The following is a 57,671-nucleotide window of genomic DNA, read 5'->3' on the forward strand; positions in this document are numbered from 1 at the left end:
ACAACCTCTTCAGACTTTTTTTCCTTTTCTTTTCGGCCTGCGTGAGCGGCCTTTCCGGAATCCCCTTCCTCTCGAAGCGGGGTGCAAAGGTAAGCAGCTTTTCTCAATCTGCAAGCCCTCGGCAAAAGTTTTTTTTCAGTCTCCTTTCCGGTGCCTCACCTGCTGGCTCGGCGGCCGGGGCCGCCCTGCCGGCTGGCCCGTTCCCCCGACCCGCGTTACCGTGTTGGGAGTGCAAAGGTCTCAAAAATCCCCGAATCCGCAAGGGGTAGCCGCCAACTTTGGCCCCGGACACCGGGCGGTTCCGCTTAACTACCTGAGTTGCACCGGGAATATTTGCAAAAAAACTTTCCGGTTTTTGGTGTCTCCTAACAATACAGGTCATTATGACCTGTATTGCCAAGAGTCTGTTTGTTTTCAGAGCTGTGGTGCTCATGAAAGTTTTATAGCTACAAACACTATTGTAGAATGGATTAGCTATCTGTTGATTCTTACAAATGCTTGCTCCCCTTTGCTTGCTGCGCTAATGTGTAACAGCATTTTCGCTCTGGGTAGTTCCGCATGCTTCCAGTTTTTCCTTTATTTGTTGTTTGATTCCTTTTCTCTATTCCTTACTTATGAGTCCATAACTTACACCCAGCTATTTAAGCACAAAAGCCTTTCTGTTTGGAAAGGCTTTTGTCAATTCATTAAATCTATATTTAGCTTATGCTGTTTTTGGTCTCTTATATAATGGGACTGTACTGCATGGCTCTCCGTACATCAAACTACTTACTACTGGCAATAATTTTCGCATAATCTCAACATAGGCATAAGTTAGAACGGGTATGCTGCCGCAGCCTTTTACTACAACCTTTGCTTCTCTGTATTCTTCCGGGTCAATTTTGGAAATAGCTTCCTGCATCAGCGCCTGTTCTAAAGCTTCCAGATCGCCGAACACATAGTAATTAGCATGTGCCTGCAGCTTTGTTGCCAATAGCATGTAAGCCCAAGTCGGCACAATGGCATCTGCTGAACAAATGATAGCGACGTTCTTTCCAGTATACACTGACCAGTCGTTCTCCTTTATAAAAGCTCTGAAGTCTTTTTCGCGCAGGATCAGTCCTTGAAAGAGGTTGTCCTTTATATCATACACTACACGCTCCCCCGGGTGAAGCAGTTCTTCCAGGTTTAATGTTACCAGTGCGCTTTGTGCTACTTTGTTTATTAACTCAGACATGGGTTATGACTTATTATATAATGTTCTTGCTTGCACTTGTTATATAAACATCCTTTAAGTAGAAGGGTTCATAATAGGCAATGTCTTCAAAAGCTTGCTGCTCATATTTCGTAAGAGCCAATTGCCCTATTGGTTTGGCAGAGGGTTGAATGTCATCAATGAACAGGGCGTTCACATTTCCTTCCTTCAGCTTTCTGAACTTCGAAGTCCCATTCCCAAAGAACACGATCGGCTGCTTTTCTAGTTGCTCATTAAAAGTATGCTCATCCAGAATAACAGGTGTTATGGGCCATTGTTCCTCGAGTTTATAATTGAGCAAGCAGGTATAGACCTCCATGCGGCGGGCGTCTATCATCGGGCAGAATAGATAATTTTGGGGATTAGGCAAACTGCTTATAGCTTGTAGTGCCAGACCGTAGAGGGTTGACACTTCCAACAGTGGTATATCCAGTGAATAGCAAAGTCCTTTGGCGGTGGAGCTGCCTATGCGCAGACCAGTGTAAGACCCTGGCCCTCCTGACACTGCAACAGCACTCAACTGCTTTAATTCCAACCCGCAGTTTTCGATTAACTGCGAAATCATCACGGTGATATGTGAGGAATGCGATTTTTCGATCTGCAACTCGGACGCACCCAGCAGATCGGCTCCATTGTATAAGGCAACAGAACACACTGTGGAAGAGGTTTCGAGGGCAAGCAGTATGGGCATGATGTAAATTCTTAATGATAGATAATGCAAAAATACGGCACGAAAGGCAAGAAACAAATCTGCCTATACCTTACTGCCTTATATAAGAAGAGGGTGACACCAAACTGGCACCACCCTCTTCTTATCTCATTACAGGCTTACTTCGTTTTCAGGTATGAAGCATACTGTTGCGAATCTTTGAGCACACGCTTTGCCATTAGAATATCCGGATCATCGTCGAAAGAAGACTCGATATAACCCTTTTGCAAATAATAGCGCGATGCGATTTCTGCTTCTAGCATCTCTTGTATTTCTGTACGGAAACGCATCAGGTCATTCGACTTGTTATGTGATACCTTTTTCTTGATGGCATCCAGCTCCGCCTTAATATCATCGAGATGTTTGCCTTCTTTGGCTTTTTCAGTAAGCTCTTCCAGCTCTCGCTCCACTTTGGTCGTGTAGTTGACATCCTTGTTCTCGAGGAAAGCTACGAATTTCCGGTAATCAGCGTCTGTTAACTTAAACTCCTTGGCTGAAGGTATAGAAGGATGCTCTGCCTTGTACTTATTGGCATACTCAAAGAAATAGCCTTTTGTGGCAATGGCCCGAACGATCTCCGAGTATTTTTTTCGCTCTACTTCGACATCCGGACTCACGCCACCACCATCGTACACCATACGGCCACTTGCTGTTTTGTAAGCTACCCGCAGTGAATCCGGAATAGTGCCGGCACTGCCATCCTCATTGCGGTGCTTGTAATCAATGGCCTGAATACTGCGTCCGCTAGGTATATAATATTTAGCAGTAGTTACTTTCAGTTGCGAGTTGTACGACAACGGGCGGGTAGCCTGCACCAGGCCTTTCCCAAAGGTACGCTCCCCTATCAGTACAGCCCTGTCGTAGTCCTGCATCACGCCGGCCACAATTTCGGAAGCGGAAGCACTACGGGAACTGGTCAATATTACCAACGGAATACTTTTATCGAGTGGTTCATCCAGTGCTTTGTAGGTTTTGTTCCACTCCTTCACCTTGCCCTTGGTGCTCACAATGTCTCTTCCTTTATCTACAAACAGATTCGAGATATTCACAGCTTCGTGTAGCAGCCCCCCCGGGTTGTCGCGCAGATCAAAGATGATTTTCTTGGCACCCTGCTCTTTCAGTTTCTGAACGGCATTTCTTACCTCCTTGGAGGCATCTACCGTGAAACCGGAAAGCTGGAAGTATCCTACCTCATCGTCGAGCATACCATAATAAGGCACATTATCTACCATGATGTTAGCGCGGGTCAGCTCTACTGTTCTTGGTTTGGCCTGACCATAACTGCGCACTTCCAATTTTACGGAGGAGTTAGCCTGCCCTTTGAGCAGTTTGCTTACTTCAGAAGTTGTTTTGCTTGAGACATTAACCCCGTCGATTTTGATGATCTCATCTCCGATTACCAGACCAGCCTTATGAGCAGGTGAGTCTTCATAGGGCATCTGCACCACAATCTTACCATCGCGGCTACCAATCAGCGCACCTATACCGCCATACTGACCGGTAGTCATGGTACGAAAGTCTTCAATATCGTCTTCGGGGATGTAGTTGGTATAAGGGTCGAGCGACTTGAGCATCGCGTCTATACCGGTGCGCACCAGCTTGGCAGGCGGCACATCGTCTACGTAGTAGGTATTTACTTCTTTGAAAAGCGTGGCAAAAACGTCAAGGTTCTTGGCAATTTCGAAATAGCGTTCCGACTCAGTCTTAAAGGAGAAGAGAGTCAGCGCGAGGCAGCCAATGAGGAAGCCGACTATAGACTTTTTATACATAATATTCCGGGTTTAGGGGCGGGGTAAGACTATCTAGTCAAACAACGTTCCAAACCGGAAATTAGTTTTTTTTGAATTGTATCAAAGGATTTTTTTTCCTTGCCGATGTAAATAATGGCAAGGAGGCGGGGTGCCTGCCCTTGATTTTGGGTAAGAATGTGCTTGTTAAGGCGGTAAGCCTCACGTATCTGACGCTTCAGGCGATTGCGGTCTACGGCACGCTTAAAATTGCGCTTCGAAACCGAAATAACCAACTGCGTACTTTCGGAAAGAGGTGCTTCGGGTGTGTGGTATACAAACCTGAGCGGATACAAATTAAAAGAAGAACCCTTGCTAAACAGCAGCGTGATAAGGCGCTTACTGCACAAGCGTTCTTCTTTCGAAAATGTATAGCAATTCGGTTGCGGGGCTTTATCGTTCATTCACAGGATCCATTCAATAATAGAGCGGCTCCGGATTGAGCAAAGCGCAACCGAAAATTAAGCCTTGTGTCTTCTTTCGTCAGAAACAGAAAGTTTCTTTCTGCCTTTAGCTCTTCTGCTAGCTAGCACTCTTCTACCGTTAGCGGTTTCCATTCTAGATCTGAAACCGTGCTTGTTTCTTCTTTTTCTCTGCGAAGGCTGGAATGTTCTTTTCATCGTCTGCCAATGGTTATTTTATTATGGCCTGCAAAATTAGGGAAGCTTTTGTTAAATAGCAATCCATCTTCTATAATATTTGAAAAAACATGACAAAACAGCGCCAAATAGCTTACAGTGTGACGATTACACATTCAGAAAGCTATACCTAAAGGCCGCTAATATAGACCATCTTTAGCTTTTGTCTTATCTTTATACCTGCACATGAAGTACTCTTAGCATGATAAAGCACCAGATTACCTATAGCAACCCGCTCTCGCATTTTGTTGATATCACGATCATCATACCCGAAAATAGTCAACAGGAGCTATACCTGCAGTTGCCCGCCTGGCGACCGGGCCGATACGAGTTGCAGCACTTCGCTCAAAAGTTGCGCGGTGTTACGGCCACTGCCAACGGACTGGCTATACCTGTTCGCAAAGTCACCAAAGACCGCTGGCTGGTGCAGACGGGGGGTGAGGGTACGGTGGAAATGCGCTACAGCTTTTATGCCCGACAGATGGATGGCGGTGGCTCCTGGCTCGATGAAGAACAGCTCTACCTAAACGGCATCAACTGCCTGATGGCCGTGGAAGGCCGTGAGCAAGAACCGCAACAATTACAACTGGCTATACCTGCCAACTGGCAAATAGCCTGTGGATTGCCTGAGACGGATCGCCATACCTTGCAAGCCGAAAATTACGACCAGTTAGTGGATAGCCCCCTGATTGCCAGCGCGACCCTTCGGAAAGAAACCTATACCGTAGCCAATATCCCTTTCCATATCTGGATACAGGGCAATTGCCAGCCGGACTGGGAGCGGATCAAAAGAGACTTTCAGGCGTTCACAAGGGAACAGCTGGAGGTGTTTGGTGAGTTTCCTGTAGCGGATTACCATTACCTGAATGAGATCCTCCCCTATCGTTTTTACCATGGCGTGGAGCATTTCAATTCAACCGTTATCACATTGGGGCCAGGCGAGTTGCTGATGACACCTGCGCTGTACAAAGAATTTCTGGGCGTGAGTTCGCATGAGCTTTTTCACACGTGGAACGTCAAACAGATTCGCCCCAAGGAAATGCTGCCTTACGACTTCACCAGAGAAAATTACTTCCGGACAGGTTATGTAGCTGAAGGCATCACCACGTACTATGGCGACTACATGCTGGCCCGATCAGGTGTGTTTACGGCAGCGCAGTATTTTGAAGAACTCAACACCACACTGCAGCGCTACTTCGCTGATCACAGCTACAACAACCTGTCTGTAGCTGACTCTTCATTCGATCTATGGCTGGATGGCTACAAACCCGGCATTCCGGATCGCAAGGTATCCATCTATATCAAAGGCGCTTTAACCGCCCTGCTGCTCGACCTGCAACTGCGCCGTACTACCAACAACGAAGCCAGTCTGGATACGGTCATGCGGCAGCTTTGGGAAAATTTTGGGAAGCAGCCTACAGGGTATACCGAGCAAGATTACGAACAATTGGTGCTGCGTATCGGAGGAGAAGCGTTCAAGGCTTACTTTGATAATCATATCAATGGCACAGCTCCCATAGAAGCAGTCCTGGACGAAGCGTTGCGCTATGTGGGCTGCACTTTACAGGCGGAAGAAAACGACCTGCTCTCCGAAAGGCTATTCGGTTTCAAAATTATTGCTGATGCCCAAACCGCAAAAGTAACCGCCATCGCTCCAAACTCTCCTGCCAGCGTGGCACTAAGCACAGAGGATGAATTGATTGCCGTAAACGGGCGTAAAATAGAGCAGAACCTGCAGCCTTTGCTACTGGACATAGACCTCAGTCAAGGTATAGAACTGGCACTGTTTCGAAATAAGCAATTGCGCCATGTACAGCTGCAACCTAGTCCGCAGACTTATTATACCAGGTATAGCATTGCCAAAAGAACAAACGCCTCAGACAATGAGAAGCAAAACTTCAAGCTTTGGCTGAAACAGGAGTTCTAGATATTAGATATCAGATTTTAGATATTAGATTTTAGATATTAGGCATTAGATTAACAGTTTCCAGAAAATGAAATGGAGATTGCCTCATCGCTCACCCTGTTCATTCAACCAAAATCTATTGTCTAATATCTCAATTGAAAAGCAACTTCAGGTAAAAGGAAGGCTGCTTGAGCCGCTCACGCAGGTCAAGGTCGGTGAACATGCAGGAGATGGTTTCGGCGAGGGCTTGGTTTTTAGACGCTTTGCTGGCTACTTGGTCGAACAGCCAGGGGTAGTCTAAAAGTCGCTGCATGCGGCGGCTGAGCTTGAGCTCTTTCCAAAGTCGGTTATACACCGCTTTGTCGTAATGCTGCATAAAGTCGGCGGAAAAGTTCTGTTGCTGCAGGCACAACTCAGCCTGCGTGGCGGCCCAACGCCCGCTGATCATGGCATTGCTTATACCTTCGCCAGTAAAAGGGTCGATAAGGGAAGCAGCATCCCCTACCAGCATGTAGTTATCACCGGAGATCACTCGCTTTTTGGAGCCCAAAGGGAGGCCGTACCCTTTGATGTCGCCAATGAGCTCGGCCCCGGCAAAACGTTGCCTGAACTCCGGGTGAGTTTCGATCATGCGGAGCATTTCCTTCTTGAGGTTCACCTTCTTTTGACTGACCGTTTCACTCAGCATACCTACACCCACATTCGCATGGCCTCCCGGCAGTGGAAAAATCCAGAAATAGCCCGGCAGAAAATCTTTGAGGAAGTGCAGCTCGATGAAGTTGTCCTTGTCCAGCCCTGCTACATTTTTGTAATAGGCCCGAAGTCCGGCGCAGTAGTGCTCTGGCTCCTGCTTTATACCTGCCGTCTGCCGTGCAAAGGATGAATGTGCCCCATTGGCGACAATCAGCAAGCGGCTACGCAACTGGTGTTCACCGCTTTTATCAGAAAGCGAAAAACCATGGTCTGTTCTTTCAACCTTGGCAACGTCTATACCTTCCAGCAGGGTAATTTCAGGATGCTGCTTTACTTGCTCTATCAGGAAATTGTCAAAATCTACCCGCTTGGAGATGTAGCCGGAAGGGGCATCCTGTGTCGGGTCGTAGTTGTACTTGAAAGGCACACTCAGTTTGTGGCCTGCCGGCGAGATGAAATGAATCCCCCACGACGGAAGCTGCGCTTCCTGCCCGCTCAATGAAGAAAGCAGATCTGGAGAGATCCGTTTGAGTTCGCTTACGACCTTGCCGCTCAGCGCGTCGCCGCATACCTTGTCTCTTGGAAAAATGGCTTTGTCTATCAGCACACAAGGTATGCCTTTATTGGCCAGGTGCAAGGCTGCTGCAGCGCCTCCGGGTCCGGCGCCGAGTATACAAATGTCGTGTTGCTGCATATATTGCTTCTGGTGAAGGAGGCTAAAAATAAACAGCTTATTTGACCCAGCCGCTATACCTACCCAAAAATAACGCATAAAAAAAGGAAAGCCCTTGGGCCTTCCTCTCCTTTTTCATAGTCTTATTTTGTATTCCTGGCGGACTTACTTTTTATCGTAAGGGGTGTTGTTTCCACCTTTCGCCAAGTTGCGGTTCGGGTTCTGTACTTTTGTGTCGTCTGCGTTTAACGCATTTCTGTTCGGGTTGTTGTCGATATTCCCCATCAGCTTATTCGGATCTTCTCCTTTGGGGTTATTTTTTTTCAACTCGTCCAGTGTTTTTTTATTTTCGTTTTCTAAGCTCATCGTTTTAAATTTTAGGTGATCGTCTACCTTAGTTGTACCTGCTGCACCCTTACTTTGTTACAATTAAGTGCAATTCAAATGGCTTGCTATACCTGCCTGAAAACAAAAAAGGGAAGCAGAAGCCTCCCTTTTGTACAATATATAAATAAATTATATTTAGGACAATACCGTGTCAAAAGCCACAAGGCTCACAAACTGCTGCACGCGGTTGTCAATTTCCTGCTGTTCTAGGCTCTTTAATCTCTCAGTGCCAAATTTTTCCACGCAGAACGAGGCCATGGCGGAACCGTGTATAATGGCACGCTTCATGTTTTCGAAGCTGATGTCGCCTGTGGCAGCAATGTAACCGATAAAGCCACCGGCAAAGGTGTCGCCAGCTCCGGTTGGGTCAAACACTTCTTCCAGCGGCAGGGCCGGCGCGAAGAACACCTTATCGTCGTTGAACAACAGGGCACCGTGCTCTCCTTTTTTGATGATCAGGAATTTCGGTCCCATCGCCATGATTTTGCGGGCTGCCTTCACAAGTGAGTACTCACCGCTCAGTTGGCGTGCCTCTTCGTCGTTGATCGACAACACGTCCACCATGCCGATTGTTTTCTGAAGCTCCTCCATGGCAATGTCCATCCAGAAGTTCATGGTATCCATCACGATCAGTTTCGGGCGGTTGGTCAGGCGTTCCAGCACAGTGCGCTGTACCTGTGGTGCCAGGTTGCCCAGCATCAGGTACTCGCAGTTCTGGTAAGACTCCGGGATAATCGGATCGAAATCGCCCAGCACATTCAGTTCCGTTACCAGCGTTTCGCGGCTGTTCATGTCGTTGAAGTAGCGGCCAGACCAGAAGAAAGATTTCTCATTCTCCTTTACCTGCACCCCCTCGGTGCTGATGTTGCGCTGGTGCATCAGGCTGATGTGGTCCTGGTCGAAATCACCGCCCACTACCGATACCACGTTCACGGGCTTCACAAAATAGGAAGCCGACAGCGAAATGTAAGTGGCGGCTCCGCCCACGATTTTATCTGTCTTTCCGAAGGGAGTTTCCAGCGCATCAAACGCCATCGAACCTACTACTACTAAGCTCATATTTTTTAATTGTTATTTGTTAAATTGTTTAATTGTTGAATGGTTTTGTTAGTTCGTGTACGAAATCAACAATTCAACCATAAAGCAATTAAACCATTAAAATAAAAAAAGCCCCTGAAGGTTTGCTTCAAGGGCTTGGGGTGGAAGATGGGGCTCGAACCCACGACCCCCAGAATCACAATCTGGTGCTCTAACCTACTGAGCTACAACCACCGTGTCTCGTTTGAGAATGCAAATATACGTGCCGTTTTCTTATTTACAATACGCAGAGCGCATTTTTTTGAATAAAATTTGTATCTGACTGTCTGTTTAACACTTACAATTTAACCTCGGCAGGTATAGTTTACTTGTTCAGCTTGGTGCCGCACCAAGGGCAGTAGTTGATCACGACCATGGTAGCGTTGCCATTGTGCACAGGTATACCGTACAGTCCTTCGTCCCACTGGTTGATCACAACTTCCGGATCGTCATTCCTGATCTCTCCATCCTCATCCAGGCTCTCGTCTACCTTGTCAGCCATCATCAGACAACAGTAGTTCTGGTAGGCAAAGCCTTTACTCCTGAGTTTATCTGTTATGGCCCAATTGTAACACGCCTCGTCTTCGTGGATGGCCTCTTCGTAAGCCTCGTACTCCTCCGATTGCAGCACCTCCCCGGGTAAGTATTTCCCGAAAAAACGGGCATGCAGTTCTTTGAATTTATCTAACTCCATCCCAGTCTAGCGGTCAAACAATAGTCTTTCTCCTTTTTTGCTCTCATCGAATGCGCCGTTGGCAAAAGCCAGGTGCCCCGACACGAAGGTATGGGTGATCGTGCTGCTAAAGGTATGGCCTTCGAATGGTGACCAGCCACATTTGTAATAGGTATTTTCTTTGGTGACGGTATACGGTTTGTTCAGGTCCACTAGCACGAGGTCAGCCCAGTAGCCTTCACGGATGTAGCCACGTTCGCGCACATTAAACAGGATAGCCGGTGCGTGCGCCATTTTCTCCACCACTTTCTCGATCGGCAGCTTGCCTTGTTTCACGAACTCCAACATCATCTGCACCGAGTGCTGCACCAACGGCACGCCCGATGGCGCCTGCTTGTACTTGCCTTGCTTCTCTTCCCAAGTATGCGGGGCATGGTCAGTGGCGATCACATCGAGTTTGTCTTCCAGCAAACCTTGCAGCAAGGCCTCTTTGTGGCGATGCTCCTTAATGGCCGGATTGCATTTTATCTGTGACCCTAAAGTATCATAGTCTTCTTTATCGAACCAAAGGTGATGCACGCATATCTCAGCGGTAATACGCTTCTGAGCCAGCGGAATGTCGTTGCGGAACAGCTTCAGTTCCTCTTCCGTGGAAATATGCAGAATGTGTAGCCGAGTATTGTGCTTCTCAGCCAACTTCACGGCCAGGTAGGACGATTTGAAACAGGCTGCCTCGTTGCGAATCTCGGGATGGCACTTTACAGGAATGTCATCGCCATATTTTTCCTCATAGATTGCCATGTTGTCGCGGATGGTCTGCTCGTCCTCGCAGTGCACGGCAATGGGCAGTTTGGCCTTTGAGAAAATCTGCTCCAGCGTCTCGGCATTGTCCACGAGCATGTTCCCCGTGGAAGAACCCATGAAAATCTTGATGCCGCAAACGGTGTTGGGGTTCGTCAGGAGCACCTCGGCCAGGTTGTCGTTGGTGGCACCCATGTAAAAGGAGTAGTTCGCCAGCGAAGTTTCGGCAGCTATCTTATACTTGTCTTCGAGCAGTTCCTGGGTTACAGCGTTGGGCACCGTATTCGGCATCTCCATAAACGAAGTGGTACCACCCGCTACAGCCGCACGGGCCTCTGTCTCGATATTGGCTTTGTGCGTCAGGCCTGGCTCGCGGAAGTGCACCTGATCATCGATGGCACCAGGTATCAAATGTAGTCCGGTGGCGTCGATTGTCTGATCGGCTTCGGCTTCTATACCTTGACCGATCTGCGCAATGCGACCGTCTCTCACCAGCACGTCGGCTGTGGTAGTGCTTCCTTCGTTTACAAGCTGTGCGTTCTTTATCAGGATAGATTTCATGCTGCTAAGGTATGTGCTCAACAAAGTTAACACACATTCGCTTAGATTCCAGCACAAAAGCGCCTTGATTGCTATACCTGAAAGACAAAAGCTATACCTGCTGCTACTCTGGCTGCATGAGTTTACCGATAAATAGGATGGCATTGGAGGATTTCTCCCGGATCATGAAGACGAAGGGCCGGTCAATGCGGACGGAAGGAGGCATAGACGTTGCCACCATACCTGTGGAGGTTGCCGCCGCTGCTTCTGTGCCCTCCTCATTCACCTCGACAAAGGTCTTGTGCTTTACCTCAGAGATAGCCAGGTTATTGCGATCCTCTGCCATGCCGCTGAAATCGGCTTGATTGCTGAATGCGATCCCCATGCCCAGTTGCTTCAACATGCCGCTCAGTTCTTTGCCGTACTCCAGTTTGAATTTCGGCATGTGCAGTGCATAGGTTATTTTGCGCGCGTCTGCCAGCCATGTGGCTAACCGGTCTGCGCTCAGATCCTGTGCCACCTCCTGCACCGTGCGATCGCGCCCAGGCACCAAAATCGTCATGCTGTATTGTTGGTTCCCGTAAGGCAGATCGATCAGTTGCACCTGATCATTTTGGTAATGCAGATACTCCCCATCTTTCATCGTCATGAAATCGGGGGTTATGGTGCTGCCGTTTTCGAGGTGGAACGGCTCTGGCTTGGTCAGTTTTTTATCAAATGGGTAGGTCCAGGTGCCTTTGAAGTATATGGCGTTGATCAGGAACAGGACATGCTCATGCCGCACCTCGTCCACAACCTGCTCAATCTTGCCGTTGGTTTTGCTTTTCACCCAGTTGTTCATCTGGTCTTTGGCTGCAGGCGATGCAAAATCGAGCCCCTGCACGGTGGCATCGAAGTAGGTCTGGTTCGTCTTGACAAATGGCGTTTTCAAGGAGATGCGCTTGCTATGCCACAAAGAGTTGGCCGAGGTGAAGACTACTTTGCGGTCTACGCCTTTCAGCTTCGCGTCCAATTCCTTAAATGATTGGTTGATCTCTGCGTCGGAAGAGAGCGTAAAGCCCAGCGTTTGGCGCATCGCCTCTTTGGTTTCGCCGTCGGCCCCGTTGTAGGCCATCCCCAACGACATACTAATGCTTAAGGGTGAGATGAAAACGTTGTGAGCTCCTTCGGTTTGGCTCAACTGCTGAAAAGCCCGGAAAGCGAAGTCGTTCGAGCTGGCCACCGTCTCCTCTTGAGCCCTCAGCAGGAGATTTTGCTCCGCGTTGTCCACCACCTCTTTTTGGCAAGCAGAAAACAAACTCAGCATCGCTAGGGCTATACCTGACAGAATTATATTTTTGATCATGGGGTTTTCGGTTTAAACAGGCTATACCTAACAGACCCTAAAGGGAGCATGGGGGTTGCATCAGCAAAGGCAGAATATCTCACCTTATCCATTCGCATCTAAGACAGAAACATGGTGCCTGTTTTACAACGCGACACTTTCGCTGAAGTTTTGACTCAGCCGCAATCGCTATGGTTGGATTTGCTGGTTCCGTAACATTTCAAGGGTCATCAAACGTTTTTCTGTCCACCAGCCTTGTCCATCCGTATCTGTTTTCTAAAGTAGAATATACCTCCGTTTTTATACAATTATCCGGCTACCGCAAATTTCCCGTACCTTTGCCTATCAACACGATCAGAAACAACCATGGCAGAAGAAGCGGAGAAAGAAGTTACCACATTTGAGGATTTTAAGCTGAACCGGCAGTTGCTCAATGCCATTGAGGAGGCCGGCTACGAAAAGCCAACGCCGATCCAGCTCAAGGCTATACCTATTATTATGGGTGGCCACGATGTGATGGGCATCGCCCAAACCGGAACCGGCAAAACTGCCGCCTTCCTGCTGCCGATCCTGATGAAGGTGAAGTATGCGCAGGGCACCAACCCGCGTGCCGTTATCCTGGCTCCTACCCGCGAACTGGCCATGCAGATCGAGGAGAATATCACCCTGCTGGGCAAGTATACCGACCTGCGCCACACGGTGATTTACGGCGGGCTCGGTCCCAAAACACAGATCGAGACAATCAATAAAGGGATAGACATCCTCGTGGCCACCCCCAAGCGGCTCATGGAGCTATACCTGAAAGGGGAGTTGATCCTGAAGGAAATCAAGACGCTGGTGCTAGACGAGGCCGATAAAATGATGGACATGGGCTTTATGCCACAGATCCGTCAGTTGTTGGAGGTATTGCCCCGTAAACGTCAAAATCTGTTGTTCTCGGCCACCATGCACCCCAAGGTAGTGGAGCTTTCAGAAGAATTCCTGGAGTTCCCGACCCGTATCGAGATCACGCCCCAAGCCACACCAGTAGAAACCGTGAGCCAGGTACTGTACCAGGTACCGAACCTGCGCACCAAAATCGCTATGCTGGAGTACCTGATCAAGGACACAGAAGCTTTCAATCGGGTCATCATTTTCACGCGCAGCAAGAAAAACGCAGAGAGTGTGTCCAAGTTTTTGGAGCGACGGGAGTACGGTGAAGTAAGGGCCATCCACGGCAATAAAGGGCAGAACACCCGCATCAATTCCATGGAAGCCTTTAAGGGAGGTGATGTGCGTTTCCTGGTAGCCACCGACGTAGCCTCACGAGGTATAGACGTCACCATGGTGAGCCATGTGATCAACTTTGACGTGCCGTTTGTGTATGAGGATTACGTGCACCGCATCGGCCGTACCGGTCGTGCCGAAAACGAGGGTGCCGCCATTACCTTTGCCAACCCGGCTGAGATGTACCACATCCGCAAGATAGAGAAGCTGATCCGGATGCAGATTCCGGAACTGCCGATGCCGGAGGAAGTGAAAATGCACGAAACGCCTTTTGATGAGCAGCAGGCCATCGCCCGCGACATCGACCACCAGAAACGCAGCGAGAACCCCGACTTCAAAGGTGCCTTCCACGAGAAGAAGGCTATACCTAAAAAGCGCCCTGACAAGAGCAAGCGCGACCCGAAAGCATCGTTCTGGCAAAAGACGAAAAAGAAGAAGCGTTAAAAAAAACACCCTGCTGGACTATCGGCAGGGTGTTTTTTTTTACAAATACTCCAGCGCGACTTTCTGAAACCGGAATACCATAAAGGTGAGCACCAGGCCCCAAAACACGGCGCTCCACAGCATATGCAGAAGGATCTGCCGCCGGGGCACGCCAAACACAGCTGCTACAATGGTGCCGAATACGGGCGTCAGGACAAGTGGCGTGAAAAAGGCGACTCCAATGACGCCGAACTTTCGCCAGATGCGGACGATGCGCCGGCTTCTGCGACCAAATACCGGTTTTTGCCTGTCGCGGCGGTATTGCGAATACCACCTGGAGGCAGCCCGTCCGACAAAAGAGAAAATCACGACGCTGGTCATCATGCCGGCAACCGTAAATAGCACCGTTTCGAGGTATGACAAACCCAGGGAGATGCCAGCCAGCGGCCCCCCGATGAATTTCACCATACTGATCAGGTAGACAGACATGTATTTGAGAAGCTCTTCTAACACCCTACTCTTCTATAATGCTAAGTTCATCTGATAAAGGTCAAAACCCACTGCCCAGAAATCCTTCTCCACTTTCTCCAGCACAAAGCCAAGTTTCTGATAAAACGGATACACCAGTTGCGAGGTGCGTACCTGGATCAACCGCAGGTTAGGTTGCTTCCTGGCCTCCTCAATTCGAAACTGCGTCAGTGCCTTGCCTATACCTTGCCCCTGAAAGTCCGGGTGGATCAAGTCCCAGGAAATACGCGCCCAGGTATTGTCATCGAAATAATTGAGGCCGCCCGCACCCACTATTTGCCCTGCTTGTTCTACTACGAAATAAGCTTCGAGATGCTCATCCAGGTACGCGGCGAAGTCCGCCTCTTCCTCCGGAGCAAAATACCGGGGAGTGTTGAGTCGCAGGATGTGAAGCAAGGCTTCTCGGTCGGTGGTCGCGTATGGCCGGATCATGCCTGACGGATCAGATTATACCTTCGGTCCGAAAGCCAGATCGCCGGCATCGCCCAGTCCGGGCACAATGTAGAAATGCTCGTTCAGGCGCTCGTCCATAGCCCCAAGCCAGATGTGCGCTTCCGGTACTTCCTTCTGCACATAAGCCACCCCTTCCGGAGACGCAATGGCTGCTGCAATGTGTACCTGCACCGGCTTTCCATGGCGCAGCATACCTTTATAAGACTTCACCAGCGACCGGCCTGTGGCCAGCATCGGGTCCGCCAGAATCAGTATTTTGTCGTGCAGGTCTGTCGAGGCCAGATACTCCATGTTGATCTGCAGCTCCGTGTTCTCCTCCTCCACGCGGTAAGCCCCTACAAACGTGCTGTATGCCTTATCGAAGTAGTTGAGCATGCCATTGTACATCGGCAACCCGGCACGCAGGATGGTGGCTAGTACCGGCTGAGCCGTCAGCAGCTGGGTTTGCGTTGTGGCCAGTGGCGTGACAATATCGCGGGTCTCGTAAGGGAGCGTTTTGGATATCTCGTAGGCAAGCAACTCGCCCAGGCGCTCCAGGTTGCGGCGGAAGCGCAGGCTGTCGTGCTGAACGGAAACATCGCGCAGTTCGGCCACAAAGTGGTTAGCCAGCGATGGGGTGGCAGTGAGTATGTGCAGGTTATCGTTTTGCATGGGTATGACTTTTTGGGTGTCCTAAAGATACGGCCTTTCAGGCTTTCGGCAATCTTCGCCCCTTAAAAACGTTAAACCTGGCAACGGCTATACCTGCGCACAGGAATCAAGCCAATACAATATCATGTGTTTTTCTTAATATTGTAGCTTCTAAATGAGTAGATTGCCTTTTAAATTTTTCTCCTTAAACCGAGCTTTTCCATTTCTATGAGAAATATATTCGCCGCCATGGTGCTCTCCCTGCTGGCTATACCTTCGCTGCAGGCGCAGGACGTGTACGTGCCTTACGACCGCGACACCTACCACCTGATTGACCGCTACCAGATCAAACTCGGCACCAAGGTTCCGCAGCTGCATACTGCCATGCGCCCCATCGGTCGCCGCGACGTGGCAGCTCTGGCCGAATCCGCCATAGGTGAGCCGCGGTCCAATGCCGACATGTTCAACATCCAGTACCTGCTTAACGACAACTGGAACTATACCTCGCAGGCGAACGACAACATCAGCGAGCGGCCGATCTTCAATGCCCTGTACCGCAACAAGACTGACCTGTACCACTACGAATCGGAGGATTTCACCCTGCGCGTGAATCCGGTACTACACCTGGAGTTGGGCCACGACAACCAGAGCGACGGCATGCGCTACGTGAACACAAGGGGCGTGCAGCTTGAAGGCAGCATCGACGAACGCTTCGGTTTCTATACCTTCATCGGGGAGAACCAGGCTAAGTTTGCCGATTATGTAGTAGATCGTATTAAACGTGATGGTGTGGTACCGCACGAAGGCCTCTGGAAAACCTTTAAAGGCGACGGCTACGACTTCCTGACAGCCCGTGGCTACATGAACTACTCCCTGTCGAAACACGTGGAGATACAGCTGGGCCACGACCGCCACTTTATCGGCGACGGCTACCGTTCCCTGATTTACTCTGACTACGCCCCCCCGGCTTTCTTCCTCAAACTGAACACCCGGGTATGGCGCCTGCACTACATGAACCTGTTCCAGGAGCTGACCGCAGACTACCGTCGTCGTGGCGGTGGCGACCGTCTGCTGCCTAAGAAGTACATGGCCCTGCACCGATTGGGTGTGAACATCACCGATAATTTAAATGTGGGCTTGTTCGAGCAAATCATCTTCGGCCGCGAGAAAGGCAAGTTTGAACTGCAGTACCTGAACCCGATTATTTTCTACCGCAGTGTGGAGCACAACCTGGGCAGCCAGGACAACGCCATGCTGGGCCTCGACTTCCGCTGGAACCTGTTCAACACCGCGCAGCTTTACGGACAACTGGTGCTGGACGAGTTTGTGCTCAACGAGGTGAAAAGCGGCAATGGTTGGTGGGCCAATAAGCAGGCCGGCCAGATCGGCGCCAAGTACATCGACGTTTTCGGTTTGTCCAACCTGGACCTGCAGGGCGAAGTAAACATCATACGTCCGTATACCTACCAGCACCGCGACGGCAGCTCCAATTATCAGCATAACCGCCAGCCGCTAGCCCACCCGATGGGTGCCAACCTGTATGAGTTTGTGGGTATAGCCCGCTACCAGCCGCTGCCTCGGCTCAACCTGGTGGCCAAAGCCATCGCCACCCGATTTGGGCAGGATGAAATCTCAGTAGAGGGCGACACAATCAACTGGGGTAACAACGTGAACCTGGACTACAATTCCAGACCACGTAACTATGGCCACGAGATCGCACAGGGTATTACCACCAACCAGCTTCACCTCGACCTGACGGCTACCTATCAGTTTAAGCACAACCTTTTCTTAGACCTGAAAGGCATCATCCGCCGTACCGATGCGGATGTAAACACACTGGATAAAAATTCCGTGTTTACCTCAGTAGCACTGCGCTGGAACATTGCCCAACGACTGCACGAGTTTTAACCACCAGGTATAGCTATACCTGAGCCGGGGAGTCTTTTGTCTAAAGGCTCCCCGGCTTCGTTTTGAAAGCCCGCTATACATACCTGTTCTAATTTAGCTATCTTTGCAGCAGCATGGCCAACCGCAGGTATAGGCTTGCTCACAATATTGTAAATAACTAATACTTAAAACATTCCGATTGGTAGCCGGCCCAGGTTTTGCTGCCTCGAGGGGCTGCCGTTTATACCTGGCTCATGCCAGCGGCAGATAGACACAACATGAAGACTTATTTCCGGATACTGCAGTTTGCAAAGCCCTACAGTCGCTTTGTACCGCTTTACACTATCTATACCGTGCTGGGCATTATTTTCGGCCTGCTCAATTTCACGCTTCTTATTCCTTTGCTCAATGTGCTCTTCGGTACCGTTGGCGCCGATGACGCAGCCGCCATGGTAACCGCAAAGCCTGCGTTCAGGATGTCCATCGAGTACTTCAAGGATTTCTTCAATTTCCACTTCGGGCAGGTGATTCTGGAGCAGGGCCGACAGGGTGCGCTGCTGTTTGTCTGCATTATCGTGGTCATCTCGGTTTTCCTGGCCAACCTGTTCAAGTACCTGGCCTTCCGGGTAATAGGGGCGTTGCGGGCGCATGTGGTAAAGAACATCCGGCATGCCACTTATGAGCGCGTAACCGAACTGCATTTGGGCTACTTCAGCAACGAACGCAAAGGCGATCTGATGACCCGCATGACCGTGGACATTCAGGAAGTGGAATCCTCTGTGGTGAACACCATGACCGTCATCATTCGGGAGCCGATCTCGATCATAGCCTTCTTTGTGGTGCTGTTCACGATGTCGGTAAAGCTCACGCTTTTCACCTTGATCTTACTGCCGCTTTCCGGTCTGCTGATCGCAGGTATAGCCAAGCGCCTCAAGCGGGCGGCGCAGCAGGGCCAGGAGTCCCTGAGTTTTATCCTGACGATCATCGACGAGACGCTGAGCGGTATACGGGTGATCAAGGCCTTCAATGCCGAGCCCTACATCCTGAGCAAGTTTCATGACCAGAACGACCGCTATGCCCGCATTCAGCGTTCGATCGCCAACAAGCGCGACCTGGCCTCTCCTTTCTCGGAGTTTATGGGTGTAACAGTAGTCGCCTTGCTCCTATACTTTGGCGGAACGATGGTGCTCAACCAGGAGTCTGAACTTGGGGCGGCGGAGTTTATCACCTACATCATCCTCTTCTCGCAGGTGCTTGTGCCGGCAAAAGCCATGTCGGCTGCCTTCAGTAACATACAGCGCGGCCTGGTGTCGGGCGACCGGATCCTGCAGGTGATCGACACCGAACCGAAGGTAAAGGACAAACCAAACGCCAAAGTATTGCCGGAGTTCCAACACGAGATCGAATTCAGAGATGTAAGTTTCAGCTACGGCGACCAGACCGTGCTGCAGGACATCAACCTGAGTATACAAAAAGGAAAAACAGTGGCGCTGGTAGGGCCATCAGGTGGAGGCAAGTCCACACTGGCCGACCTGATCCCACGGTTCTACGACCCTACTTCGGGCAGCATCCTCATCGACGGGCACGACATCCGGGACTATACCATGGAATCGGTGCGCGATAAAATGGGCGTTGTCACGCAGGAGTCTATTCTTTTCAACGATACCATTTTCAACAACATCGCTTTCAATAAAACGGACGCGACCGAAGAGGAAGTAATGGCGGCAGCCAGGATCGCCAATGCGCACGAGTTTATTGTGCAGACACCCGAGGGCTACCAAACCATGATCGGCGACCGGGGCGGACGGTTGTCAGGCGGACAGCGCCAGCGCTTGAGCATCGCACGGGCCATTCTGCAGAATCCGCCCATCCTGATCCTGGATGAGGCAACTTCGGCGCTGGATACTGAATCGGAGAAACTGGTGCAGGAAGCCCTGACGAATCTGATGAAAAACAGGACGTCCGTCGTGATCGCGCACCGCCTCAGCACCATACAGCATGCCGACGAGATTGTAGTATTACAACAAGGCCGGATCGTGGAACGCGGCACGCACGAAGACCTGCTCCTAAACAGCGGATTGTACGCAAAACTGACCCAAATGCAACTGGTCTCTTAAGCACCTACTACTGTTTAGTATTACCAACCATTGCTTTAAGTTAAATTCTGGCCCAGGCATTTCGGTATATTCATATTTTTTTATAGCTTAGCCCGAAACAGTTTTGCACCAAAATCCAACCTTAAAGCATGAAAGCACTTAAAACTCTCTCCGACGTGGTCGTTTTTTGCTACGCGGTATTTATAGTACTTTTGCTAACAAACTTACTGGACCACAAGACCCTGTTTGATAGCACAACCGAAGAACAGGTACTTGCCCTTTACAAAGCCCTTGGTGCTGTTGGTGCCGGGTTGATGCTGGTCAAGCTGCTCATCGGGAAACTTTACATCATGTCGCTCCAATACGACCGGCACAGGGCTCAGGTAAAAATAAATGAGCTGAAGGCTGACTTGTATGAGCGCAAACAAGCATACAGAAGCAATAGCTACAGCGAATCGGCCAGCATGGAGATGGCTGTGGCCAGCAACTAACACACACATGACCCAAATCGTATTACAGGAGCTACAGGAGGCGCAACAGACGCTCCACAACTTTATAGCTGACCCGAGCAATATTGCAGCCATCGAACAAGCCGCCAATGCCATGGCCGACGCCGTGGCTGCGGGCGGCAAAATTCTGTCGTGCGGCAACGGCGGCTCTATGTGCGACGCGATGCACTTTGCCGAAGAACTGACAGGCCGCTACCGCAACAACCGCCAGGCTATACCTGCCATCTCTATATCAGACGTTAGCCACATGAGCTGCGTCGGCAACGACTATGGGTATGATTACGTGTTTTCCCGCTACATCGAAGCCTTGGGTAACAAAGGAGACGTGCTACTAGCCATCAGCACCAGCGGCAACTCCGCCAATGTGCTGAAAGCAGCAGAAGCAGCCAAAGCCAAAGGTCTGACCGTGGTCGGCCTCACGGGCAAGGACGGCGGCAAACTGGCCCCTCTTTGCGACGTGGAGGTACGCGTGCCGCACCAAGGCTACGCCGACCGCGTGCAGGAAATCCACATCAAGGTCATTCACATTCTCATCCTTCTGATAGAGAAACGCCTCTGCGCTTAATCACTGCATAACCGCGCCGGTTTCAGGTTTCCTAAACCAGGAGCCTGGCGCGGTCATAATGCCCAGCCCTACCCTAATCACTGCTTACCGTTAACTGATTCCTGTTAACTGCTAACTGCCAATTGTTTTTTGTACTTTTAGAGTAGCTGTTCGGAATCAATTGCGGGCAGCCAATGTTGCGCTTTTAACCTTATCAAAATTGCACTTATAGATCAATATCTAATCCCATGCTTATTAAGACGTTTGGCAGCGCCGTGCAGGGCGTGAACGCCTATACCGTAACCGTAGAAGTAAGTGTCAGCGCAGGCGCTAAGTACTTTCTGGTAGGCCTCCCCGACAACGCGATTAAAGAAGGAGAGCAGCGCATAGAGGCGGCACTTGGCCAGTATGGTTATAAGCTGAAAAGGCAAAAGACCATTATCAACATGGCTCCTGCCGATATCCGCAAAGAGGGTGCTGCCTACGATCTCACCATTGCCATGGGCATGCTCGCCGCTTCTGGCCAGCTGGCTTCTGATAAGCTGTCGCAATACATGATCATGGGCGAACTCTCGCTCGACGGTTCGCTTCGCCCCATCAAGGGTGTGTTGCCTATCGCCATTCAGGCCCGCAAGGAAGGTTTTAAGGGAATCATACTCCCCTCCCGGAATGCCAACGAGGCCGCCATCGTTAATCAGCTGGACGTGATCGGGGTGGAGAACATTAAGGAAGCAATCGATTTCCTGGACGGTAAATTAGACGTGCAACCCGTAAAGGTGGACACCCGCGACGTGTTTCAGAACACCGCCAATTTGTACGCTGCCGACTTTTCGGATGTGCAAGGCCAGGAGAACATCAAACGGGCACTGGAAATAGCGGCCGCCGGCGGTCATAATGTCATCATGATCGGCCCTCCGGGAGCCGGCAAAACGATGCTGGCCAAACGTTTGCCATCTATTCTACCGCCCCTTTCTATGCATGAAGCCCTCGAAACAACCAAAATACACTCGGTCGCCGGCAAGCTGGGCGAGGTTTCCTCCTTGCTCTCCACAAGGCCGTACCGTTCGCCGCACCATACCATATCGGATGTGGCGTTGGTAGGCGGTGGCGGTATACCGCAGCCTGGCGAGATATCGCTGGCACATAACGGGGTACTGTTTCTGGATGAGTTGCCCGAGTTTAAACGCACGGCCCTGGAGGTTATGCGTCAGCCGCTCGAAGAGCGCCGGGTTACTATCTCCCGCGCTAAAACCACACTGGACTTTCCGGCCAACTTTATGCTGATTGCCAGCATGAACCCCTGCCCCTGCGGTTACTATAATCACCCCGAGAAAGAATGCGTATGCGCACCTGGTTTAGTGCAGCGCTACCTTAATAAGGTGAGCGGCCCCCTGCTTGACCGGATTGACCTGCACGTGGAGGTGACGCCCGTGACTTTTGACGAGATGACCGCCACCCGCAAGTCCGAAGACAGCGAAACCATCCGGCAGCGGGTAGTCACGGCGCGGGAGGTGCAGCGTGAGCGCTTCAAGGGTTTAGAGCAAATCCACTCCAATGCGATGATGCCTTCTCAGATGGTGAAAGAAATCTGCCAGATTTCCGATTCCGGACGCACCTTACTCAAAACGGCGATGGAACGTCTTGGCCTTTCTGCCCGCGCCTATGACCGTATCCTGAAAGTAAGCCGAACCATAGCTGATTTAGCTGATAGTCAAGAGATTAAAATTGAACATTTAGCGGAAGCAATACAGTACCGCAGCCTTGACAGAGAAGGATGGGCTGGCTAATCACTCCTGACACAAAACACTCATTTAAAGCCATTTACAAATGCCAACAACATCTCCAGTCGTTGGTATTTGCTTTTTAAGGCCATTTTAGCTTCCTCACTAAATTGTATTGTCATCCGCTCAAAATAATTAACATTTTTAGACTTTTATTGGAAGGCTGCGTAATATGGGACGTCAGGAATCGTCATGAAAATGGAAAACGGCCTGATATGTATTACCTAGTTTAAACAACGATATACTACTATGAAGAAGTCAATTTTATTATTCGTTTTAGCAATGACCACAATGGTTGCTGCACATGCGCAAGGCCCGCGCATCGGTATCAGGGCTGGTGTTAACTATTCTGGATTTGGCGGCTCCGACGCTGACAACCTCGACCGAATCTGGGGTGGTCATGGTGGTCTGACAGCTAACTTCCCCCTCTCCACCGACAATTTTTTCTCTGTGCAGCCTGAGTTACTTTTCTCAATGAAAGGTGCGGAGACTTCAAATGACCAGACAAAGTTTAAAGTAAACTACCTTGATGTCCCTGTATTGGGTCGTGTGAATGCAGGCCCGCTTTACTTTGAAGCTGGTCCCCAGTTGTCTGTCAGAATCAGCGGCGACGTGGAGCAGAATGGTGTAAATGTGATTGACGACCTGGATGCCTTCAAGAGAACCAGTCTTGGCTATGCCGCAGGTATAGGTCTTGCTGCGACTCCACTTGGCTTGAATATTGGTGTACGCTACAATGGCGATATTTCAAAACTTTATGACGATGAGAATGCACCAAATTACCGCAATGACGTATTCATGCTGACGCTGGGCTATTTGTTTGGCGGCGCTCGATAACAACTCCATTAGTACAGAACAAAAACTATGATACAAAAGCCCCGGACATATCCGGGGCTTTTATACTTTATGGGTGGAGACCGATCTGCCCTTAAGTAGCCACAAGTAGCAAAACCTGTATACCTTCCGCCCACTTGTATTCTGCCCGTTCACTTCTTGCACTTTGCCCGAAGCCTAAAAATTTTGGTGCAATTTCAAAAAAATTATCAGTCTGATAATCACACACATGAGTAGTCAGTGTGAAAAAACATACCTCCATATACCCAATAAAAATATTGTTCTGCACGTATATTGCTCAGATCATACCAAAACAACCAGTTATCAATTATGAAAAAGCTACTATTTATGTTCGTGTTTGCAGTCGCTACTGCATTTGCAGCACAGGCCCAGAACGCCAGCTTCGGCATTAGGGGTGGTGCCAACATCTCTAATCTTTCCGGAGATCTTCGTGACGAGGACCGCTTTGAAAACAAGGTAGGCTTTCACGCCGGCATTATGGCCAACTTTGGAGTTGTGGATAATTTCTTCTCGATACAGCCCGAGCTGCTATACTCTGTGAAAGGTTTTAAGAATGAGGATTCGGAGGTTACACTCTTAGGACAAACCAGACGCAGAGAAGGTAAAGTAAATTACAATTACCTCGATCTACCGGTGATGGCCAAAATAAAGGCGGGCCCACTTTATTTCGAAGCAGGTCCACAAGCCTCTTATCTGCTCAGCGTAAATAACGAGACCAAGACTTACATTAACGGCAACCTGCGCTCTACTAACACTGACGAAAAGAGCAAATCGGGACTGTCTGAGTTTGAAGTTGGTTATGTGGCCGGTATAGGCTTTACTTCTGCTAACAACGCCATTAGCTTCGGAGTGCGTTACAACGGAGCCTTCAGCGATTTTGTGAAAGAAGACGTTAATTTCGACGGAGACCTGACCAATGCCCGTCACTCGACCTTTATGGTTACTGTTGGTTTTGCCATGCCTACCGGCAGATAAAGCACAGCACGACCTACATTAAACAAACAGCCGCCGGATGATGCATTCGGCGGCTGTTTGCGTTTAGCCTTTTCACTTGCCTACGCGCCGCTAACTATTTGTCTGCTAAGTGAGTACAAATAAAGCAGTATACCTACAAAGCCTATGAAAAAGACCTTGATCCTCTCTATCCTATTCCTTTGCTCTCTTCTCTCAGCAAAGGCGCAGTATTACCGTTATGGCGTGAAGGTTGGTGGCGGTTTTTCCACAGCCGTGGGTAAAGACGCTCCCTCCGATCAGATCAACCACCTGGCAGGCATACACGGGGCACTGGTGTTTTCCTATGAGTTCGCCTCGAGGCTGGCCGTACAGCCTGAGTTACATTTTAGCCGCAAGGGTTTCGTGTACGATGCTTATACCCGCAATACTGCCCCGGAGACAGCCCTTACTGGCGACCTGCGCCTCGACTACATTGAACTCCCGCTGATGATCAAATTGCAAAAGGCAGCGCTGTTTGTCGAAGTCGGGCCATACATGGGTTATTTGGTGAATGTTGGCAATGAAGTGAATGTGGTAAGTTCGGACCCGGCGATTGATCCTCCTATCGTATTTGAAAAACAGGATTTCAGTCGAGACGACTTCAACAGTTTCGATGTAGGCTATGCGGTGGGGGGAGGCCTGATGCTTGAAACAGGCTTTTTCCTGAATGTGCGAAACACAGGCAGCCTGCGTCCCTTCCCGAAAGAAGATATTACACAGCGTAACCTGGTTTGGCAACTCTCTATTGGCTACCTCCTACCCGCCCGACGGCCGGGCAACTGGTAGGCTATACCTTGTAAACACAAAGGGCCCCGACATACATGCTGTCGGGGCCCTTTGTGTTTTGTAGCTGGCTACTATTTATTCATCTCGGCATAATAGCGATAGAACAACGGAATGGTCTCTATCCCTTTCATGAAGTTGAACACACCGAAGTTCTCATTAGGCGAGTGAATGGCATCAGAATCCAATCCAAAGCCCATCAGCACAGAGTCCAGGCCAAGCTCTGACTTGAACATGGCTACTATCGGAATGGAGCCGCCGCTGCGCACAGGCACTGGCTTCACGCCAAAGGTCTCTTCATAGGCTCTGGAAGCTGCCTGGTAAGCTATAGAATCGGTTGGCGTCACGACTGGCTCTCCGCCATGGTGTGGCTTCACGACTACCTTCACGCTCTTAGGTGCGATGCTCACAAAGTGTTTCTGGAACTTTTCGGTTATTTCTGCAGAAGTCTGGTTAGGCACCAGTCGCATAGATATTTTGGCAAAAGCCTTAGAAGGTATAACCGTTTTGGCTCCTTCTCCGGTATAGCCTCCCCAAATGCCGTTCACATCCAGCGTTGGGCGAATTGAGTTACGCTCCATGGTGCTATACCCTTCCTCACCGTGCACATCCGACAGGTCAAGCGCCTTCTTGTACTTCTCCAGATCGAAAGGGGCACGGGCCATCTCGGCACGCTCTTCTTGGCTTAACTCCTGCACATTGTCATAAAAGCCAGGTATAGTGATGTGGTTATGCTCATCATGCAATGAGGCGATCATTTGGCAGAGGATATTGATCGGGTTCGCAACCGCACCACCGTACAGACCGGAGTGCAGGTCACGGTTAGGGCCGGTCACTTCCACCTCCAGGTAGCTCATGCCACGCAGGCCGGTTGTAATGGAAGGCGTGTCGTTGCCCAGCATACCTGTATCTGAGATCAGAATTACATCGGCACTCAGTTTCTCCTTGTTGCCCTTCACAAAAGTAGCCAGGTTTTCAGAGCCCACTTCCTCTTCGCCTTCAATCATGAACTTCACGTTGCAAGGCAGGATGTTGTTTTCCATCATCACCTCGAAGGCCTTCACGTGCATGTACATCTGGCCTTTGTCATCGCAGGCACCACGCGCGTATATCTTGCCATCTTTAATCACCGGCTCAAACGGAGGAGAGTGCCACAGTTCGTACGGGTCGGCAGGCTGCACATCGTAGTGGCCATATACCAGCACAGTAGGAAGAGATGGATCAATGATCTTGTCGCCGTACACAATTGGGTAGCCGGCGGTTTCGCACAGCGCTACGTTGTCGGCACCAGCCTGGCGCAGCTTTTCAGCTACAAACTCCGCCGTTCGTATCACATCCTGCTTGAACTTAGGGTCAGCACTTACCGAGGGGATGCGGAGCATATCCAGCAATTCATTTATAAATCGGTCTTTGTTGTCAGCTATATATTGATTCATAGTATTTGTGTGGGTTATGGCTTAAAGTTACAAAAAAAGCCACCCTTGCGAAAAGGATGGCTTTAATAATGCTTTTATGAGTTTGACTCCGCTATACCTATTTCCGGATACCCAGCTTAATGTTGGCTTTGCTTTCCTCGCCGTGTAGCAGACGGTTGATGTTCTTGCGGTGCGTGAGCGCCACCACAGCAAACAGCACAAAGCCAAACACAATCAGGATGGGATTGTCAGGATGGAAACGTGGCAGCAGCAGCAGTATAGGGAACGCAAGTGCGGCAATCATAGAACCCAGCGACACATAGCGTGAGGTAAACAGCACAATCACAAAGATCACCATGCACATGAGGGCCACCTCCAAGTGAATGGCCAGCATCATGCCCAGCAGCGTGGCCACGCCTTTGCCGCCTTTAAAGCGCTCGTATACCGGAAAAATATGCCCCACTACGGCCAAGGCACCCATTACCAATTTATAAATGATCAAGTCATCGGCTGGCACTGCATGGAAGATCACGAGCAGAGCCGCCAGCGAGGTAGCTGCCCATCCTTTGAAAATATCAATAAGCATGACAATGGTTCCAGGCTTTTTGCCGAGCACCCGAAACGTGTTGGTGGCTCCGGAGTTACCGCTGCCGTGCTGGCGGATGTCCATCCCATAGTAAGCCTTCCCTATCCAGACAGCCGTCGAGATAGAACCAATCAGGTAAGCAACGATAAAAAGTACGGCAATCAAAAGCATGTTCATGACCCAGGTGTCAGTATTTAGTTTAGCGATAACCACACACATCCAAATTAAGTGCAGCTTCACCGGCGTTTTTTTATTGGAAAAGAACCCAAATATAGGCACTTGTTAATTTAATATCCAAAATCAGGGCACCTTTCCATATACGGCAGGACGATTAATTGTGGTTATTGCCACTCTTCTTCCTCTTGTCCTTTACCCTTTTTCTTCTTCTTTTTCTTCTTTGTATCTTCCTCCTCCTCTGCAAAGTTAAAGCCACCCTGATCAGCTATACTTGGCGCGGCCATTTTAAAAGAGTCTTTGCCTTTCAGGTAATCATGGCGGAACTGATCCACGAAGCGGTTCTTGTCAATGTCTTCGCCCATGTATAACGCATACTTGCGGGAAGAGCCACGGCCCCCACTCGCCTTGGAACGGATCGTTTTGTTCAGGTCAGGGTCAGATGAAATGAGCACCAAGCCATTCTCCATATACTGCAGGTATACCCAGTTATACTGGTCAGGCTGCAGGTAAAGGCCTACCACTGGCTCGCCGTTCGAGTCCTGACGGATCTCCATAAACCCATCAATATTGGCGCCTACCTCTTCTTTCATCACGTTCGCCAGGCTCAGTTTCCCAACGCTATACCAGGCGTTCTTTTCATTGGACCATCTCAGGTCCACGTTACTGAACACCAAGCTGCGCACTAGTTTATTGGAGAGTTTAGGAAATGTGAGTGCCCCTCCCTGATCTCTGTATTTTCGCACGTCATTGTTCCCAACAAGGCCACCCAGTTTGAACAGCATCTCCTCGTCGCGGTTCTGCTCGCTGCCGTCCCTGTAGGCTGTCTCGGCAAGCTTTTTCCCCAGCGCCACTATCACAGGAGTCGGCATGGTCATATCGAAGGCCATCAAAGCGTTTATGTCATAACGACCACTGTCAACTTTGGCGATACCGCTGCCGGCAGACTCAATATTGAAGTTCTTCAACGGACTTACCAGGTTAAGCTTGCCTTCAAAATGCACCGTTTTCGTGCCTTCGTTATACCTGAGTTCACTTCCCTCGTACGAGTCGGCTGCGGAGCGAGCCTTATTCACAAGCTTAAATTCACTGAGTTGTTTGTCATAAGACAGGTCTCCATCCACCACAAAAATATCCAGGTCGTCGTCATACTGCTTCTTAGACACAAAAGTATTATAGGGCTTCAGGGTGCCTCTTGATAAATGCAGACCAGTATACAGTTGGCTACCATTGGATGCCTTCTGCTTTAGAATCGGGATACGCACATTGTCCGGATTCAGGGAATCACGCTTGAATGGAAACCAGTCCGAGTCTGCGTCGTTGCCGGTGAAGTTAAGCTTCAGGTCGCCGCTGAAGTCCATGTACGGTTTGTAAGAGTACATTTTCACGTCGCCTCTATACCTGATTTTCGGGAAGATGTAGAAATTATCGTCTTCTTTCACCTGCGCCAGGGCATAGGTCGTGTTTACTTTCTCTTTCTTCCGGATTTCATGCTCTTTAAAGGCAAAATCAGTGAATTGGAGTTTAAAGGAATCGGCAGCCGCGTTCTGATAATTGCGAACCGCCACACCACTGAACGCATTGCGGGACAACACATCGATGTTGCCGGAGTGAAGTTTATGGAAGTGCTTCACCGAGTCAGCCATTACCCGGGCATTGCGCAGGGTCTTGATGGTTGCGTCAGACTCTACCGCTACCTTTCCATCGTGAGGTATAACGTGCACATCACCGACCGGAATATAAGGAACGCCTCCTGCCAGAATGGAACTGCTCTTCAGGTCATACTCACCAGTGGCCGCACTGAAGTGCAGGCCCTGCTGCCCCGGGTGCTGGGAGTAGAAGTAGTTTTTGCCACCGTTACCATCAGCCGACAGGCTAACCTTTTGCCCTTTCATGTCCCATCGGGCACGACTCATAGAGGTTTTGTACTGCGCTTTTGGAAATTCTATACTCGCAGCGCCCTTTTGCTCACTGCCAAACTCCACAAAGCTCTGGGTCAGGTCATAGTTGATCGCCATATCCTGCGCTTTCATAGCGGGCCTGCCTTCCACATCCGACTTCACGATCATCTGCGCATGGTTTCCGGAGAAGCTCTTGCTCTTAAACAGCAGTTTATCCGATACAATATTGGCTACTTCATTATCCAGTTCGCCATCGGCATACAAGCCGCCAGGCGAAATTTTGGCCGTACCTTTAAATCTGTACCCGTCTTTGTACAGCTTCATGGGTTCGTCCTCAGTGAACACATACATGGTGTCCTGCTTGGCCATCCAGTTCATCTTGTACTTGCTGAAGGAGGCCGTTGGAAAATCTGCCGCACCACCGCCCGGCTCAATCTTGGCGTTGGTTCCCGAATCGGTGATCACACGGTCAAGCAAGTAGGTAAACTCAGGCGCTTCGAATGTTGAGGTAAGGTACTTGAGCGTGCCCTTGCTCTGTATACCTGCTGCACTCATCATAATGGTGTCGTATGCAATGCCTTTGCCGCCAAAGGCCTTCAGTCCGTTCGGTCCAGGCTGATAGTAGAAGCCCAGCGTTTCGTCGGGCATCATGGTGAGCTTGGTTTTGATAGGCGGGAAGATGCCCCCCGAATGGAACACACCGGAAAAACCTATGCTTCCTTTGCCCCTGCTCAAGCTGTCCAATTTATAAGAAGGTATCTCGAAATACACGGTGCTATCGTAAGCCCCGGCCAATACGTCTGGCCGGCTAAAAGCTACCTGCCCACCCATCGGCGAATCGAACTTCGGATAATCCGAGAAATACTGCCTCCCGGACTTGTTATTCGGCTTGTTGATGTACAGTTTGCCGGACATTTTGCCGGAGCGGCTGGTCATTACCTGCTCCAATGCTTCCTTACCGTCAACTGTACGACGCTTCTTCGTCACAAAAGCCACAGTATCCAGCTTTTGCATGTCAATCATAAACTCCTGGTAGTTGAACTTGAACTGAGAGCCCCGGAAATTCAGGCGACCGGCATAGATCCTTCCCCCAAACTCCATGTTGCGGTTATCAAGCAGGTGCACCACGTTACTGTCAGGCAAGGCATATACTGTGGACGAGTCGTTGTTAAAGGCGACCCTATCCACCCCACGAACAGTCAGTCGGTTGTTGCTCAGGTTCAGGGTTGCGTTGCGGCCCGATGGCACCACTGATTTGATGATGATATGATCGTAGTCACTCAGCTTTTGCGCCGAGCCTACATAGTGCCAGGCTTTGGGCTTGAGCGATATGAAATGCGATTGTCCGTCATATTCCAGATAGCCTTCGCGCGCCAGGTTAAGCGCCGCTTCGCGTATGGCAGATTCGTTTATCCTGGATGCCTTGGCAACATCCGCAGCATAAAACTGACTGGTTTTTGCCTTGGCGGCATGCGACACAAGCACTTGCAGCGGATGAAAACTGGCCACACCCACCAGTTGCTGATACCGGATATTGGAATAATAATGCGCAGACTCCAGTTGCACAGGTATAAGTGTCTTGGTATTCAGGATGGAGAAGTTCACAAATGGGGATTCCAGCTCCCAAGCCAGGCGCTCCGCTGCAATTTCAAACTTATGATAACTGTCGTAGAAAGGTGTCTTGCTGTAAACGCCTTTATCTTTTGTCAATATGAGCTCTTTACCTGACTTGGAGTAATGCAACTGCATGGCAGGGTGTGTCAGGGAGTCTTTGCGCTGATTCTGGTAGATGGCCACATACGCCCTGTTTGCCGAGATGATGGAGTCGCTCAGATTGTAATTGTGCGCCATGGAGCGGAATTTCTTCTGTCCGTTTTCCAAAACTGCCAGTGACGACACGCTGCCGTCCAGCGGCTTACTTCCCACGACATCGCCGGCCAGCGTGAAGCCGCCGGTGTAGGCTATGTTTTTGCCCAGGCTCTTTACCTTGGCATCGTTGGTGAAGGACGCGAATCTTGGGTATGACTTCTCGCCATTTTTGCCGGCCTTGGTGCTTCTGAACTCAAAGATGCCCTCGATAGGGGAATCCAGCACGGCGTTGTAGGTGATGGTAGCATCGGGCACCTTAAAAGCCGCTGCCGTAATATCGAAATTATACGCTCTGAAATCTGCTGAAACCGGTTTGCCGTCTGCCACCCAGGCAAAAGAGCCGCCTTCCCCCACAAACAGGTTATTGGCCAGCATAAGCTGCCCGCTGGTTTTTGTGATAGTGGTCGAATCGTATATGGTCGCAAAAGTCAGGTTGGCGTTATCGAGCTTGAGCACCGGCCCCGACACTTTAGGCTGTGCAGGCACAAACATCTTTTTGAAGTCCTCCCGGCGCTTCTTCTCAGCTGCTTTAGGATCGATTTTCTTTGGAGCCGCCGTAACCGTACCCCAGCCGTCAACTACTGTTTCCTCACTGCTGCCTGCCACCTCGTCGTCCCACGAAAAATTGTCCCACTCGCTGCCTTCTTTCCCTTTTTCTTTTTCCTTCTGAGGGGCCTTGCCCTCATAGGCGAAGCTCAGATTGCCTCCCGATGTTCGCAGAGTGTACTGTTTGTTCTGATAAAGTACTCCTGATGTCAGGTAGCGGCTGCTGGTGCTCAGAAAACGATCCAGGTTGGCCCCTTCCTCATGCTGCATGACTTTGTCGACCACTTCCAGCATGTCATCGATCTGGTTACTGCGCAGGCGCTGGTGGTTAAAGGCACCGATCAGCATCTCATAGAAGTTCTCGAAGTGTGGATTGGCCCGCAGTTTTTTGCGGTACATGCGCTGCGAAATGTCCACAACCTGCTGTTTCTGCTTGGCAGTAAGACTTCCGTTATTCCAGATAGCCTCCAGATCGGTGCCAAGTTGCTCTGCATTGGTCGCCTTGCCTGCTATCAGCAGGTTTTTAGCGTCCGCCACATACTGGGCCGGGTCAGTCGAGACTTTAGTTTGGGCCTGCGCGGCAAACACAGCCAAGAAAAAAAATAAGGGTAGAAGTTTATATTTCATAGGTCGGGATAAGATTAACAGTTAGCTATACTTGAAAATGGCAGAAACCCAGTTGTTCTTCGTGCGATGCGACACATAAGCCAGGCCAAGTTCGGTTGCCCTTTCCTGCAGCGCCGGCAGGTCTTCGGTATAGAATCCACTCAGCAAGAGCGTACCGCCGGGTTTAAGTACAGCTACATAGGCTGGCATATCCTCCAGCAGCACGTTGCGATTGATATTAGCCAGAATAATGTCATAAGGCTGATCACCCTCAATCGTCTCAGCCCCACCCAATCGCACGTCTATGCTCGCGTAGTTATTGAGTTCTGCATTCTCGCGGGCATTCTCCACGGTCCAGTCTTCAATTTCGACAGCCACGATCTCAGAAGCGCCCAATTCGCCGGCCATGATGGCCAGTATACCGGTGCCGCAGCCCATGTCCAGCACGCGCTTGCCCTGGTGGTCAAGTGTCAGCTGGTTTTCGATCATGAGCGTGGTGGTTTCGTGGTGGCCGGTGCCGAACGACATTTTCGGGTTGATCACGATGTCATACCTGGCGTTGGCAGGTTTCTCGTGAAACGAAGCCCTTACAGATACCTGATCGGCAATAAAGAGCGGCTCAAAGTTTCGCTCCCACTCCTCGTTCCAGTTCTGACGCTCTATTTTCTGCACCTGGTACTCCACCTGCGCCAAGTCAGCATAGCGGGCCAGCATATCGTCCAGCTGCTCCTGACTGAATCTGTTCTCGTCAATGTAGGCGTTAAAACCTTCGGGTGTATCTTCAAATGCGTCGAACCCCAGCTCTCCCATCTCAGCGGTCAGGATGTCGGTAAACTCAGGGCTTGCTTTTAGGGCTACTTTTATAAAATCCATGGTATTGTATTAGGGGCGGCACGCTGCATAGGAGCGCACAGCAGTAAAATGAACAGTAAAATCAGCAAAATTTCGGTTATCGGTCACGAAGAGCACGTGGTCGGCAAAGGCTTTCTTGTTGGTGATATGCCAGATCGCCGTGCCGTCGGCAAACAGCTTGTTGCTCTCACGGTAAACCACCATCGAGGCAAAAGCTTCTTCATCGCCCAGGTATACGGTATAGGAAGCCGTGTTCTTATACCTTGGGTCACGCTCCAGGTATACGGAGCCGTAGATGCGGCAAATATCTTTATTAACGGCAGTTACAGGTATAGCCGCCGCCGGTTGCGGTTCTGCCAAGTGTGGCAAAAGAGCAAACCATAAGGTTATTAAAAGAATCATAAGCTATAATTTAGCCAAATATAACTATATCTTCAACAAAAAAGGCTGCCAACATCTGGTGTTGGCAGCCTTTTTTCTTGTGTTAGCTAATATCTAAAATGATTTGATGATGTCTGTAAAGTCGCGCGACTTAAGGGAAGCACCCCCGATCAGACCTCCATCTACATCTGCCTGCGAGAACAATTCGCGTGCATTGCCGGGGTTGCAGCTACCGCCATACAGGATAGACGTATTGAAAGCTGCCTCAGCATCGAACATGCGCGAAAGCTGCTCCCGAATGTATGCGTGCATTTCCTGGGCTTGCTGGCTGCTGGCCGTGCGGCCGGTGCCAATTGCCCAAATCGGCTCGTAAGCTACCACCACCTGGTCGAACTCCTCATTGCTCAGATAGGACAGGCTGTCGTGCAGCTGCTTGCCCACATAGTCGAAGTGGCGGTCGGCGTCACGCTCTTCCAACGGCTCCCCGCAGCAGAAGATCGGCGTTATACCTTGCGCAATGGCGGCTTTCAGTTTCTTGTAAAGCGTTTGGGCATCTTCGTGGTGGTACATGCGGCGCTCGCTATGGCCAATGATCACGTACTGCACCCCAACCGACTTGAGCATGCTGGCCGACACTTCACCGGTATAAGCGCCGCTTTCGTGCTCACTCATGTTTTGGGCCGCCAGATGCATCAGGTCGTTGCCTTGCGTCAGTTTGCCCACGCTTTGCAGGAACGGAAACGGAGGGGCCACGATCACGGTCACCTGGCTGTTCACCTCGTCCTTCACCATGTTGTCGATCTCCGATACCAGCGAAAGCGCCTCCTCGTAGGTCTTGTTCATTTTCCAGTTGCCTGCAACAATTTGTTTTCTCATGTTTTATGTTTTGTTGATGATGGTATACTTTGATCTAACAGTCTTGTGCTGCTTTACGGCAAGTTAGCAAAATATGGTATACCTCCCATTCTTGTTTTCAGGAGAGACAAGTGGAAAACAAAAAGCCGCTGCAGGTATACTTGCAACGGCTTTCTGTTTTTCTCAGGTAAACCCTGGCCCTATAACCTCTCCTTCAAAAACCGGGCGGTATGATTATCCTCCAGCTTTGCCATTTCCTCCGGCGTGCCCTCAAACAACAGATGCCCACCGTTGGTACCGCCTTCCGGCCCGAGGTCTATGATCCAATCGGCACACTTCACGATATCCATGTTATGTTCGATGATAACCACGGTGTTGCCATTCTCGATGAGCGCATTGATGGACGTGAGCAGTTTGCTGATGTCGTGGAAGTGCAGGCCGGTGCTCGGCTCGTCAAAGATGAATAGAATATCTTCCTGATGCGGTTGTGCCCCTTTGGTCAGGAAAGACGCCAGCTTCACGCGCTGCGCTTCGCCTCCCGACAAAGTGTTGCTCGACTGCCCCAAACGGATATACCCTAAGCCCACATCATAGAGCGGCTTCAGTTTATCGATGATCTTAGACTGGTCAGCGAAGAAGTCGATGCTGTCGGCGATAGTCATATCCAGCACTTCAGAAATGCTCTTCTCCTTGTACTTGATATCGAGCACATCCTGCTTGAAACGCTGCCCGTTGCAACTCTCACAGGTCAGGTATATGTCGGCCATAAACTGCATCTCGATCTTTACCTGGCCTTCGCCCTGGCATACCTCGCATCGGCCTCCCTCGATGTTGAACGAGAAGTGCGACGGTTTGAACCCTCGCGACTTGGCCAATGGCTGGTCTGCATATAGCGCACGGATAGCGTCGTAGGCCTTCACGTAGGTCACCGGGTTGGAACGCGAGGACTTACCGATCGGGTTCTGATCCACAAACTCCACATGCCGGATCTTGTTGTAGTCGCCAGCCAGTTTGTCGAACTTACCGGTTGCCTCCGAGGAAGCGCCATGCAGCTTTTGCATCGCCGGGGCCAATATCTTTTTGATCAGGGTAGATTTCCCGGAGCCACTCACACCTGTTACCACCGTCATCACGCCCAGCGGCACTTTCACGCTCAGGTTTTTGAGGTTGTTTTCGCGGGCACCCTGTATCTCAATGGCATTGCGCCACTTGCGTCGCTGGGCAGGCACCGGCACCTCCATGCGGCCGCTCAAATACTTGGCGGTATAGGTGTCTCCTTTTTCAGCGAGTTCTTCAAAGCTTCCCTGAAACATTAGGTTACCGCCTCCCGAACCAGCCTCAGGACCGATGTCGATCAGTTGGTCAGCGGCACGCATCATTTCTTCCTCGTGCTCCACCACAATCACGGTGTTGCCTAAGGCCTGGAGTGAGCGCAACACCCCAATTAGTTGCTCCGAGTCCTTGGGGTGCAGGCCGATACTTGGTTCGTCCAGAATATACATGGAACCCACCAGCGCACTGCCCAGTGAAGTAGCCAGGTTGATACGCTGGCTCTCTCCACCCGACAGGGTATTGGAAAGGCGGTTAAGTGTGAGGTAGCCCAGACCTACCCGCTCGAGGTAGCCCAACCGGTTGGACACTTCGGTTACCAGGCGATCGGCCACATTGAGGTCGTGCTGGGACAGGTCGATATCCCTGAAAAAAGGGAGCACCTGCGTGATCGGCATGAGCACCAGATCGGTTATGCTCTTCCCATTGACCTTGACATAGCCAGCGTCCTTGCGCAGGCGCGAGCCTTTGCAATCGGGGCAGGTGGTGCGGCCTCGGTAGCGCGACAGCATGACACGATACTGTATTTTGTGCGTCTGTGCCTGCAGGTGCTTAAAGAAGTCGTTGAGCCCCTCGAAATACTTATTACCAGTCCAAAGCAGTTCCTGCTCTTTTTCGCTCAACTCGTTGTAAGGCCGGTGAATCGGAAAATCGAAGCGAATGCCGTTCTTCACCAACGGCTGCAGCCACTCGCTCATTTTATCAGATCGCCAAGGCGCAATGGCTCCTTCATACACGGTCAGGCTCTTGTCAGGTATAACCAGATCCGGGTCTATACCCAGCACACTCCCAAAACCTTCGCAGGTCTGGCAGGCTCCATAGGGGTTGTTAAAGCTGAAGAAATTAACCGATGGCTCTTCGAACACTATCCCATCCAGCTCAAACCGGTCAGAGAACACACGCTCCTCGCCATCGCCATACTTCACACGACACTCACCGTGGCCTTCAAAGAAAGCAGTCTGAACCGAGTCGGCAATACGGAACTGCAGGTCTTCGTCGGTTTTATAAATGACAGCACGGTCTACCAGAATGTATACCTCTTTGCCGAGCTTGGGCTTTTTCTCTTCGAGCAACTCCTCAATGAAGTATACCTGATCGTTGGCGTATATTCTGGAATAGCCTTTTTGCAGAAGCAAATCCAGTTCCTTGACCAAAGTCCTTTCTTTGTGCTGCTGCAATGGCGCCAGAATCATGACGCGGGCTTCGTCTTCCAACGAGAAAATAAAGTCCACCACATCGGCTACGCTGTCCTTCTGCACCACCTCTCCGGAAACAGGGGAGTAGGTTTTGCCTATGCGGGCGTAGAGCAGTTTCAGGTAATCGTAGATTTCGGTGCTGGTACCTACCGTAGAGCGGTTGTTCTTAATGCTGACCTTCTGCTCAATGGCAATAGCCGGGCTTATACCTCTGATATAATCCACGTCGGGCTTATCCATACGCCCCAGGAACTGACGGGCATAGGAGCTCAGGCTTTCCACATACATGCGCTGCCCTTCGGCATACAAAGTGTCGAAAGCCAGCGAAGACTTACCGGAACCCGAAAGGCCCGTGACCACGATGAACTTATTACGCGGCAGGGCCACGCTCAGGTTTTTGAGGTTATGCACCCGCGCTCCCTTTATGATGATGTGCTGGCGCGGATCGAGTGTGTCGAGATTATTGTCGGATGTGTTTGCCATAGAGACAGCAGTATGGGCGGCAGGCTGACAGGAGCAAGCGCCAGATACCTAAACTTGCTATTATATAAGTTGTAAAGATACAAATACCTGTTCTCATATCGAAGGGTTTGTCAGTCTTCGGAAGGACAGGAGCCAGAAAGGCACCAAAGGGCCACGGCATCTTTTTGAAACAGCAATCCGCCTGAAAAGGTTTAGCTTTTATCTCCCTTGTGCAGGTATAGAGCGGCGCATGCCAGAAGCCAGGTATAGCAAACCGCTTTGAGTTGCTTGCGTATGTATGGTTTGCTATCAGAAACCATTTAAAAACCAATTGTATGGGTAAAGGAGATAAAAAGTCTAAAAAAGGAAAGATCGTAAAGGGCACTTATGGCAACACGCGTCCCCGCAAAGCCAATAAACCAAAGGCGACTGCAGCCAAAAAAGAAGCCGCTGCCAAGTAGAACACAAGCGATTAATCTTTTAAGATCGGTCTATACCTTGCCTGATTCGATGCAAGGTATAGGCCTTCGCTTTTTAACTTGTATCCCCTTCAGTATTTTACCTCGCCAATCAACTGCAGTCAACTGATTATCAATTAAATATGATTTTATTAAATTTTAGCGCGCTAGACTGCAACACTTCTTCCGCGTTAGAAGTATAATTTTTTAGGGAGCGGTTAACTTCCCTCAGCCAATAACCCGCTTCAAGTACGAGCCCTCAATAGCCACCAATCCAGGTCGGAAAACACTATTGAAGCGGCCATTGTAATTTTATCGTTCTGTTAACAAATCATTTATCGGTTAACAAATACAGGTCGGGACCGTAACCCCGACATGGAAACACTTTCTTTATTGATTATTAATTTAAAAAATTTTATAAATATGGAACAACTGGACATCCGAAAATTATTGGAGAACATCGAGAAGAAGGTGTACCAGCAGGAAATCACCTCCAGCTCTGGTGTAACCAAACTGATCAACACAGAGATCCTCAAGGCTATCAACCTAAATTCCAGCGTCGCTTCTGACAGCTCCCTGCAAACCATCTCCTGTACCACTATTGAGTGCTACCTGGAGCACCTGAAAGCTGTAGAAGCAAAGCTGAAGAAGCCATGCGACATAACGGCGCAGTGCAAGCCCGTGGAAGAACGCGAGATCAACCGTCGCCTGCTCCTGATCCTGAACCGCCTGAAAAGGTATAGCAGAGAATAGACTGAGACTTTACTAATCAATTCAAAACCATCCTTCGTGAAGAGCCCCCGCTTTAACGAAGGATTTTTTATGCCTTATTTGCAACCGTTTGCTTTCCGGCTATACCTGAGCATTGACCTTGCGCAACGCTATACCTTAATAAGCCAGCCAGAGGCAAAATAACCAATATCGTTTCCCTCAGGCATTTATAAAGCTATCTTTGCAAGACCATCGCTATATGGTCGGCGTAAGTTCAGCCTATGGCACATCGTGATTGGTGCAACCCAAAAAACGTGACGTTTAAATGAAGGGAGATATAACAGGGGAGCAGGACATTAAACTGCTGGTAGACACATTTTACGGCAAAGTGAACGACGATGAGCTTTTGGGGCCGATCTTCAATGGATTTGCGCAGGTTAACTGGGAGCACCATTTGCCTGTCATGTACAGCTTTTGGAGTTCGGTGCTTTTCGGGACGATGGCCTACAAAGGCCAGCCATTCCCGAAACACATGCGCCTACCCATCAACCGTCAGCACTTTGCCCGCTGGGTAGAGTTGTTTACGCAGACGGCCGACGAACTTTTTGAAGGGCAAAAAACACAGGAGCTAAAGCAGAAGGCCTCCAGTATTGCCCAGATATTTCAGATGAAAATGGGCCTGATTGGCACCATAGGCAACAAACTGACAGATTAAAGCAGTCATGCAATAAAACGGAAACGGGCGATAGGGTTGCCTGCCATACCGCCCGTTTCCGTTTCTTCAAGACCCTTATCGCAAAGGGCTCAAATCATCAAAAACGCTTGTCTGATTTGGAATGGAAGCTTCGGTATATGTGGAAAACTAAATTTAACTTAGAGCATATACACTTATACTTTACTGCCGTATATTAGAGAACAGTAATTTACGGCTAAACATAGTTCTTTTAATATTTTTTTCTTCTGGAGAGACATCTGGCCTTGCACAGTCAAAATGCTTTCCCTATATTTGATTTACACTTCTAAAAATTATTTGTTCTTACAGCTAAACGCAACAATATGATATAAAGCTCTACGTTAAACTAATGTAGCTTTACGATGAATACAACTACCCAGCTGAGCGACTCCGCTTTGGTCACGCTCTATATCGCAGGTAACGAAAATGCGTTTGAACAGCTAGTAAACAGACACAAGAACAAAGTATTCACTACGATCTTACTGATTGTAAAAGACACGTATACCGCTGAGGATCTAATGCAGGACACCTTTATAAAGGCGATCCATACCATGAAGGGCGGCAGGTATAACGAAGAGGGCAAGTTCTCTTCCTGGATATGCCGCATTGCACATAACCTGGCAATCGACTTTTTCCGTAAAGAGAAAAGAAGCCCGATGATCACCCTGGAAGACGGCAGTAATGTGTTCAATGCTTTGTCGTTTGCTGAAGACTCCGCTGAGTCACAGCAGATCAAAGAGGACACGCATGCCCGACTACGCGAACTGATCCAGACGCTGCCTCAGGCGCAGCGGGAAGTGCTCATGATGCGCCATTACGCTGACATGAGTTTCCAGGAGATAGCAGAAGCAACTGGTGTGAGCATCAATACAGCTTTGGGTCGTATGCGCTACGCATTAATCAACCTAAGAAAAAAGATGCTAAATAGCACGTTTGCTTATGATAAAAACCTCTACTCAGAATGAGCTGATCCAGTATGTGTACAATGAGTTGGCAGACCCCGCCCGCAAGCAACTGGAAGCAGCGTTTATGCAAGACCATGAGTTGGCAGAAAGCTGCTCTGATCTCATGCAAATCCAAAGGATGCTCGATGGTGCGGCTAAAAGTCCCAGCCAGCGGTCTGTTAATAACATATTAAATTATTCAAAAAGCTTAAGTTTGCAGTCGTAAAGACTGCAAACTTTTTTTATGCGCAAGAAAGAACGCTACAGGCACCTGGTAGAATACTTTACCCAAAATTTCCCGGAGCCTGAAACGGAGTTGGCCTATACCAACCCCTACGAACTGATATTGGCCGTCGTGCTGAGTGCCCAGTGCACCGATAAGCGAGTGAACATGGTTACCCCCGCCTTATTTGAGGCTTTCCCCACGCCTGAGCATCTGGCAGCAGCGAGCTCCGATGAGATACTGCCTTACATCAAGAGCATCTCCTACCCCAACAACAAAGCCAAACACCTAGCTGGATTGGGCCGCATGCTGGTAGAGCAATTCGGATCTGAAGTGCCCAGCACGGTCGAGGAGTTGGTAAAATTGCCTGGCGTAGGCCGCAAAACGGCCAATGTGATTGTGTCGGTGATCTGGAATGCCCCGGCCATGGCTGTGGATACCCATGTGTTCAGGGTGAGCAAGCGATTGGGGTTGGTTTCGAAAACTGCCAAAACACCGCTCGAGGTTGAAAAAGAGCTTGTGGCCAATCTTCCGCAAGAGCTTATCGCCAAAGCGCACCACTGGCTTATCCTGCACGGCCGGTACATTTGCCTGGCCCGCCGGCCCAAGTGTGAGGAATGCCCCCTCACGGACTTCTGCCAGTTCTTTCAGAAAAACTATCCCAATATACCGGATGACCCAGAAAATAAAGTGGGTGGTGCATAGCACGAATAAAAACAGCGAAGGCAGACCATTGGGTCTGCCTTCGCTGTAACTATGGGATTTTTGCAATTAACTGCCTTATTTCTTGTGCTCACCGCCTTTATGGCCTTTTCTGTCTTCGCCGCGCTTGTGCTTCATATGGTCGTGCATCTCATCACGGTCAGCTTCGAACTTGGCAAACTGCTCTGCAGTTAATATTCGCTTCAGCTCTGCCTTCCACTTGTCATGGCTAACCTTTCGGGCTTCCTGCATCCTAGTCCTATCTTCTGCCGTTTTTTCACCAGTTGCCTTATACCTTTCGTGCATGGCTTTCATTTCTTGGGCATGGCGCAGGTTGAGGGCTTGTAATTTATTTTTCTGAGATGCGTTCAGCTCCAGTTTCTGAGCCATGCGGTCAGTCTTCATCTGGGCCTTCTCCTCTGGAGTCTTCTGGGCTTTATCGCCTTTGGCACCACGGTATTCGCTGCGCGGTTTTTTATCTTTTTGTGGAGTTGTAGTCTGAGCATATGAGCTGCCAGCCACTAACATACCTATCGATAATACTGCAATTAACTTCTTCATCTTTTCGTTCTCCTTTGAGTCTTATGGTTCGTTCGATTGGTAGCAACGCTCAGTTTTATAAGCGCTGCTGCCTTGCTTAACTCAAAGGTTATGCCAAGAATGAAAAGTCTACCATTACAACCGCTTAGCTAGGTATAGTCCGGCAACTTAAGCAAGCAATTCTTATACCTGGTTGCTATACCTGACCAGTAACTTTTAATAAGATTTGCTCAACTTGACCGGCTAGCTGCTGCCTGTCAAACTGCTCCTTGGCGACTGCGGCTCCTCGTATACCTGCCTGTTGCAGTTCGATGGGCACAGCCAACACTTGCTTTATAGTTTGGGCCAATGCAGCGGGTTGGCCGGCAGGACTATACCAGCCACAGCCATACTTTTCCACAAAGGTCTTGGTCCAGCCAGGGTTTGTCACAATAACGGGGGTGCCGCAGGCAAGGCTATCGTATAACTTAGCTGGTGAATTTGACGCCAGCACTGGCAAATCGTTGAAGGTGATAAGGGATAAGTCAGCCAGCTTGAATAATTTAAAGACATCCGGGCGGGGCTGGGGTGGCAACAGCAACAAATTTGGAAAGCGCTCTGCCAGTTTCTGTAGCTCCGGCTCGTAGAATCCTCCACCTGTGAGCATAAATATTATATCGGGCCGCTCTGCCAACAACTCTACCGCCTGCATCAAAGCAGGTATATCATTGGCACGGCCATAGGTACCGGCATAAAGCACCACTTTTTTATCTTGCAGGTTGTATTGCTGTCGCAGTGCCTCCACTTGCTGTGCACTCGCGGCTTCGGCCAGGTCGAGGTCAGTTCCGTTTAGGATGGTGGTTACTTTCTCACGGCTTATACCTTGTTCGACCACATAATCCTCCATGTCGGGCGAAAGCGTGATAATGTGGTTGGCGCTATGGTAAAGGTTGCGTTCCAAGCGGTACAGGCGGCGCTTCAGCCATTCTTTTTTCACAGCGCCCATCTCTATCGGGAAGCTGGGCCAAAGATCCTGTACCTCAAACACCCAAGGTATATTTCTCATCCTGGCTACCCGGGCAGCCATCCAAGGCGTGGTTAAGGGGGTAGACACCCCCCAGATCACGTCAGGCTTAGGCAAAGCCAAACCCTTGGTGAGACTGTAAGCTGCGAATCCCCCGTAAGATACAAGCCTTCTCCTCACGCCCATTTTGTTGCTGTAGGGCACTTCCTGCTCATACAAGTCCACCCCTTCCGGCACCCACTTGTAGTTATCCGTAATGCGAAGCTGCTTCCAGGCGCTACTGGTCACCAGACTCACCTTATGGCGTTTAGCCAGGTACTCCAAAAAGGTATAGTGCCTGCAAGTAGCCGGACAATCAGGATTGTGATGATGTTGGTTGAAAACAGCTATATGCATGCAGCGCAGGTATAGAGAGGCTTACTAGGCAACAAGGGCTACCGCTTCTCTGGCTTGTACTTTGATTCGTTGAAAATCTTTTGATAATCGTTGTCGGCCATTAGTTCCGGCAACGTTACCTTCGGATTGCGCTCCATGTACTTGCGCACAATCTGCCAGCCCACCCAAGTACCTAATCTTCCTGGTGAGGTTGGGTCTATCTCCGGTGTGTTTGGCCTTTCCCCGATGTACTTGTTCACTACAAACGGGCTCTTCTCAAACAGCAGGCTTTTCTCTACAAAATGTGCCCAGATTCTCCCCTCGTTATGACTGACGTCGGCTAGCTGTTGCCCGCTAAAGCCGATAATGGTGGAGTCTGGCGTACAAGGCATAATGGACTTCACAAAATAATAGGCCTTTCCGGTGTTTACCATCTCAGCCAATAGATTCCGGTCCAGGAAGTTCGTTTTATTGAACCTGTTTGAGAGTAACAGCATAGCGGCTGGCACCATATTGGGCCGCTCGTAGCGGGCAAGTATATACTCGTAGGTATCCGGGCGATAGCTGGCATCTTTGCCGATGAAGAAGTCCAGGCCAAACACCAGCAGGCTGTCGGATACGAGCAAATCCTGGTTGAGACCCGAGACGAATGTCTTGACCTGCGGCTCTTTGAAATCCGGGTAGTGATGTTTGATAAATTTGAAAGCTGTTTCCAGTTGCTGCTTTTCCTTTGCCATGTCGCCAAAAGCCTGACCAGCTTCATCCGCCAGTTTTTTCAGCTCCGGATTGGTAGCCAGGGCATACATCGCATTAACCAAGGCCGAATCGGAGGGATAGCCTTTGCGCTGCAGGAAACGCTCGGCGAACATCGGGTGTCTATCCAGAAATTGCGCAATTTCCTGTTTGGAAGAAGCTTCGAAAAAGGGTTTCTCCAGACGCTCCATTTCAACCTGTACAGGTATACGCGCTATCTCCTCCGGTATGTCGCAGCCTTTTTTCTTGCAGCTAAAAAGCAACACGATGGTTGCGAGTAATAATAATCTGTAATACATTGCCGAATATTTAATACAAAAATACAGGCTTATCCCGTATTAGAGTAAATTAACTCGTTAAAATAACATGCAATTCAAAAAACTTACTTTCCTTCTCCTCTTTTTGGGCTTTTCGACTGCAGCCATGGCCCAGATGGAAATCGGCATCCAGTTCTCGCCCACTATTTCCGGTAACCGTTTTATAGCGGAGGATCGCCACGAATTTGAGAAATCCAGCAATACGCTGCGCCTCGGAGTAGGTGTTGTGGGAGATTATTTTTTCTCTAACAATTATGCCTTTAGTTCGGGTCTGATGTACCGCAGCAAGGGCTCAAAAATCAGCTATACCTATATGGCTGAAAGCGGAGATGGTCAGCTTACCCCTACTAAAGAAACCGATGAGTTAACTGTGCAATACCTGGAAATTCCGGTTACCCTGAAGCTTTTCACAAACGAGGTGGCTCCGGATATAGTGGTATACTTCCAAGTGGGCGGTGCGCTCGGCACCAAGGTGTCGGCCCAGGTTGACCAAAAGAAAGTAATTAATGGCGAAAAGACTGCGAAGCGTTTCAATGTTTTTGAAACCAGTGCGGTTTTAGGTACAGGAGCAGAAATGCAGTTGGGGCAGAGCACTAAATTGTTTGGTGGTGTTACTTATCTCCGTGGCCTAACCAACATCGACAGTTACTACAAAAAGCAGCTCAATGATAAGAATATCGCCATCAAGAACAATGGCGTTTCGATTGATGTCGGCATAAAATTCTAAGGTATAGCACTGCCTTCTTAAACCAAAAGAGCCGCCCTGATCAGTTCAGGGCGGCTCTTTTTATGCTAGGGTATCTGATTAAAGCTCTTCTTGATCCAACACACCGTTTACCTCTGATAAAGCGGTACGCAGCTCAATTTCTTCGCCCCGATCGTCCATCACCTTAAAGTCAGTGATGCCCAGCGAAGTGTCTTTTACAAATTTCACCCACTTAAAGTAGTGGAAGAACCACTTAAGCTGCTTTGAGAAAAATCCTTTTGTATAAAACGCATACAGGAAAGGATGCACATACAGCGTCAGGCTCTTGTGGTTGTGACTTGTTAGCAGGTCGTCTACCGCCACGTCAATTTCATCTGTTATCAGAATACTGGCAGATATTTTACCGGTGCCGTTACAGGTCGGGCATACTTCGCCGGTCACGATGTTTTGCTCTGGCCTTACACGCTGACGCGTGATCTGCATCAGGCCGAACTTGGAGATAGGCAGAACTGTAGATTTCGATCGGTCTCTTTTCAGTTCCTCTTTTACTACCTCGTATACTTTCTGGCGGTTTTCAGGCGACTTCATATCGATGAAGTCGATGACAATGATACCACCTATATCCCGGAGGCGCAGCTGACGGGCCACTTCTTTGGCAGCCATCATATTCACATTCAGCGCGGTAGCCTCCTGATCGGTTTCGGTATTAGATTTGTTCCCACTGTTTACATCGACCACGTGCAGCGCTTCGGTGTGCTCTATCACCAGATATCCGCCGCCTGGTATAGTCACTGTTTTACCGAAAGCAGCCTTCAATTGCCGCTCGATGTTAAAGTGTTCGAAGGTTTTAGTCTTACCGGTATAGTGCTTCAGAATTTTTAATTTATCTGGCGCAATGCTACCGATGTATGCCTTGATCTCGTCATAGAGCGACTCGTCGTCGACTACTATGTTGTCAAAGCTTTCGTTCATTAAATCCCTCAGAATGGAAGAAGAACGGCCCAGTTCGCCAATGATCTTGTCACTTGGCTTGGCCAGCTTCAGCGATTTAAAACCCTCTTCCCAGTTTTCGACCATGTTGCGCAGGTCTCTGTCGAGCTCTGCCACCTCACGGCCTTCGGCTACCGTCCGAATGATCACGCCAAAGTTCTCAGGCTTGATCGAGGTGATCAAGCGCTTGAGGCGTGTTCGTTCTTCCTTGCTAACGATCTTCTTGGAAACGCTTACCGTGTTTGAGAACGGCACGAGCACCAAGTATCGTCCTGCTAGCGACAATTCGCAGGAAAGACGGGGTCCTTTGGTCGAAATAGGTTCTTTTACAATCTGGACTAACAGCTGCTGCCCTTTTTTGAGGACATCCGCTATTTTGCCGAGTTTGTCTATTTCAGGCTCAAATTTTAACTGGTTGAGCTTCGGAGAAGCATTCTTCTGTGTCTGTGCTGCCTTTACGAATTTGTTCAGGGTCTTAACATTGGCTCCCAGATCATGGTAATGCAAAAAGGCATCCTTGTGGTATCCGATGTCAATAAAAGCAGCGTTTAGGCCTGGCATCACCTTTTTCACAGTGCCCAGGAAGATATCCCCCACGATATAGTTTGTATCCTTTTTCTCGTGGTGGAATTCTACCAGTCTCTTATCCTGTAAAAGGGCGATACGCTCTCCATCCTGAGTAGAATTGATTATAAGCTCGTTACTCAATTTCTCTCAAAGATTAGTTGGATGTATAGACCAAAGCCCACAATTGCAGAAGCAATGTGGGCCTCAATTAACGCAGAAGAAATTACTTCTTCTTATGTCTGTTTTTTCTTAGACGCTTCTTTCTCTTGTGAGTAGCAATCTTATGTCTTTTTCTTTTTTTTCCGCAAGGCATAGTCTTGAAATTTTATTTAAATATTTTTTTGAATTACAGTTTTGCCAGGTATTCATCTACCGAAGCGGCCAGAGCAGGGTCACTGCTCATCGTCTTCACTTTGTTGAACACCTTGATAGCTTCTTCTTTCTTACCGACCTCAGCCAAAGATACACCCAGGTAAAAAGCACCCTCCACGTGCTCCGGATTCACTTCCACCAAATTCCGGAAACGCTCCACTGCCTTGTCGTATTGACGGGACTGCACCGAGAGTATACCCAGATTGTACAGCGCCTTCTGATTTTTCGGGTCTGCCGAGATCACCTCACGCAACAGCGTTATGCCCTGCATAGGGTTTTCGCTGGCAATGTAGGTCATCGCCACATTGGTTTTGGCATCCAGATCAGCCGGATTGTTCTTCAGCACCTGCTCATACATCTTTCGTGCTTTGCTTCCCATTTCGCTGGCACGCTGCTGCGTTGCCGCATACGTAAAGGCCTCGAAGTACTGGTCGCCGGCTTTGCGGTATGCCTTCTCGCCCGGTCGGGCTTCAGCTGCTACCTCGAAATAGTAACCGGCGCTGTCATACTTGCTGGCATTCGCATAGGCTGCAGCCAGTTCGTTAGCGAGCAAGGCACGTGTCTTTGTATCCGCAGCCTTGTTATAGCGAGTTCGCACTGTAGCCAGTTCCATCAGCTGCTCCGGTGTGGCCATGGTATGTGTTCCGTCAGCCGGTGTGGTAGCGGCACCATGGTCATGCCCGTCGTCATCTGAGTGGCCATCCGGTATGGCCGAGTTCTCACCAGAGGCTACCGTCGCATCGTCTTTTGTAACCACCACTTTAGGCAAAAAGAACATAATAGCTGCCAAAGCGATAGCTGCAACAAGTATCAGTATTTGAGAGCGTGACATTCCTTTTACGTAAGTAGCTGTTTATAAACGAATAAACAATTTAAGATCGGCAAATATACGAAAGAATTAAGAATGAGCCAGTTCTTTGATCTTTTTGCTGTTCTTTATCTTGGCAATAAAGGTTTTGGATGGCTTGAAACTTGGGATGAAGTGCTCATCAATGATGATAGAGGTGTTCTTCGAAATATTGCGAGCCACTTTTTTAGCGCGCTTCTTATTTACAAAGCTACCAAAACCTCTCACGTAGATGTTGTTGCCATCAGCCATAGAGTCTTTCACAACTTTGAAAAACGCCTCAATGGTAGATTGCACATCAGCCTTATCAATCCCTGTTTTATCAGCAATTTCTGATATTACTTCTGCTTTAGTCACTTTCTTAGATTTTTATAAAATTAGTAATAAGTTAACTTTCTAAATTTCAGGAGGCCAGCCGCTTAGCCGTTCTCTATTTTTCGGGGCACAAAGGTATACCTACTTTTCGACAAGTAAAAGCTTTAGCACTAAATTATTACAGATTGTGCGATGCCGAAAGCGGTGCCGGATTCGACCCGCATGCCGCCCATTGCGTTGCAATCCCCGTGCCAGCATGCCTATCCCCTAACGCGGGCTATGTGCTTATATTTTAGGGAGATAACATTATTCTTCAATTTTTGCTCCGCTCCATTCCCCAACAAAGCTTTACCTTTGCCTGTTTCCTTTCCTCAACATTGTGGCCCGCTTATACTATGAAAAATACCCCTGACTCCTATTTCGCTGATACAGTTATCGACTGGTACCAGCGCCACAAAAGGGCATTGCCGTGGCGCGACACCACAGATCCATACCTGATCTGGCTCTCGGAGGTAATCCTTCAGCAGACCCGTGTCGCCCAGGGCTTGCCCTATTATGAGCGTTTCGCGGATACCTACCCAACTGTACAAGATTTGGCGGCCGCACCCGAGGACGAAGTGCTTCGCCTTTGGCAGGGGCTTGGCTATTACTCCAGGGCACGCAACATGCACTACACAGCCAAACAGATAGTAGCAGAATATGGTGGCGCATTTCCGGACAGGTATGATGAACTGCTTAAACTGCGTGGAGTGGGCAGCTACACGGCGGCGGCCATTGCGTCCTTTGCTTTCCGGGAAAAGGTGGCAGTGCTGGATGGCAATGTATTTCGGGTGCTGGCACGCGTGTTCGGCCTGTCAGACGATATCGCTTCACCAGCCTCCCGCAAGGTGTTCCAAAGGCTCGCCAACGAGCTTATACCTGTAGATGCCCCCGATACCTTCAACCAGGCTATTATGGAGTTTGGTGCTATCCAATGCACACCCATTATGCCCGACTGTCTTTTTTGCCCTTTGCAACAGTCTTGTTTCGCCTTTACGCACGGACTGGTGCAAGAGCTTCCGGTCAAGTCGAAGGCCAAGGCGGCTCGACCGCGTTTTATGCATTATATGGTGTTTGAGCTAAGCGGGCAGTATTACCTGCGCAAACGCCTGAGCGGCGACATTTGGGAAGGCCTGTATGACTTTTACCTTTATGAAAACGACAGTAAATTACTGGAAACCGACAAGCTGCTAAAGGAACTGAACGAGGCAGGTATAGCCGTGCAGGAATCGCAGCTACAGTTACCTCAAAAGGACTATAAGCATGTTCTCAGCCACCAGAAAATCACGGCCCGTTTTTACCTGATTCGGCTCAATTCCCGTTTAAGGGAGGAGGTCGTACAGGAAACCAGACTCGCGCTTTATGACACGGTGGCAATAGACGCACTTCCGAAGCCGATTCTTATTAACAGCTATTTGAAAGATGTTAAGATTTTACTAAATTTATAAACTGAAACTATTCTGCTGGCAAAAGCATTCTAGGTTTCAGTACGCCATATTGCCTCCGGCTAGGTTGTCGGAGTAGCCCAAATCAATTTAATATCAAACAAAAAAAGACATGGCAAGTGTAAACAAAGTAATTCTGATCGGAAATCTGGGCAAAGACCCGGAAGTACGTCATTTGGAAGGCGGCGTGGCCGTAGCGCGATTCCCGATCGCCACTTCTGAGACTTTCAAGGACAAAAACGGCGAGCGCCAGGAGCGCACCGAGTGGCACAACATTGTGGTGTGGCGCGGTTTGGCCGAGGTGGCTGAGAAGTACCTGAAGAAAGGCCAGTCGGTGTTCATCGAAGGCAAAATCCGCACGAACAGCTACCAGGACAAAGAAGGCAACCAGCGTTACAGCACCGAGATTGTGGCTGATAACATGACCATGCTGGGTGGCCGCAGCGATAACGGTGGCGGTTCCGGCAACTACCAGGGTGCCTCTTCACAGGCTTCCAGTCAAAGCAGTAGTGCAGCAGCCAACACAGGCGGCGCTTCTGCTTTCCAGAACGATGAGCCTGATGACTTACCGTTCTAACCCTTGTTTAACCTAACACACTAATTTTGGAAAGTTTAGATTCCGGAGACCCCCTGAGTTATAGTTTACTGCAACTTTTACAAGGCGCTTCGGCTTTACTCAGAATTGAATATATAGCAGCCATCTTGGTTTGCCTTATCCTATTGCTGCTCTCTGCCCTCACTTCGGGGGCGGAGGCAGCTTTTTTCTCGCTCACAGACCAGGAACTGGAAAAAAGCAGGACCAGCAAAAACAAAACAGAGCAGCTTGTCCACCACCTGCTCCAGGGCCCGCGCCAACTACTGGCTTCATTCCTGATCATCAACAACACCATCAACGTCAGCATCATTACCCTGAGCGCCTACATGGCCTGGGAATTGTTTGGCACTACCTCTCTGGCGGTCTCCACTATGCTGGCCAGTGTGCTGCTCGTTACGTTTCTGATCGTTTTTTTCGGGGAAGTGCTGCCTAAGGTATACGCCCGCAAGTATGGCTATGCTATCGCACAGCGAATGGCACCTGTGCTGGAAAAACTCCGCCCCATACTGCGTCCGCTGGCCTGGCTCCTAACCCGGATCAGCAGTTTTATAGACAGTCGCTTTCGGGTGCGCTCCTACAGCCAAACCCTTGAGGAACTGCATCACAGCCTGGACGTAGCCCTTTCTAACGATGAAACGTCTCCTGAGGAACGGAAGATTCTGCGGGGCATCGTCAACTTCGGCTCTATCACCGTGAAACAAATCATGCGCCCACGTATGGACATCATTGCTTTTCCGCAGAGCGCCACTTTGCCGGAACTGCTACCACAGATCACCCAATGGGGCTATTCGCGAGTACCTGTCTATACCCAAAGCACCGATAACATCGAGGGCATCCTATACGTGAAGGACCTGCTGCCGCACCTGGACAAGGGGAACGATTTTAAGTGGCAGAACCTGATCAGAGCTCCTTTTTTTGTACCGGAAACCAAACATATTTCTGACCTGCTGCAGGACTTCAAAGAGAAGCACGTGCACATGGCCATTGTGGTGAATGAGTACGGCACCACCGTGGGTCTGCTTACGATGGAGGACGTAATTGAGGAGATCGTAGGCGAGATAAATGACGAGTATGACGACGAGGAAGAGATCATTTACTCTCAACTCGACGAAAATACCTTTATATTTGACGGTAAAACATCGTTGCATGACTTCTGCAAGATCGCAGAGATCCCGTTTGATGCCTTCAATGAGGTGAAAAGCGAGCACGAAACCGTAGCCGGCCTGATGTTGGCGCTTTTTGGCCGCATCCCTCATGTAGGCGAAGAAGCCTCTTATGGCCGTTATTATTTTACTGTCGAGTCGGCGGACAATAAGCGCGTAAAACGGGTTAAGATTAATGTCGCAAGCAAAAAAGAGCACTACCATAAAGTTAGCTAAACTCCGTCTGTTCCTGTGGCTGGGTATGGCCGCTGCCATTGCCGGTTGCAGTGCCGAGTATACTCCCAAACCCAAAGGCTACAACCGCATCGACCTACCAGAAGCGGTATACCAGCAACTGCCAGACGAGCACCCGTATACCTTCGAGTATTCGAAGCACGCGAAGATTCGCCTCGATTCGTCCATGATCGCGCAGCCACACTGGATCAATATCATTTACCCGAACCTGGGGGCCAACGTGCAGCTGACTTACAAAGCTATTAACAACAACCCGAAGATGCTTAATGACCTGATAGAGGATGCCCGTAAACTCACTGGCAAACATCAGGTGAAGGCCTACTCTATTGAGGAATCAGAGATAAAAACACCACAGGGCGATGTGGCGTCTGTGTTCGAGTTAACAGGCGAAGTGCCCAGCCAATTTCAGTTCTACGTAACGGACACGACTACGCATTTCTTCCGTGGCGCGCTGTACTTCAGAACTGCCACTCAAAACGACTCACTGGCGCCTGTGATTGAGTATGTGAAGAAGGACATTATTCATTTGCTGAACACGCTGCAGTTTAAAGATAAAAAGTAAATTTTCGGCAAAAGAGAAAGGGCAAAAGACCGCAGGTATACCTGCGGTCTTTTGCCCTTTCTCTTTTATCTTTGTAAACTAACCAATCCACTAGCCAGTACCCTTGAGCAACTTCTTCCATACCAAGATCGAATTCCTGAAAGGGGTTGGGCCGCAGCGGGCTGAGCTGCTGCAGAAGGAGCTCAATATTTATACCTATGGCGACCTCATTCAGCACTACCCTTTCCGGTACCTCGACCGCACGCAGTTCTATAAGATATCGGAACTGGACGAGAGCATGCCCTATGTGCAGGTGCGCGGACGTATGCGGGGGAAAGAAGTGATCGGCGAAGGCCGCAAGCAGCGCCTGGCCGCTACGCTCGTAGACGAGGATGGCAATGAGATGGACCTGGTTTGGTTCAAGGGCGTGAAGTGGATGCAGAAGACGCTGAAAAACCACACCGATTACATCGTGTTCGGGAAGCCTACCTCCTTTAACGGCAAGTTCAGCATGGCCCACCCGGAGCTGGAGGAGCTGCTGGAAAAGAAACAGACCACCGCTTTCCTACAGCCTGTATACCATACCACCGAAAAACTAAAAGCCTTCCGTGTAGAGAGCAAAGTCATTTCCCGCATGATGGAGATGCTGCTTAAAGTCGCTATCCCCAACATTCAGGAAACGCTTTCACCGGAGCTTATTGACCATTACAAACTGATGAGCAAGCGCGACGCACTTATCAACATACATTTTCCACAGTCTGTGGATAAGTACAATGCCGCTAAATTCCGTCTTAAGTTCGAAGAGCTATTTTACATACAGCTGCGTCTGTTGCGCCAGAAGACCGTGCGCCGCGCCGACCTGGCCGGGCAGGTGTTCAAGCAGGTACCGACCGTAACGGAGTTCTACAAAAACCACATGACCTTCGATCTGACCAATGCGCAGAAGCGGGTTATAAAAGAAATACACAAAGACCTGACGACCGGCAAGCAGATGAACCGTCTGCTGCAGGGCGATGTGGGTTCAGGCAAGACCATTGTGGCGTTCATTACCATGCTCATCGCCGCCGATAACGGGGCACAGTCCGTGTTGATGGCCCCTACCGAGATCCTGGCAGACCAGCATTACACCGGACTAAAGGAGTTTGCGGACCGACTAGGTATAAACATCGGCAAACTGACTGGCTCTTCCAAGGCGAAAGACCGTAGGGTGCTGCACGAGCAACTTCGTTCCGGCGAAATGAAAATGATCGTAGGCACGCATGCCTTGCTGGAGGATGTGGTGCAGTTTCAGAATCTGGGCCTTTGCATTGTGGATGAGCAGCACCGCTTCGGGGTGGAACAGCGCTCCAAGCTGTGGCGCAAAAATCCGCGTGTTATACCCCATGTGCTTGTGATGACGGCCACCCCTATTCCCCGCACCCTGGCCATGACGCTCTACGGCGACCTGGATGTATCGGTGATCGACGAAATGCCGGCAGGCCGTAAGGAGATCGTGACCGTGCACCGCTTCGACTCCCACCGCCTGCGGGTTTTCCAGTTCGTGCGCGACCAGATTAAGCTGGGCCGGCAGGTATACATCGTGTACCCGCTCATAGAGGAATCGGAAGGGATGGACTACAAAGACCTGACGGATGGCTACGAAAGTATAAGAAGGGCGTTCCCGGAATACCAGGTGAGCATGGTGCACGGCAAGTTGAAGGCGCAGGACAAGGACTACGAAATGCAACGCTTCGTCCGCAACGAAACTCAGATCATGGTGGCCACCACCGTGATTGAGGTAGGCGTGAACGTACCAAATGCTTCTGTGATGATCATAGAGAGTGCCGAGCGCTTCGGTCTGTCGCAGCTGCACCAGTTAAGAGGCCGTGTGGGCCGTGGCGCTGAGCAAAGCTATTGTATACTCATGACAGGGTATAAGCTGAGCAGGGATAGCAAGACCCGACTGGAGACCATGGTGCGCACCAACAATGGTTTCGAGATTGCTGACATTGACCTGAAGCTGCGCGGCCCCGGCGACCTGATGGGCACGCAGCAAAGCGGTGTGCTGGATTTGCTAATTGCCGATCTGGCCAAAGACGCGCCAATACTTCAGGAGTCACGTGCTGCGGCTCAGCGGGTGTTGAACGATGACCCGCAGCTGGAGCAGCCGCAGAACCAAAATATCTTAAGGCACATCAAGTCGCTGAGCGTGAATACTGTTAACTGGAGTAGAATCAGCTAAGGCGCAGCACAAAGAGTTCCACGCGAAACAACCTGCATTTTTTTAGCCCGACGCTTGCAAAGTATAGTGGCTTCCAGCAACTTTATGTAGTTCTTTACTGCCAATTCGTTAACCTACAGATTGCTATACCTTATAACCGTATACCCGTGAAAACACGACATATCCTCTCTCTCCTCTTGCTTTCATTCTTTTGCTCCGCTTCACCTGCGATGGCACAAAAGAATGCGGCTATACCTTTCAACTATCTCCCGGACAACACCGAGGATCAGTATAATCAAAGCATCCAAAGCAAGACACTGCCATTGGACGCAGACGGCTTTGTCATCCTGAGCAAAAGTAAGCCTGCCGAGTATGCCATAGAGCGCTACAACGCTTCCCTGAAGAAATCCTGGTCCGCCACCATACCGCTTACGGGCACTGAAACCATAGAGGCTTTCCTGCAAAACGGAGAGGCCGCCATACTGGTAACGCACCGCGAAAACGAAAAAGGCACCCAGCAGCTACTCGCCCACCGGGTAGACCTGCGCAGCGGCCAGAAGGCGGCTCCGGCACTTTTGCTCGAGGCACCTTCTAAAGACCGCAAAGCAGGTATAGCTACTTCCCCGGACGGCACCAAACTGCTTGCCTACAGGTATAGCACCGATGGCAACCAGGTACTGAAGAGCATCAGCGGTAGCCTGTACGATGGCAAGCTGCAAAAATTGGCAGACACTAAGTATAACCTGAGTGACCACCGCGGCATTGTGTCTGCCGAAGTAATCGTGAACAACGCCGGCGACCAGTTCATCAGCCTGATCTCTGAAAACATGAACCGCCTTACCGTGAGGCAGCACACACTGAAATCGCCGGAAGCTAAGGTGATGTCGGTGTTGGTGGGGGGTGTGTTCGGTGGCAAGAAGGTATACATTATGGACAGTAAATATGCCCTGCAGCCCAATGGCAACCTTTATGGCGCCGTGCTCACTGCCAATGAGCAAACAGGTGAGTATTATAGCCTGAAAGCGGTAAAATTTGATTTTGAGAATGAAGACATGGTCTTTGCCGAAGAGTTCAGGTTTACGCCTGAGTACCTGGCCCGTGTGAACAGCCTCGACAAAAGCGGAGCTGCCAAAGCCAAGCGCCTCGAAGATATTTACCTCTCCGACCTTATTTTAACACCTGACGAGAAGCTGGTCGTGCTGGCAGAGAAGAAGTATATGGAAGGCGGCGAGAACTCCCCTTATTATGCCAAAGAGATCCATTTGTTTGCCTATGACCAGTACATGGGCACTGCCTGGAGCTCGGTGCTGATGAAGAACCAGAAAGCTCCGTCTGACGAAGCATTTGCAGGGATATCTTACAGGTATAACCTGGCCGGCAACATGCTGCACCTGCTCACGCTGGAAGAAATTGATGGGAAGTATGACCTCTACCTGCGCCGCATCGACACCGGCACTGGCAAGGCCGAGGCCCCAAAAGCTGCCGGCCTGAAAGTAGCCGACGATCAGGACATTGCTTACGTAAAGGATTTCACGGCCTGGCTCACCGAAAAAGACCTGGTAACGGTAGTGAGACCTTCTAAAAAAGCCAGTAGCCTGCAGCTGCGCAGGCTTCAGATCAAGTAATCAGAGTAACTTTGCGTCATCTATAAAAAAAGGCTGCTCCCTGAAGGAGCAGCCTTTCCAAAACTATAGATTTGTCAGAATCTAGTATACAAACTCATTTGCCTCGATCATAGCGGCTGCTATGCGGCGGCGTGCCTCCTTGGTGTTGTAAAGGTCTTTCTTCGTGAAGCGCTTCAGCCCCATAAAAAGCAGGCGCTGCTCGTCACCCTCGGCCATCGAGGCGATCGCCTCCTTACCGGACAGATAGGCCGTATCCACGGCGTCGTTCAGAGTTACTCGCGCAATGTCAATCTGATTGGCCACCGCTTCCTCGCCTTTCATACCTACCAGTTTCTCCACGCGCAACAGCGTAGATTCTGCCACATAGGTCTTAATGGCCATGTCAGCAATGTTCATCAGGATCTCCTGCTCTTTGGCCAGAGAGTTCATGTATTTCTGTACCGCCGTACCCGCCACCATCAGAATCGCTTTCTTTAAGCTTCTAATGGCTTTGTGCTCTGCAGCGAACAGGCCTTCTTCTTCCGACCCGAAATCAGGTATAGCCATTAACTCCTGCTGCACCGATTGGGCTGGTCCCATCAGATCGAGCTCTCCGCTCATGGCTTTCTTCAAGATCATGTCCACGGTGAGCATGCGGTTGATCTCATTGGTGCCTTCAAAAATGCGGTTGATGCGGGAATCACGGTAAGAGCGGTCCATCGGGTAATCGGCTGAGAAGCCATAACCTCCGTAGATCTGCACACCTTCGTCCACTACGTAGTCAAGCACTTCCGATCCTTCTACTTTTAGTATGGCGCACTCGACTGCAAACTCACGGGCGGCACCCAGCATAGCTTCGTTCTCGTCTTTGCCGGCTGCCAGCAGTTCCTGCTCTTTGCGGTAGATATCCATTCCGCAACGGTACAGCGCCGACTCCACAGCATAAATGCGAATCGCCTGCTCTGCCAGTTTGTGGCGTATCGCTCCGAATTTAGAGATAGGCAGTTTGAACTGATGACGCTCATTGGCATACTTCACCGAGAGGTCGGCCACTTTTTTAGAAGCGCCCAGGGTAGCAGCACAAAGCTTGATGCGGCCAATGTTCAGAATATTGAATGCGATCAGGTGACCTTTTCCGATCTCGCCGAGCACGTTCTCTTTCGGCACCTCGCAGTCAGACAGGAACACCTGGCGTGTAGAAGAACCTTTGATGCCCATTTTGTGTTCCTCGTTGCCGAGACTCAGGCCCGGGTAGTTTTTCTCCACAATAAAGCCGGTGAACTTGTCGCCGTCTACCTGCGCAAACACGATGAACACATCAGCAAAACCTGCGTTTGTGATCCACATCTTCTGTCCGTTCAGGATATAGTGCGTGCCCGCTTCGTTCAAGACAGCTTTGGTTTTAGCGGCCAAAGCGTCAGAACCAGAGCCCGGCTCTGTGAGGCAGTAAGCCGCAGCCCACTCGCCGGTTGTCAGTTTGGGTAAGTAGTTTTGTTTCTGCTCGTCCGTACCAAAATACAGGATCGGCAGCATGCCTATACCTGTGTGTGCCGCGAAAGCCACCGGGAAGGAGTGCCCACCTCCTACCGATTCTGTTACCAGCAGTGAGGTGTTGAAGTCCATGTTCAGGCCACCATACTGTTCCGGCATGGATACAGCAAAGAGCCCCAACTCTCCGGCTTTTTTCATCAGGCCTTCCATCAGTCCTTCTTCGTGATTGTCCAGGCGCTCGAGAAGCGGGGTTACTTCATCACGCACAAAGTCCAGACAGGTCTGCGCCATCATGCGCTGCTCCTCACTGAACTCGGCAGGTATAAATACGTCCTGCGGATTGGTTTCCTTTATCAGAAATTCACCGCCTTGAACGGTAGTTGAGTTTTTATCAGTTACATTTTCCATATAGGTCAGATTTTAGATACTAGATTTTAGACA

The 57,671-nt window shown here is 49.9% G+C and carries 51 protein-coding genes and 1 tRNA gene (1 of these 52 running past the window's edge); 22 read left to right on the forward strand and 30 right to left on the reverse strand.

Going from position 1 to position 57,671, the window contains the following annotated elements:
* Window positions 1-703 precede the first annotated feature (703 nt).
* The 5 genes from H9Q13_RS15100 to rpmH all read right to left on the reverse strand — a co-directional run bounded on the left by H9Q13_RS15100 (window position 704) and on the right by rpmH (window position 4,350).
* Window positions 704-1,216, reverse strand: a complete 513-nt coding sequence (locus H9Q13_RS15100; protein WP_191184646.1) for a DUF2480 family protein — start codon at window positions 1,214-1,216, stop codon at window positions 704-706.
* A gap of 13 nt (window positions 1,217-1,229) precedes the next feature.
* Complete coding sequence (tsaB, locus tag H9Q13_RS15105; protein ID WP_191184647.1) at window positions 1,230-1,925, reverse strand: tRNA (adenosine(37)-N6)-threonylcarbamoyltransferase complex dimerization subunit type 1 TsaB; 696 nt, start codon at window positions 1,923-1,925, stop codon at window positions 1,230-1,232.
* A gap of 137 nt (window positions 1,926-2,062) precedes the next feature.
* Window positions 2,063-3,712, reverse strand: a complete 1,650-nt coding sequence (locus tag H9Q13_RS15110) for a S41 family peptidase (protein ID WP_191184648.1) — start codon at window positions 3,710-3,712, stop codon at window positions 2,063-2,065.
* A gap of 29 nt (window positions 3,713-3,741) precedes the next feature.
* Window positions 3,742-4,134, reverse strand: a complete 393-nt coding sequence (rnpA, locus tag H9Q13_RS15115; RefSeq protein ID WP_191184649.1) for a ribonuclease P protein component — start codon at window positions 4,132-4,134, stop codon at window positions 3,742-3,744.
* Window positions 4,135-4,191: 57 nt separating this feature from the next.
* The gene (gene rpmH / locus H9Q13_RS15120; RefSeq protein ID WP_071594924.1) at window positions 4,192-4,350 is read right to left on the reverse strand and encodes a 50S ribosomal protein L34; all 159 of its coding nucleotides are present in this window, start codon (window positions 4,348-4,350) and stop codon (window positions 4,192-4,194) included.
* A 220-nt stretch (window positions 4,351-4,570) separates the two neighbouring features.
* On the opposite strand from rpmH, the gene H9Q13_RS15125 reads away from it, so the two are divergent.
* Complete coding sequence (locus H9Q13_RS15125) at window positions 4,571-6,295, forward strand: M61 family metallopeptidase (RefSeq protein WP_191184650.1); 1,725 nt, start codon at window positions 4,571-4,573, stop codon at window positions 6,293-6,295.
* A gap of 130 nt (window positions 6,296-6,425) precedes the next feature.
* Here H9Q13_RS15125 and H9Q13_RS15130 read toward each other — a convergent pair whose 3' ends face one another.
* The 7 genes from H9Q13_RS15130 to H9Q13_RS15160 form a co-directional block, all read right to left on the reverse strand.
* Entirely contained in the window at window positions 6,426-7,661 is a 1,236-nt protein-coding gene (locus H9Q13_RS15130) for an NAD(P)/FAD-dependent oxidoreductase (RefSeq protein WP_191184781.1), read from the reverse strand.
* A gap of 144 nt (window positions 7,662-7,805) precedes the next feature.
* A complete protein-coding gene (locus H9Q13_RS15135) occupies window positions 7,806-8,006 on the reverse strand; it encodes a hypothetical protein (protein ID WP_191184651.1) in 201 nt (66 codons plus the stop codon).
* Between the two features lie 156 nt (window positions 8,007-8,162).
* A complete protein-coding gene (locus H9Q13_RS15140; RefSeq protein ID WP_191184652.1) occupies window positions 8,163-9,086 on the reverse strand; it encodes a PfkB family carbohydrate kinase in 924 nt (307 codons plus the stop codon).
* 136 nt (window positions 9,087-9,222) lie between these two features.
* A tRNA-His gene (locus tag H9Q13_RS15145) sits at window positions 9,223-9,299 on the reverse strand.
* A 130-nt stretch (window positions 9,300-9,429) separates the two neighbouring features.
* Complete coding sequence (locus H9Q13_RS15150) at window positions 9,430-9,798, reverse strand: DUF6980 family protein (RefSeq protein ID WP_191184653.1); 369 nt, start codon at window positions 9,796-9,798, stop codon at window positions 9,430-9,432.
* Window positions 9,799-9,804: 6 nt separating this feature from the next.
* On the reverse strand, window positions 9,805-11,139 hold the full coding sequence (locus H9Q13_RS15155; protein ID WP_191184654.1) for a dihydroorotase: 1,335 nt from the start codon (window positions 11,137-11,139) through the stop codon (window positions 9,805-9,807).
* A gap of 103 nt (window positions 11,140-11,242) precedes the next feature.
* Complete coding sequence (locus tag H9Q13_RS15160; RefSeq protein WP_191184655.1) at window positions 11,243-12,463, reverse strand: serpin family protein; 1,221 nt, start codon at window positions 12,461-12,463, stop codon at window positions 11,243-11,245.
* Between the two features lie 345 nt (window positions 12,464-12,808).
* Here H9Q13_RS15160 and H9Q13_RS15165 point away from each other — a divergent pair, with 345 nt between their 5' ends.
* Window positions 12,809-14,152, forward strand: coding sequence for a DEAD/DEAH box helicase (locus tag H9Q13_RS15165; protein WP_191184656.1), 1,344 nt, complete (start codon window positions 12,809-12,811; stop codon window positions 14,150-14,152).
* Between the two features lie 39 nt (window positions 14,153-14,191).
* Here H9Q13_RS15165 and H9Q13_RS15170 read toward each other — a convergent pair whose 3' ends face one another.
* From H9Q13_RS15170 to upp, 3 genes are read right to left on the reverse strand one after another with little or no spacing between them, the layout of a single operon-like run.
* Window positions 14,192-14,644 (reverse strand): small multi-drug export protein, encoded by a 453-nt coding sequence (locus H9Q13_RS15170; protein WP_317173909.1) that lies wholly within the window; start codon window positions 14,642-14,644, stop codon window positions 14,192-14,194.
* Between the two features lie 9 nt (window positions 14,645-14,653).
* A complete protein-coding gene (locus H9Q13_RS15175; protein WP_191184657.1) occupies window positions 14,654-15,091 on the reverse strand; it encodes a GNAT family N-acetyltransferase in 438 nt (145 codons plus the stop codon).
* Between the two features lie 15 nt (window positions 15,092-15,106).
* Window positions 15,107-15,763 (reverse strand): uracil phosphoribosyltransferase, encoded by a 657-nt coding sequence (gene upp / locus H9Q13_RS15180; protein ID WP_191184658.1) that lies wholly within the window; start codon window positions 15,761-15,763, stop codon window positions 15,107-15,109.
* Window positions 15,764-15,970: 207 nt separating this feature from the next.
* Here upp and H9Q13_RS15185 point away from each other — a divergent pair, with 207 nt between their 5' ends.
* The 8 genes from H9Q13_RS15185 to H9Q13_RS15220 all read left to right on the forward strand — a co-directional run bounded on the left by H9Q13_RS15185 (window position 15,971) and on the right by H9Q13_RS15220 (window position 25,193).
* Window positions 15,971-17,650, forward strand: coding sequence for a hypothetical protein (locus H9Q13_RS15185; protein ID WP_191184659.1), 1,680 nt, complete (start codon window positions 15,971-15,973; stop codon window positions 17,648-17,650).
* A gap of 257 nt (window positions 17,651-17,907) precedes the next feature.
* A complete protein-coding gene (locus H9Q13_RS15190; protein WP_191184783.1) occupies window positions 17,908-19,746 on the forward strand; it encodes an ABC transporter ATP-binding protein in 1,839 nt (612 codons plus the stop codon).
* Between the two features lie 128 nt (window positions 19,747-19,874).
* Entirely contained in the window at window positions 19,875-20,216 is a 342-nt protein-coding gene (locus tag H9Q13_RS15195) for a hypothetical protein (protein ID WP_191184660.1), read from the forward strand.
* Between the two features lie 7 nt (window positions 20,217-20,223).
* Window positions 20,224-20,799 carry a D-sedoheptulose 7-phosphate isomerase gene (lpcA, locus tag H9Q13_RS15200; protein WP_191184661.1) on the forward strand — a complete coding sequence of 192 codons (576 nt, stop codon included), beginning with the start codon at window positions 20,224-20,226 and terminating at the stop codon, window positions 20,797-20,799.
* A 227-nt stretch (window positions 20,800-21,026) separates the two neighbouring features.
* Entirely contained in the window at window positions 21,027-22,565 is a 1,539-nt protein-coding gene (locus tag H9Q13_RS15205; protein WP_191184662.1) for a YifB family Mg chelatase-like AAA ATPase, read from the forward strand.
* Between the two features lie 243 nt (window positions 22,566-22,808).
* Window positions 22,809-23,396, forward strand: coding sequence for a porin family protein (locus tag H9Q13_RS15210; protein ID WP_191184663.1), 588 nt, complete (start codon window positions 22,809-22,811; stop codon window positions 23,394-23,396).
* Between the two features lie 327 nt (window positions 23,397-23,723).
* Complete coding sequence (locus H9Q13_RS15215) at window positions 23,724-24,389, forward strand: porin family protein (RefSeq protein WP_224744324.1); 666 nt, start codon at window positions 23,724-23,726, stop codon at window positions 24,387-24,389.
* A gap of 144 nt (window positions 24,390-24,533) precedes the next feature.
* Window positions 24,534-25,193: a porin family protein gene (locus H9Q13_RS15220; protein WP_191184664.1), complete on the forward strand. Its 660-nt coding sequence runs from the start codon at window positions 24,534-24,536 to the stop codon at window positions 25,191-25,193.
* A 71-nt stretch (window positions 25,194-25,264) separates the two neighbouring features.
* On the opposite strand, the gene H9Q13_RS15225 is transcribed toward H9Q13_RS15220, so the two are convergent.
* From H9Q13_RS15225 to uvrA, 7 genes are all read right to left on the reverse strand, one after another.
* Complete coding sequence (locus tag H9Q13_RS15225) at window positions 25,265-26,644, reverse strand: dipeptidase (RefSeq protein WP_317173911.1); 1,380 nt, start codon at window positions 26,642-26,644, stop codon at window positions 25,265-25,267.
* Window positions 26,645-26,723: 79 nt separating this feature from the next.
* A complete protein-coding gene (gene plsY / locus H9Q13_RS15230) occupies window positions 26,724-27,368 on the reverse strand; it encodes a glycerol-3-phosphate 1-O-acyltransferase PlsY (RefSeq protein ID WP_191184666.1) in 645 nt (214 codons plus the stop codon).
* Between the two features lie 164 nt (window positions 27,369-27,532).
* Window positions 27,533-32,308 carry a hypothetical protein gene (locus H9Q13_RS15235; protein WP_191184667.1) on the reverse strand — a complete coding sequence of 1,592 codons (4,776 nt, stop codon included), beginning with the start codon at window positions 32,306-32,308 and terminating at the stop codon, window positions 27,533-27,535.
* Between the two features lie 21 nt (window positions 32,309-32,329).
* Window positions 32,330-33,160 carry a 50S ribosomal protein L11 methyltransferase gene (gene prmA, locus H9Q13_RS15240; RefSeq protein ID WP_191184668.1) on the reverse strand — a complete coding sequence of 277 codons (831 nt, stop codon included), beginning with the start codon at window positions 33,158-33,160 and terminating at the stop codon, window positions 32,330-32,332.
* Between the two features lie 9 nt (window positions 33,161-33,169).
* Complete coding sequence (locus tag H9Q13_RS15245) at window positions 33,170-33,541, reverse strand: hypothetical protein (protein ID WP_191184669.1); 372 nt, start codon at window positions 33,539-33,541, stop codon at window positions 33,170-33,172.
* A gap of 93 nt (window positions 33,542-33,634) precedes the next feature.
* Entirely contained in the window at window positions 33,635-34,396 is a 762-nt protein-coding gene (tpiA, locus tag H9Q13_RS15250) for a triose-phosphate isomerase (RefSeq protein ID WP_191184670.1), read from the reverse strand.
* Between the two features lie 179 nt (window positions 34,397-34,575).
* Window positions 34,576-37,383: an excinuclease ABC subunit UvrA gene (uvrA, locus tag H9Q13_RS15255; protein ID WP_191184671.1), complete on the reverse strand. Its 2,808-nt coding sequence runs from the start codon at window positions 37,381-37,383 to the stop codon at window positions 34,576-34,578.
* 314 nt (window positions 37,384-37,697) lie between these two features.
* Here uvrA and H9Q13_RS15260 point away from each other — a divergent pair, with 314 nt between their 5' ends.
* From H9Q13_RS15260 to nth, 5 genes are all read left to right on the forward strand, one after another.
* Window positions 37,698-37,823, forward strand: coding sequence for a 30S ribosomal protein THX (locus H9Q13_RS15260; RefSeq protein WP_191184672.1), 126 nt, complete (start codon window positions 37,698-37,700; stop codon window positions 37,821-37,823).
* Window positions 37,824-38,243: 420 nt separating this feature from the next.
* Entirely contained in the window at window positions 38,244-38,573 is a 330-nt protein-coding gene (locus tag H9Q13_RS15265) for a hypothetical protein (RefSeq protein WP_191184673.1), read from the forward strand.
* Between the two features lie 283 nt (window positions 38,574-38,856).
* Complete coding sequence (locus tag H9Q13_RS15270) at window positions 38,857-39,246, forward strand: group III truncated hemoglobin (RefSeq protein WP_191184674.1); 390 nt, start codon at window positions 38,857-38,859, stop codon at window positions 39,244-39,246.
* A 380-nt stretch (window positions 39,247-39,626) separates the two neighbouring features.
* Window positions 39,627-40,229, forward strand: coding sequence for an RNA polymerase sigma factor (locus tag H9Q13_RS15275; protein WP_191184675.1), 603 nt, complete (start codon window positions 39,627-39,629; stop codon window positions 40,227-40,229).
* Between the two features lie 223 nt (window positions 40,230-40,452).
* The gene (nth, locus tag H9Q13_RS15280; RefSeq protein WP_191184676.1) at window positions 40,453-41,136 is read left to right on the forward strand and encodes an endonuclease III; all 684 of its coding nucleotides are present in this window, start codon (window positions 40,453-40,455) and stop codon (window positions 41,134-41,136) included.
* Window positions 41,137-41,211: 75 nt separating this feature from the next.
* On the opposite strand, the gene H9Q13_RS15285 is transcribed toward nth, so the two are convergent.
* From H9Q13_RS15285 to gldB, 3 genes are all read right to left on the reverse strand, one after another.
* Window positions 41,212-41,694 carry a DUF4890 domain-containing protein gene (locus H9Q13_RS15285; protein ID WP_191184677.1) on the reverse strand — a complete coding sequence of 161 codons (483 nt, stop codon included), beginning with the start codon at window positions 41,692-41,694 and terminating at the stop codon, window positions 41,212-41,214.
* Window positions 41,695-41,869: 175 nt separating this feature from the next.
* On the reverse strand, window positions 41,870-43,072 hold the full coding sequence (locus H9Q13_RS15290; protein WP_191184678.1) for a glycosyltransferase family 4 protein: 1,203 nt from the start codon (window positions 43,070-43,072) through the stop codon (window positions 41,870-41,872).
* Window positions 43,073-43,110: 38 nt separating this feature from the next.
* Entirely contained in the window at window positions 43,111-44,103 is a 993-nt protein-coding gene (gldB, locus tag H9Q13_RS15295; protein WP_224744325.1) for a gliding motility lipoprotein GldB, read from the reverse strand.
* A gap of 67 nt (window positions 44,104-44,170) precedes the next feature.
* Between gldB and H9Q13_RS15300 the strand changes: the two genes are divergently transcribed.
* On the forward strand, window positions 44,171-44,848 hold the full coding sequence (locus tag H9Q13_RS15300; RefSeq protein WP_191184679.1) for a porin family protein: 678 nt from the start codon (window positions 44,171-44,173) through the stop codon (window positions 44,846-44,848).
* Window positions 44,849-44,926: 78 nt separating this feature from the next.
* Here the strand turns inward: H9Q13_RS15300 and H9Q13_RS15305 are convergent, their stop codons facing one another.
* The 3 genes from H9Q13_RS15305 to H9Q13_RS15315 form a co-directional block, all read right to left on the reverse strand.
* On the reverse strand, window positions 44,927-46,525 hold the full coding sequence (locus H9Q13_RS15305) for an Rne/Rng family ribonuclease (protein WP_191184680.1): 1,599 nt from the start codon (window positions 46,523-46,525) through the stop codon (window positions 44,927-44,929).
* A gap of 205 nt (window positions 46,526-46,730) precedes the next feature.
* Window positions 46,731-47,588 carry a tetratricopeptide repeat protein gene (locus H9Q13_RS15310; RefSeq protein ID WP_191184681.1) on the reverse strand — a complete coding sequence of 286 codons (858 nt, stop codon included), beginning with the start codon at window positions 47,586-47,588 and terminating at the stop codon, window positions 46,731-46,733.
* Between the two features lie 66 nt (window positions 47,589-47,654).
* Window positions 47,655-47,960, reverse strand: coding sequence for an HU family DNA-binding protein (locus H9Q13_RS15315; protein ID WP_007655567.1), 306 nt, complete (start codon window positions 47,958-47,960; stop codon window positions 47,655-47,657).
* A gap of 353 nt (window positions 47,961-48,313) precedes the next feature.
* Between H9Q13_RS15315 and mutY the strand changes: the two genes are divergently transcribed.
* From mutY to H9Q13_RS15345, 6 genes are all read left to right on the forward strand, one after another.
* Window positions 48,314-49,405 (forward strand): A/G-specific adenine glycosylase, encoded by a 1,092-nt coding sequence (mutY, locus tag H9Q13_RS15320; protein WP_191184682.1) that lies wholly within the window; start codon window positions 48,314-48,316, stop codon window positions 49,403-49,405.
* A gap of 109 nt (window positions 49,406-49,514) precedes the next feature.
* On the forward strand, window positions 49,515-49,979 hold the full coding sequence (locus H9Q13_RS15325) for a single-stranded DNA-binding protein (protein ID WP_191184683.1): 465 nt from the start codon (window positions 49,515-49,517) through the stop codon (window positions 49,977-49,979).
* A 125-nt stretch (window positions 49,980-50,104) separates the two neighbouring features.
* Window positions 50,105-51,376, forward strand: coding sequence for a gliding motility-associated protein GldE (gene gldE / locus H9Q13_RS15330; RefSeq protein ID WP_224744326.1), 1,272 nt, complete (start codon window positions 50,105-50,107; stop codon window positions 51,374-51,376).
* A gap of 25 nt (window positions 51,377-51,401) precedes the next feature.
* Window positions 51,402-51,956, forward strand: coding sequence for a gliding motility lipoprotein GldD (gene gldD / locus H9Q13_RS15335; RefSeq protein ID WP_191184787.1), 555 nt, complete (start codon window positions 51,402-51,404; stop codon window positions 51,954-51,956).
* A gap of 103 nt (window positions 51,957-52,059) precedes the next feature.
* Window positions 52,060-54,156 carry an ATP-dependent DNA helicase RecG gene (gene recG, locus H9Q13_RS15340; RefSeq protein ID WP_191184684.1) on the forward strand — a complete coding sequence of 699 codons (2,097 nt, stop codon included), beginning with the start codon at window positions 52,060-52,062 and terminating at the stop codon, window positions 54,154-54,156.
* Window positions 54,157-54,302: 146 nt separating this feature from the next.
* Window positions 54,303-55,760 (forward strand): hypothetical protein, encoded by a 1,458-nt coding sequence (locus H9Q13_RS15345; RefSeq protein WP_191184685.1) that lies wholly within the window; start codon window positions 54,303-54,305, stop codon window positions 55,758-55,760.
* A gap of 81 nt (window positions 55,761-55,841) precedes the next feature.
* On the opposite strand, the gene H9Q13_RS15350 is transcribed toward H9Q13_RS15345, so the two are convergent.
* Together H9Q13_RS15350 and H9Q13_RS15355 are read right to left on the reverse strand one after the other, a co-directional pair.
* Window positions 55,842-57,638: an acyl-CoA dehydrogenase family protein gene (locus H9Q13_RS15350; protein WP_191184686.1), complete on the reverse strand. Its 1,797-nt coding sequence runs from the start codon at window positions 57,636-57,638 to the stop codon at window positions 55,842-55,844.
* A 26-nt stretch (window positions 57,639-57,664) separates the two neighbouring features.
* On the reverse strand, window positions 57,665-57,671 hold the end of the coding sequence (locus tag H9Q13_RS15355; RefSeq protein ID WP_191184687.1) for a four helix bundle protein. It continues 359 nt past the right edge of the window; 7 of the gene's 366 nt are visible here — the last part of the coding sequence; the start codon falls outside the window, past its right edge; the stop codon is at window positions 57,665-57,667.

It is taken from the genome of Pontibacter aquaedesilientis, from assembly GCF_014773225.1.
In the GTDB taxonomy this organism is placed as follows: domain Bacteria; phylum Bacteroidota; class Bacteroidia; order Cytophagales; family Hymenobacteraceae; genus Pontibacter; species Pontibacter aquaedesilientis.

What these genes read in the sequence shown, in the direction of transcription:
- H9Q13_RS15185 (WP_191184659.1), top strand. Translation starts at nt 15,971, where the DNA reads ATGAGAAATATATTCGCCGCCATGGTGCTCTCCCTGCTGGCTATACCT.
- H9Q13_RS15210 (WP_191184663.1), top strand. Translation starts at nt 22,809, where the DNA reads ATGAAGAAGTCAATTTTATTATTCGTTTTAGCAATGACCACAATGGTT.
- H9Q13_RS15160 (WP_191184655.1), bottom strand. Translation starts at nt 12,463, where the DNA reads ATGATCAAAAATATAATTCTGTCAGGTATAGCCCTAGCGATGCTGAGT.
- H9Q13_RS15135 (WP_191184651.1), bottom strand. Translation starts at nt 8,006, where the DNA reads ATGAGCTTAGAAAACGAAAATAAAAAAACACTGGACGAGTTGAAAAAA.
- prmA (WP_191184668.1), bottom strand. Translation starts at nt 33,160, where the DNA reads ATGGATTTTATAAAAGTAGCCCTAAAAGCAAGCCCTGAGTTTACCGAC.
- lpcA (WP_191184661.1), top strand. Translation starts at nt 20,224, where the DNA reads ATGACCCAAATCGTATTACAGGAGCTACAGGAGGCGCAACAGACGCTC.
- H9Q13_RS15215 (WP_224744324.1), top strand. Translation starts at nt 23,724, where the DNA reads ATGAAAAAGCTACTATTTATGTTCGTGTTTGCAGTCGCTACTGCATTT.
- H9Q13_RS15300 (WP_191184679.1), top strand. Translation starts at nt 44,171, where the DNA reads ATGCAATTCAAAAAACTTACTTTCCTTCTCCTCTTTTTGGGCTTTTCG.
- H9Q13_RS15325 (WP_191184683.1), top strand. Translation starts at nt 49,515, where the DNA reads ATGGCAAGTGTAAACAAAGTAATTCTGATCGGAAATCTGGGCAAAGAC.
- gldB (WP_224744325.1), bottom strand. Translation starts at nt 44,103, where the DNA reads ATGTATTACAGATTATTATTACTCGCAACCATCGTGTTGCTTTTTAGC.
- rnpA (WP_191184649.1), bottom strand. Translation starts at nt 4,134, where the DNA reads ATGAACGATAAAGCCCCGCAACCGAATTGCTATACATTTTCGAAAGAA.
- H9Q13_RS15245 (WP_191184669.1), bottom strand. Translation starts at nt 33,541, where the DNA reads ATGATTCTTTTAATAACCTTATGGTTTGCTCTTTTGCCACACTTGGCA.
- rpmH (WP_071594924.1), bottom strand. Translation starts at nt 4,350, where the DNA reads ATGAAAAGAACATTCCAGCCTTCGCAGAGAAAAAGAAGAAACAAGCAC.
- plsY (WP_191184666.1), bottom strand. Translation starts at nt 27,368, where the DNA reads ATGAACATGCTTTTGATTGCCGTACTTTTTATCGTTGCTTACCTGATT.
- H9Q13_RS15165 (WP_191184656.1), top strand. Translation starts at nt 12,809, where the DNA reads ATGGCAGAAGAAGCGGAGAAAGAAGTTACCACATTTGAGGATTTTAAG.
- tpiA (WP_191184670.1), bottom strand. Translation starts at nt 34,396, where the DNA reads ATGAGAAAACAAATTGTTGCAGGCAACTGGAAAATGAACAAGACCTAC.
- tsaB (WP_191184647.1), bottom strand. Translation starts at nt 1,925, where the DNA reads ATGCCCATACTGCTTGCCCTCGAAACCTCTTCCACAGTGTGTTCTGTT.
- H9Q13_RS15100 (WP_191184646.1), bottom strand. Translation starts at nt 1,216, where the DNA reads ATGTCTGAGTTAATAAACAAAGTAGCACAAAGCGCACTGGTAACATTA.
- H9Q13_RS15290 (WP_191184678.1), bottom strand. Translation starts at nt 43,072, where the DNA reads ATGCATATAGCTGTTTTCAACCAACATCATCACAATCCTGATTGTCCG.
- H9Q13_RS15220 (WP_191184664.1), top strand. Translation starts at nt 24,534, where the DNA reads ATGAAAAAGACCTTGATCCTCTCTATCCTATTCCTTTGCTCTCTTCTC.
- H9Q13_RS15265 (WP_191184673.1), top strand. Translation starts at nt 38,244, where the DNA reads ATGGAACAACTGGACATCCGAAAATTATTGGAGAACATCGAGAAGAAG.
- H9Q13_RS15130 (WP_191184781.1), bottom strand. Translation starts at nt 7,661, where the DNA reads ATGCAGCAACACGACATTTGTATACTCGGCGCCGGACCCGGAGGCGCT.
- nth (WP_191184676.1), top strand. Translation starts at nt 40,453, where the DNA reads ATGCGCAAGAAAGAACGCTACAGGCACCTGGTAGAATACTTTACCCAA.
- H9Q13_RS15235 (WP_191184667.1), bottom strand. Translation starts at nt 32,308, where the DNA reads ATGAAATATAAACTTCTACCCTTATTTTTTTTCTTGGCTGTGTTTGCC.
- H9Q13_RS15195 (WP_191184660.1), top strand. Translation starts at nt 19,875, where the DNA reads ATGAAAGCACTTAAAACTCTCTCCGACGTGGTCGTTTTTTGCTACGCG.
- H9Q13_RS15190 (WP_191184783.1), top strand. Translation starts at nt 17,908, where the DNA reads ATGAAGACTTATTTCCGGATACTGCAGTTTGCAAAGCCCTACAGTCGC.
- H9Q13_RS15155 (WP_191184654.1), bottom strand. Translation starts at nt 11,139, where the DNA reads ATGAAATCTATCCTGATAAAGAACGCACAGCTTGTAAACGAAGGAAGC.
- H9Q13_RS15150 (WP_191184653.1), bottom strand. Translation starts at nt 9,798, where the DNA reads ATGGAGTTAGATAAATTCAAAGAACTGCATGCCCGTTTTTTCGGGAAA.
- H9Q13_RS15260 (WP_191184672.1), top strand. Translation starts at nt 37,698, where the DNA reads ATGGGTAAAGGAGATAAAAAGTCTAAAAAAGGAAAGATCGTAAAGGGC.
- upp (WP_191184658.1), bottom strand. Translation starts at nt 15,763, where the DNA reads ATGCAAAACGATAACCTGCACATACTCACTGCCACCCCATCGCTGGCT.
- mutY (WP_191184682.1), top strand. Translation starts at nt 48,314, where the DNA reads ATGAAAAATACCCCTGACTCCTATTTCGCTGATACAGTTATCGACTGG.
- H9Q13_RS15125 (WP_191184650.1), top strand. Translation starts at nt 4,571, where the DNA reads ATGATAAAGCACCAGATTACCTATAGCAACCCGCTCTCGCATTTTGTT.
- H9Q13_RS15275 (WP_191184675.1), top strand. Translation starts at nt 39,627, where the DNA reads ATGAATACAACTACCCAGCTGAGCGACTCCGCTTTGGTCACGCTCTAT.
- H9Q13_RS15140 (WP_191184652.1), bottom strand. Translation starts at nt 9,086, where the DNA reads ATGAGCTTAGTAGTAGTAGGTTCGATGGCGTTTGATGCGCTGGAAACT.
- H9Q13_RS15175 (WP_191184657.1), bottom strand. Translation starts at nt 15,091, where the DNA reads ATGATCCGGCCATACGCGACCACCGACCGAGAAGCCTTGCTTCACATC.
- H9Q13_RS15110 (WP_191184648.1), bottom strand. Translation starts at nt 3,712, where the DNA reads ATGTATAAAAAGTCTATAGTCGGCTTCCTCATTGGCTGCCTCGCGCTG.
- gldD (WP_191184787.1), top strand. Translation starts at nt 51,402, where the DNA reads ATGGCCGCTGCCATTGCCGGTTGCAGTGCCGAGTATACTCCCAAACCC.
- H9Q13_RS15285 (WP_191184677.1), bottom strand. Translation starts at nt 41,694, where the DNA reads ATGAAGAAGTTAATTGCAGTATTATCGATAGGTATGTTAGTGGCTGGC.
- H9Q13_RS15310 (WP_191184681.1), bottom strand. Translation starts at nt 47,588, where the DNA reads ATGTCACGCTCTCAAATACTGATACTTGTTGCAGCTATCGCTTTGGCA.
- H9Q13_RS15205 (WP_191184662.1), top strand. Translation starts at nt 21,027, where the DNA reads ATGCTTATTAAGACGTTTGGCAGCGCCGTGCAGGGCGTGAACGCCTAT.
- uvrA (WP_191184671.1), bottom strand. Translation starts at nt 37,383, where the DNA reads ATGGCAAACACATCCGACAATAATCTCGACACACTCGATCCGCGCCAG.
- H9Q13_RS15350 (WP_191184686.1), bottom strand. Translation starts at nt 57,638, where the DNA reads ATGGAAAATGTAACTGATAAAAACTCAACTACCGTTCAAGGCGGTGAA.
- H9Q13_RS15270 (WP_191184674.1), top strand. Translation starts at nt 38,857, where the DNA reads ATGAAGGGAGATATAACAGGGGAGCAGGACATTAAACTGCTGGTAGAC.